At 69.5% G+C, this 56,554-nt stretch carries 53 protein-coding genes and 1 pseudogene (2 of these 54 cut by a window edge); 21 read left to right on the forward strand and 33 right to left on the reverse strand.

Features of this window, described 5'->3' with window-relative positions; translation table 11 throughout:
• The 5 genes and pseudogenes from DEI96_RS13500 to DEI96_RS13515 all read right to left on the reverse strand — a co-directional run.
• Positions 1 to 17, reverse strand: partial view of an SMODS domain-containing nucleotidyltransferase gene (locus DEI96_RS13500; protein WP_111022107.1) — the 5' end (the start) only. It extends 814 nt beyond the left edge of the window; only the first 17 of its 831 coding nucleotides appear in the window; the start codon lies at positions 15 to 17; the stop codon falls past the left edge of the window.
• Positions 14 to 526: an SLATT domain-containing protein gene (locus DEI96_RS13505; RefSeq protein WP_146246832.1), complete on the reverse strand. Its 513-nt coding sequence runs from the start codon at positions 524 to 526 to the stop codon at positions 14 to 16. The genes DEI96_RS13500 and DEI96_RS13505 overlap by 4 nt, the downstream gene beginning before the upstream one ends.
• 58 nt (positions 527 to 584) lie before the next feature.
• Positions 585 to 1,097, reverse strand: a complete 513-nt coding sequence (locus DEI96_RS13510; protein WP_146246831.1) for a P-loop nucleotide/nucleoside kinase family protein — start codon at positions 1,095 to 1,097, stop codon at positions 585 to 587.
• Positions 1,098 to 1,199: 102 nt separating this feature from the next.
• Positions 1,200 to 1,307: pseudogene (locus DEI96_RS18080) on the reverse strand (helix-turn-helix domain-containing protein); the annotation flags it as partial.
• A 14-nt stretch (positions 1,308 to 1,321) separates the two neighbouring features.
• On the reverse strand, positions 1,322 to 2,236 hold the full coding sequence (locus DEI96_RS13515) for a hypothetical protein (RefSeq protein ID WP_146246830.1): 915 nt from the start codon (positions 2,234 to 2,236) through the stop codon (positions 1,322 to 1,324).
• A gap of 250 nt (positions 2,237 to 2,486) precedes the next feature.
• Here DEI96_RS13515 and DEI96_RS13520 point away from each other — a divergent pair, with 250 nt between their 5' ends.
• Positions 2,487 to 3,065 carry a hypothetical protein gene (locus tag DEI96_RS13520; RefSeq protein ID WP_284183607.1) on the forward strand — a complete coding sequence of 193 codons (579 nt, stop codon included), beginning with the start codon at positions 2,487 to 2,489 and terminating at the stop codon, positions 3,063 to 3,065.
• 127 nt (positions 3,066 to 3,192) lie between these two features.
• Here the strand turns inward: DEI96_RS13520 and DEI96_RS13525 are convergent, their stop codons facing one another.
• A complete protein-coding gene (locus tag DEI96_RS13525; RefSeq protein ID WP_111022102.1) occupies positions 3,193 to 3,861 on the reverse strand; it encodes a hypothetical protein in 669 nt (222 codons plus the stop codon).
• Between the two features lie 199 nt (positions 3,862 to 4,060).
• Positions 4,061 to 4,393 (reverse strand): hypothetical protein, encoded by a 333-nt coding sequence (locus tag DEI96_RS13530; RefSeq protein ID WP_146246829.1) that lies wholly within the window; start codon positions 4,391 to 4,393, stop codon positions 4,061 to 4,063.
• A gap of 261 nt (positions 4,394 to 4,654) precedes the next feature.
• On the opposite strand from DEI96_RS13530, the gene DEI96_RS13535 reads away from it, so the two are divergent.
• Positions 4,655 to 5,854, forward strand: coding sequence for a hypothetical protein (locus tag DEI96_RS13535; protein ID WP_220039093.1), 1,200 nt, complete (start codon positions 4,655 to 4,657; stop codon positions 5,852 to 5,854).
• A gap of 600 nt (positions 5,855 to 6,454) precedes the next feature.
• Here DEI96_RS13535 and DEI96_RS13540 read toward each other — a convergent pair.
• Positions 6,455 to 6,949 (reverse strand): hypothetical protein, encoded by a 495-nt coding sequence (locus tag DEI96_RS13540; RefSeq protein ID WP_146246828.1) that lies wholly within the window; start codon positions 6,947 to 6,949, stop codon positions 6,455 to 6,457.
• Positions 6,950 to 7,058: 109 nt separating this feature from the next.
• Positions 7,059 to 7,613, reverse strand: coding sequence for an acyl-CoA-like ligand-binding transcription factor (locus DEI96_RS13545; protein WP_258372664.1), 555 nt, complete (start codon positions 7,611 to 7,613; stop codon positions 7,059 to 7,061).
• Positions 7,614 to 7,771: 158 nt separating this feature from the next.
• Between DEI96_RS13545 and DEI96_RS13550 the strand changes: the two genes are divergently transcribed.
• On the forward strand, positions 7,772 to 8,629 hold the full coding sequence (locus DEI96_RS13550; protein ID WP_111022098.1) for an enoyl-CoA hydratase/isomerase family protein: 858 nt from the start codon (positions 7,772 to 7,774) through the stop codon (positions 8,627 to 8,629).
• A 214-nt stretch (positions 8,630 to 8,843) separates the two neighbouring features.
• Here DEI96_RS13550 and DEI96_RS13555 read toward each other — a convergent pair whose 3' ends face one another.
• The 9 genes from DEI96_RS13555 to DEI96_RS13595 all read right to left on the reverse strand — a co-directional run bounded on the left by DEI96_RS13555 (position 8,844) and on the right by DEI96_RS13595 (position 21,278).
• The gene (locus tag DEI96_RS13555; RefSeq protein ID WP_181440421.1) at positions 8,844 to 9,002 is read right to left on the reverse strand and encodes a hypothetical protein; all 159 of its coding nucleotides are present in this window, start codon (positions 9,000 to 9,002) and stop codon (positions 8,844 to 8,846) included.
• 244 nt (positions 9,003 to 9,246) lie between these two features.
• Positions 9,247 to 10,314 carry a LacI family DNA-binding transcriptional regulator gene (locus DEI96_RS13560; protein ID WP_349814984.1) on the reverse strand — a complete coding sequence of 356 codons (1,068 nt, stop codon included), beginning with the start codon at positions 10,312 to 10,314 and terminating at the stop codon, positions 9,247 to 9,249.
• Positions 10,311 to 11,204: a carbohydrate ABC transporter permease gene (locus DEI96_RS13565; RefSeq protein WP_111022095.1), complete on the reverse strand. Its 894-nt coding sequence runs from the start codon at positions 11,202 to 11,204 to the stop codon at positions 10,311 to 10,313. Before DEI96_RS13565 ends, DEI96_RS13560 begins: the two co-directional genes overlap by 4 nt.
• Positions 11,201 to 12,154, reverse strand: coding sequence for a carbohydrate ABC transporter permease (locus DEI96_RS13570; protein ID WP_181440420.1), 954 nt, complete (start codon positions 12,152 to 12,154; stop codon positions 11,201 to 11,203). The genes DEI96_RS13565 and DEI96_RS13570 overlap by 4 nt, the downstream gene beginning before the upstream one ends.
• A gap of 100 nt (positions 12,155 to 12,254) precedes the next feature.
• The gene (locus tag DEI96_RS13575) at positions 12,255 to 13,571 is read right to left on the reverse strand and encodes an ABC transporter substrate-binding protein (protein WP_111022094.1); all 1,317 of its coding nucleotides are present in this window, start codon (positions 13,569 to 13,571) and stop codon (positions 12,255 to 12,257) included.
• 53 nt (positions 13,572 to 13,624) lie between these two features.
• Positions 13,625 to 15,724 carry a glycoside hydrolase family 36 protein gene (locus tag DEI96_RS13580; protein WP_220039092.1) on the reverse strand — a complete coding sequence of 700 codons (2,100 nt, stop codon included), beginning with the start codon at positions 15,722 to 15,724 and terminating at the stop codon, positions 13,625 to 13,627.
• A gap of 447 nt (positions 15,725 to 16,171) precedes the next feature.
• Positions 16,172 to 18,766, reverse strand: a complete 2,595-nt coding sequence (locus tag DEI96_RS13585; protein ID WP_216852512.1) for a carbohydrate-binding protein — start codon at positions 18,764 to 18,766, stop codon at positions 16,172 to 16,174.
• 641 nt (positions 18,767 to 19,407) lie between these two features.
• On the reverse strand, positions 19,408 to 20,502 hold the full coding sequence (locus tag DEI96_RS13590; protein ID WP_111022092.1) for an SGNH/GDSL hydrolase family protein: 1,095 nt from the start codon (positions 20,500 to 20,502) through the stop codon (positions 19,408 to 19,410).
• A 143-nt stretch (positions 20,503 to 20,645) separates the two neighbouring features.
• The gene (locus DEI96_RS13595) at positions 20,646 to 21,278 is read right to left on the reverse strand and encodes a TetR/AcrR family transcriptional regulator (protein ID WP_111022091.1); all 633 of its coding nucleotides are present in this window, start codon (positions 21,276 to 21,278) and stop codon (positions 20,646 to 20,648) included.
• Between the two features lie 104 nt (positions 21,279 to 21,382).
• Between DEI96_RS13595 and DEI96_RS13600 the strand changes: the two genes are divergently transcribed.
• The 4 genes from DEI96_RS13600 (at position 21,383) to DEI96_RS13615 (ending at position 24,759) form a co-directional block, all read left to right on the forward strand.
• Positions 21,383 to 22,510 carry an FAD-dependent monooxygenase gene (locus tag DEI96_RS13600; protein ID WP_111022090.1) on the forward strand — a complete coding sequence of 376 codons (1,128 nt, stop codon included), beginning with the start codon at positions 21,383 to 21,385 and terminating at the stop codon, positions 22,508 to 22,510.
• Positions 22,511 to 22,581: 71 nt separating this feature from the next.
• Positions 22,582 to 23,154, forward strand: a complete 573-nt coding sequence (locus tag DEI96_RS13605) for an ArsR/SmtB family transcription factor (protein WP_111022089.1) — start codon at positions 22,582 to 22,584, stop codon at positions 23,152 to 23,154.
• Entirely contained in the window at positions 23,139 to 24,389 is a 1,251-nt protein-coding gene (locus DEI96_RS13610; RefSeq protein ID WP_111022088.1) for an MFS transporter, read from the forward strand. Before DEI96_RS13605 ends, DEI96_RS13610 begins: the two co-directional genes overlap by 16 nt.
• Before the next feature lie 40 nt (positions 24,390 to 24,429).
• On the forward strand, positions 24,430 to 24,759 hold the full coding sequence (locus DEI96_RS13615; RefSeq protein ID WP_146246827.1) for a hypothetical protein: 330 nt from the start codon (positions 24,430 to 24,432) through the stop codon (positions 24,757 to 24,759).
• Between the two features lie 258 nt (positions 24,760 to 25,017).
• On the opposite strand, the gene DEI96_RS13620 is transcribed toward DEI96_RS13615, so the two are convergent.
• Genes DEI96_RS13620 through DEI96_RS13630 form a run of 3 tightly spaced genes read right to left on the reverse strand, consistent with a single transcriptional unit; the run spans position 25,018 to position 29,425 of the window.
• Positions 25,018 to 25,551, reverse strand: a complete 534-nt coding sequence (locus tag DEI96_RS13620) for a hypothetical protein (protein WP_111022086.1) — start codon at positions 25,549 to 25,551, stop codon at positions 25,018 to 25,020.
• A 38-nt stretch (positions 25,552 to 25,589) separates the two neighbouring features.
• Complete coding sequence (locus DEI96_RS13625) at positions 25,590 to 28,049, reverse strand: bifunctional lysylphosphatidylglycerol flippase/synthetase MprF (protein ID WP_111022085.1); 2,460 nt, start codon at positions 28,047 to 28,049, stop codon at positions 25,590 to 25,592.
• Between the two features lie 44 nt (positions 28,050 to 28,093).
• Complete coding sequence (locus tag DEI96_RS13630; RefSeq protein WP_111022084.1) at positions 28,094 to 29,425, reverse strand: alpha/beta hydrolase; 1,332 nt, start codon at positions 29,423 to 29,425, stop codon at positions 28,094 to 28,096.
• Positions 29,426 to 29,608: 183 nt separating this feature from the next.
• Here DEI96_RS13630 and DEI96_RS13635 point away from each other — a divergent pair, with 183 nt between their 5' ends.
• Complete coding sequence (locus tag DEI96_RS13635; protein ID WP_258372662.1) at positions 29,609 to 30,301, forward strand: NUDIX hydrolase; 693 nt, start codon at positions 29,609 to 29,611, stop codon at positions 30,299 to 30,301.
• Here DEI96_RS13635 and DEI96_RS13640 read toward each other — a convergent pair.
• Entirely contained in the window at positions 30,213 to 31,442 is a 1,230-nt protein-coding gene (locus DEI96_RS13640; protein WP_111022083.1) for an ROK family protein, read from the reverse strand. The two genes, DEI96_RS13635 and DEI96_RS13640, sit on opposite strands and share 89 nt — an antisense overlap.
• Positions 31,443 to 31,574: 132 nt before the next feature.
• Here DEI96_RS13640 and DEI96_RS13645 point away from each other — a divergent pair, with 132 nt between their 5' ends.
• The 6 genes from DEI96_RS13645 (at position 31,575) to DEI96_RS13670 (ending at position 38,898) form a co-directional block, all read left to right on the forward strand.
• Positions 31,575 to 32,873 carry an ABC transporter substrate-binding protein gene (locus tag DEI96_RS13645; protein WP_111022082.1) on the forward strand — a complete coding sequence of 433 codons (1,299 nt, stop codon included), beginning with the start codon at positions 31,575 to 31,577 and terminating at the stop codon, positions 32,871 to 32,873.
• Positions 32,874 to 32,885: 12 nt separating this feature from the next.
• Positions 32,886 to 33,842, forward strand: coding sequence for a carbohydrate ABC transporter permease (locus tag DEI96_RS13650; RefSeq protein ID WP_111022081.1), 957 nt, complete (start codon positions 32,886 to 32,888; stop codon positions 33,840 to 33,842).
• Entirely contained in the window at positions 33,842 to 34,756 is a 915-nt protein-coding gene (locus tag DEI96_RS13655; RefSeq protein WP_111022080.1) for a carbohydrate ABC transporter permease, read from the forward strand. Before DEI96_RS13650 ends, DEI96_RS13655 begins: the two co-directional genes overlap by 1 nt.
• Positions 34,757 to 34,833: 77 nt before the next feature.
• Positions 34,834 to 36,492 (forward strand): glycoside hydrolase family 13 protein, encoded by a 1,659-nt coding sequence (locus tag DEI96_RS13660; protein WP_111022343.1) that lies wholly within the window; start codon positions 34,834 to 34,836, stop codon positions 36,490 to 36,492.
• Between the two features lie 253 nt (positions 36,493 to 36,745).
• Complete coding sequence (locus DEI96_RS13665; RefSeq protein ID WP_111022079.1) at positions 36,746 to 37,681, forward strand: ABC transporter ATP-binding protein; 936 nt, start codon at positions 36,746 to 36,748, stop codon at positions 37,679 to 37,681.
• Positions 37,678 to 38,898, forward strand: a complete 1,221-nt coding sequence (locus DEI96_RS13670; RefSeq protein WP_111022078.1) for an ABC transporter permease — start codon at positions 37,678 to 37,680, stop codon at positions 38,896 to 38,898. The genes DEI96_RS13665 and DEI96_RS13670 overlap by 4 nt, the downstream gene beginning before the upstream one ends.
• Before the next feature lie 10 nt (positions 38,899 to 38,908).
• Here DEI96_RS13670 and DEI96_RS13675 read toward each other — a convergent pair whose 3' ends face one another.
• The 4 genes from DEI96_RS13675 to pnuC all read right to left on the reverse strand — a co-directional run bounded on the left by DEI96_RS13675 (position 38,909) and on the right by pnuC (position 41,121).
• Positions 38,909 to 39,217 carry a winged helix-turn-helix domain-containing protein gene (locus DEI96_RS13675; protein ID WP_111022077.1) on the reverse strand — a complete coding sequence of 103 codons (309 nt, stop codon included), beginning with the start codon at positions 39,215 to 39,217 and terminating at the stop codon, positions 38,909 to 38,911.
• Complete coding sequence (locus tag DEI96_RS13680; protein ID WP_111022076.1) at positions 39,214 to 39,648, reverse strand: chemotaxis protein CheY; 435 nt, start codon at positions 39,646 to 39,648, stop codon at positions 39,214 to 39,216. Before DEI96_RS13680 ends, DEI96_RS13675 begins: the two co-directional genes overlap by 4 nt.
• A gap of 84 nt (positions 39,649 to 39,732) precedes the next feature.
• Entirely contained in the window at positions 39,733 to 40,365 is a 633-nt protein-coding gene (locus tag DEI96_RS13685; RefSeq protein WP_111022075.1) for a hypothetical protein, read from the reverse strand.
• A gap of 90 nt (positions 40,366 to 40,455) precedes the next feature.
• Positions 40,456 to 41,121 carry a nicotinamide riboside transporter PnuC gene (gene pnuC / locus DEI96_RS13690; RefSeq protein ID WP_111022074.1) on the reverse strand — a complete coding sequence of 222 codons (666 nt, stop codon included), beginning with the start codon at positions 41,119 to 41,121 and terminating at the stop codon, positions 40,456 to 40,458.
• A gap of 392 nt (positions 41,122 to 41,513) precedes the next feature.
• Between pnuC and DEI96_RS13695 the strand changes: the two genes are divergently transcribed.
• The 7 genes from DEI96_RS13695 (at position 41,514) to DEI96_RS13725 (ending at position 46,875) form a co-directional block, all read left to right on the forward strand.
• Positions 41,514 to 42,068 carry an alternate-type signal peptide domain-containing protein gene (locus tag DEI96_RS13695; protein ID WP_111022073.1) on the forward strand — a complete coding sequence of 185 codons (555 nt, stop codon included), beginning with the start codon at positions 41,514 to 41,516 and terminating at the stop codon, positions 42,066 to 42,068.
• A gap of 45 nt (positions 42,069 to 42,113) precedes the next feature.
• Positions 42,114 to 42,692: a TasA family protein gene (locus DEI96_RS13700; RefSeq protein ID WP_111022072.1), complete on the forward strand. Its 579-nt coding sequence runs from the start codon at positions 42,114 to 42,116 to the stop codon at positions 42,690 to 42,692.
• A complete protein-coding gene (locus DEI96_RS13705) occupies positions 42,689 to 43,585 on the forward strand; it encodes a hypothetical protein (RefSeq protein WP_111022071.1) in 897 nt (298 codons plus the stop codon). Before DEI96_RS13700 ends, DEI96_RS13705 begins: the two co-directional genes overlap by 4 nt.
• Complete coding sequence (locus tag DEI96_RS13710; protein WP_111022070.1) at positions 43,573 to 44,382, forward strand: signal peptidase I; 810 nt, start codon at positions 43,573 to 43,575, stop codon at positions 44,380 to 44,382. The genes DEI96_RS13705 and DEI96_RS13710 overlap by 13 nt, the downstream gene beginning before the upstream one ends.
• Entirely contained in the window at positions 44,348 to 44,779 is a 432-nt protein-coding gene (locus DEI96_RS13715) for a hypothetical protein (RefSeq protein WP_111022069.1), read from the forward strand. The genes DEI96_RS13710 and DEI96_RS13715 overlap by 35 nt, the downstream gene beginning before the upstream one ends.
• A 312-nt stretch (positions 44,780 to 45,091) precedes the next feature.
• Complete coding sequence (locus tag DEI96_RS13720) at positions 45,092 to 46,411, forward strand: GNAT family N-acetyltransferase (protein WP_111022068.1); 1,320 nt, start codon at positions 45,092 to 45,094, stop codon at positions 46,409 to 46,411.
• Positions 46,411 to 46,875, forward strand: a complete 465-nt coding sequence (locus tag DEI96_RS13725; protein ID WP_111022067.1) for a DUF2087 domain-containing protein — start codon at positions 46,411 to 46,413, stop codon at positions 46,873 to 46,875. Before DEI96_RS13720 ends, DEI96_RS13725 begins: the two co-directional genes overlap by 1 nt.
• 151 nt (positions 46,876 to 47,026) lie before the next feature.
• Here DEI96_RS13725 and DEI96_RS13730 read toward each other — a convergent pair whose 3' ends face one another.
• From DEI96_RS13730 to araA, 7 genes are all read right to left on the reverse strand, one after another.
• Positions 47,027 to 48,031, reverse strand: coding sequence for an ABC transporter permease (locus DEI96_RS13730; RefSeq protein WP_110865220.1), 1,005 nt, complete (start codon positions 48,029 to 48,031; stop codon positions 47,027 to 47,029).
• Positions 48,028 to 48,963: an ABC transporter permease gene (locus tag DEI96_RS13735; RefSeq protein WP_017888404.1), complete on the reverse strand. Its 936-nt coding sequence runs from the start codon at positions 48,961 to 48,963 to the stop codon at positions 48,028 to 48,030. The genes DEI96_RS13730 and DEI96_RS13735 overlap by 4 nt, the downstream gene beginning before the upstream one ends.
• A complete protein-coding gene (locus DEI96_RS13740; RefSeq protein WP_111022066.1) occupies positions 48,960 to 50,780 on the reverse strand; it encodes a dipeptide ABC transporter ATP-binding protein in 1,821 nt (606 codons plus the stop codon). The genes DEI96_RS13735 and DEI96_RS13740 overlap by 4 nt, the downstream gene beginning before the upstream one ends.
• Positions 50,777 to 52,444, reverse strand: a complete 1,668-nt coding sequence (locus DEI96_RS13745) for an ABC transporter substrate-binding protein (protein ID WP_111022065.1) — start codon at positions 52,442 to 52,444, stop codon at positions 50,777 to 50,779. Before DEI96_RS13745 ends, DEI96_RS13740 begins: the two co-directional genes overlap by 4 nt.
• Before the next feature lie 204 nt (positions 52,445 to 52,648).
• On the reverse strand, positions 52,649 to 53,542 hold the full coding sequence (locus DEI96_RS13750) for a cation-transporting ATPase (protein WP_258372660.1): 894 nt from the start codon (positions 53,540 to 53,542) through the stop codon (positions 52,649 to 52,651).
• Between the two features lie 511 nt (positions 53,543 to 54,053).
• Positions 54,054 to 55,328 (reverse strand): FAD-binding protein, encoded by a 1,275-nt coding sequence (locus DEI96_RS13755; RefSeq protein WP_111022064.1) that lies wholly within the window; start codon positions 55,326 to 55,328, stop codon positions 54,054 to 54,056.
• A 17-nt stretch (positions 55,329 to 55,345) separates the two neighbouring features.
• Positions 55,346 to 56,554: the 3' portion of an L-arabinose isomerase gene (gene araA, locus DEI96_RS13760; protein WP_111022063.1), read on the reverse strand. Its footprint extends 333 nt past the window's final position; 1,209 of the gene's 1,542 nt are visible here — the last part of the coding sequence; its start codon lies beyond the right edge, outside the window; the stop codon is at positions 55,346 to 55,348.

Here is a 56,554-nt window from a genome sequence, read left to right on the forward strand (position 1 = left end):
TAGCTCTGCACGGTCATCGGGCGTCCGCCCGATGAGTCTGACCACCGTCGCGCTCGATATTCCGTTTCGCCCGGAGATAGGCCCACCGCGGCGTCGGGTCCGCCCGTTCACGCGCAGCGTCGAGCTGTGATGCAATCTCGTCAAGACGGTCCCTGAGAACCGAGTCATCAAGCGACGTCAGCGCGTCGACGCGTCGGAGTCGGCGTGCTCGGTCCTGAATCGCAAGAAACTGCACCGCAACTGATTGCGCGCGCTCCGCACGCTTCGCAGGCCGCAGGGTTCCGTGAACGCCGGTTGCTGCTGCTGCCAACAACGCCAGCCCACCGGCGAGGTGCTGCAACCCGTCAGTTGCGAACGTCAGCACACCGCCCACAGCGCTTCCCACAGCAATGACGCTTCCCAACACCCAGCTCCAACAGGTCCACAGCTTCGCCGCTTCAAGGTTCCCCTGTTGCCCGAATGTCGCGTTCTCCTCGAGGCGATCGGCCTCAGCGCGGATCTCGTCGCGCACTCCCCCATCAGCCATCAGCTGCAATCTATGCGTTCTACGCGCCTCCCTTCAACCAGTCTCAATAGCCGATCCTCTACCGGGCGTCGAGTGCCAGGTAGTCGACGGCCTGGCGAACCGTCTCTTCGAGTGGGCGGGTGCTGTCAACGACGAGTCGATCGTCCGTGCGCGGCTCGTACTCGTCGACAGTGCGCTGTACCTCGTCCCACATCGGCAAGGTGAACCCCGGAAGGTCGTTCGCACGCTGCTCCACGCGGCGACGGCGCTCGTCGACGTCCGCACACACGACCTCGATCACGCGCAGTGGTACCCCAGCGGCTTCCGCTGTCGACACCCATCCAGCCCGAGCGGGTTCCACACCGCTCACCGCGTCGGCGATGACCACCTGTCCTCGCCGCAGATTCGGCACCGCGATGACATGCATGATCGAGTACGCGGCGATCCCAGACTGCCCCCGCGGAATCTGGTACTTCCACATCACGCCCTCGATCGCATCAACGCGAAGCGTCAGCGAGGACGTCAACTCCGCGATCGCAGCAGACAGCGTCGACTTCCCTGCACCGGGAAGACCACAAACCTGAACCAGCATCGGCAACTCCTTCGTTGGACGTGGCTCACTGTCTATCGGTCGTGGACACGCAGCACCAGCGAAGCGGATACCTCCGTCGGCTTCCGATGACGTGTCCGAATGCCGATCGGTCACCGGGCTGGCCCGCCAGCGATAGAACGCTTGCTTTGAGAAACCGAGCACCCGGCAGGCCACCGCGACCGGGATCCGGTCTGCGGCGAGTTCGAGGACGTCCCAGTTTGGTACTAGTCGCCTAGCTCAGCGTGGTCTGCACCGTCGTCGATGCCGAGGAATGAGGCAATCGGGTCGGTGTCTACCGATAAGGGCGTACGTGTGCGCTTCGCGAACTGAGCAGTGGTCATCCCGATCTCGAGAATCATTCCGTCCATGAACCGGAACTCACGGGGGTTTACCCCCGGCAGGGCGCCGAAGTTGAAATCGTGGGGTTCCGGCCAAATCCGAACCGCTCGGCTCGCCCTTACCTGGGGGTGGTCGATCGGCCATCCAGGATGCCAAACTATCGTCACGTTGACCCCAGTGAAGCCAAAAGACACCGACATAAAACCCAAATCGCGACCATCCACCGTGACGCGAGGGAGGACGATCCGCTCTTGATCGCTCTTGTCGAGCGGCGGGTCGTCGGTGAGCTCGCGACGAGTGAGGTACACCGAGAAGCCGTCAGGCGGCGACTGTCCAGCGGTCATCCATGAGAACCATTCAGGGTGGACAGTGCGCAGCATCGGTACGTCTACGTCACGATCCATCGCTGGGAGGTCGTGGCGCCGTGTCGGGTGTTCCGAGAGCAGCCCGACCTTCAGTAGCCACCCTGCCAAGGCTGCACTGTCGGCCTCGGACACGAGCAAATCGTCGGACGATTCGCCGTGCTCGAGGAGTTCCCGGACGACGGGTTTCGCAGGCACCTCAAGGTGTGTGTTCAGCGCGGTATTGCAAACGGCGCACATGGGCACGTGCACGCCAGGCAGCGCCTCGGACTTCTGCGGCGTCCCGTCCCGACTCACGTAGGTCTCACCGCCGTGCGCGCTGGTGAACGGCCCCTGCCCGTGGAACTCGGCGATGAACCAAGAAGGCCAGACGTGTTCACCAACCCCAACGCTGGGGTTGGTGCAGAACACGCAGGTTTCTTCATCAAATCGCGCCATGACGTGAAACATAACGCCTGTACCCGCGACCCCCGTCGGAGCCCCGGTCGGTCGACCCGCCAGAGATCTTGGAGGGATGAGGCGAGGTGCCGTGGGTCGGTTCGCCAAGGTCTCGGTAGCCGATCGGCTACCGCACGGTTCGTACGAGTCCTCTGGGCCGTGGGGGCGGACCGGAGGAGCTTCGTCTCGACTCCGGTCCGCACAGGAGCTGGTGAGACGGCGCCGTCACGAAGAGAGAAGAATGACGCATATGGATGCGGGACTGTGGGGTCAGGTTGTCATTGCCGGCGTTGCCGTGATCGGGTCGATCCTCGGGTACATGCTCTCGGGGCTCAACGATGCGCGGCGCGATCGTCGCACGACGCTCCGAGAGCGCGCAGCACGTCACGACGAACGGGACGCGGAAAACCGACGAGAACGGCACGAGTTCCAGCGTGCAACGCTGCTCGAGCTACAAGACGCCATCCAGCTCATGGCAAGACTCACTGGCCGCACGATGCACTTCGATCACATGCAAGCTCGAGACGGCAAGTACACACAGCTCCCCCATCAGTACAGCGAGGAGATGCATGCGAATGGAGTCGATGTCATCCGCCTCCGGAACCGGCTCCTTGACGAGGATCTCCGTCGATCGATCGCGTTGTTCGAATCGCAGTGCGACTTTGTGTCGACACTTCCGCCGCGCACCCAGACCGGACGCCCGGAGGAAGCGGATGCTGTTGCTTTCGAGCAGATGCGCACTTTCGGAGAGCAGGTCTCCGTCGTGATGGACGCCGTCGGAGAAGCGCTGCGGGCCAACCTCGGTGCCTCACCTGCTGCTGCGCCTTGACATCGCGTCGTAGACGCCATCGAAACTGGCATTTCGCACGTCGCCTGAAGCAGGGGGAGAGCTCAATCTGGCACGCCGAGGCCGTCCAGTAGCCGATCAGCTATCTGAACAAGTTCGGCCGGCTTCGTCAAGGTTGTGGCAGGACTCCGCCGAACGAATTGCGTCCCTTCCGGACCTCCTCCGGCAGTTCAAAGTCGAGGTCGTTTGCGGCTGCTGCGCGTAGCAGTTCGGCACGCGTCCAGTACACCGCCTGCATGAGGTCGTGCAGCTTCGAGACGACTGCGTGACGGACCGTGGCGTCCGTCGTGACGTCGTCGAGTCGTTTCAGGGCGTCCGGCGTCTCGTGCAGAAGTCGGCCATAGATGTAGTCCATCGCGATCTGGTCGTTGCCGTGCATCTGGCCAGCGTTCTCGCCGTTATCACCGAGCACTCGGCCGGAGTACATGTGGGCGCCAACGAGATCTCCGTTCTTCACTCTCGCATTGACGAAGCGCTTCAGCCCATCGAGCTCTGCGCGGCGGTGCGCGCCGACCGACTGTCGCAGCAGTGAGACGACCGTCGGTAGATAGCTGTCCTCCTTCATCGCGAAGAAGACGCGGCAGCGGGCCGCATTGGCCTGCAAGACGTCGTCGTCGAGGTCAGGTACGCCGAGATCGAGGCCGACGATCTGTACTCGGTCGGTGCCGGGGATGGGCTGTACCCGGAAGCGCATCTCCCACCCTTGCGCGTCCATCGGGCGTGCGTCGAATATCGGCCCCTTCAACACCCAATCGGCGCGCGCGAGGAACTTCAGCATCCGCGCCCTTCGAACGTCCGCCGTGGGTGCCCCTGTTCTCTGTGCCACGCGGTGATCCTCACACGGTCCACCGACGCCTCGAGCGGCCGCCTCACTCCGGGTCAAAGAACCGTCCGTTAGCCGATCGCCTACCGCACGTCTTGCGGCTATCCGTCCGCCGAAGCGTGCGCTGTGGCTCTGGTCGAGCAGCCATTCAGCTCTACGAGGCCGCTCGGATCTGATCGTTGATTCCGAAAGCGAGAGCGATCCATCCTTGGTCGGCTCGGTCACTCGTAGCGCCGTACTTCCCCTCGAGGTCGATCACGTTTGCCCACGACGCAAACACGTCGTTGATAGCAGCGCGCTCAGCGGGAGTCCACGATCCGAGGACGCTTGCATCGAGTCCCGCGTTCTCAGCGACTTCCTCGAGGCGCCCGAGCAAGTCGCCACCTTCGGCCGCTTGGCGGATCTCCTCCGGCGTGGCTCGGACCCCCTGCGTCGCAAAGTTGAGAACCACGTAGTTGAGATTTGTGAGATGAGCAACTGTCGTCATGGTCGTCAAGCTACCAACCTGGGACTGGGTTGAGGAACAACCTGCGCGCCGATTGGTGAACAGGGACCTCATTTGGGGTATTCTCGGGTTGTCGAGCTGGCTGGACTGCTCGTCTCCGAGTCGGGACCCCCACGTGGTCCAGGCCTCGAAGGACAACCGTTGTGCGGGTTCCAGTTGCAGTGCCGTTCTTGTTGAGATCTCTCTCCTGTGACGCCGGCTCTGCGGACGTGGGTCGCGAGCATTGGCGCAGAAGGTGATCGAGTGTCCAGCATCAACAACGTCCCCGCACGCCCTCGCGAGATCGAACGCGACGCACGCGCGCTTCAGAAGTTCTTCGGGATGAAGTACACGCAAGCCCTCCGGGTGGTTGAGCACCCGCTCGCGCAAGGCCTCCTCGGTGAGCGGATCTGCGCCCGCGATGTGATCCGAGTGTTGACCAAGCACCGGGCACTGTCAACCCCAGATCCGGATTCGAACGAACGGATCCCGCACCTCGGTGCGAACGGGCTCTGGTCCGCTGACAAGTACCCGCTGGAGACGTCGACCGATGACGACTACCTGCGCGTCGTACTGGCCGCCGAGGTCTTGAGGATGTTCGACCGGACTGCGGAACCGAATCCCGACGCGGGCAGCTATGAGCTGAAGCACACCGTGGAGGAGTTCCTGGGCGAGCACCTTGGGGACTTTTCCTACATCCCCAATGGAACAGCCATCTGGGCGGCCGCAGTGGTTGGGATCCCCGTCGGAGGGCACACCTCGGACGCTCTCAGCCCGAATGCTGCCTTCGGGTTGGGGTCTGAGCAGGTCGACTACACCCGACGCATGCGGCGAAGCGCCGGTACGCAGCGGGCCAACGTCCGTGCGCACCACCACCGCCCGCCGGGCTACACGTTCCTGCAGCGCGCGCTCGAGGAGTACCGCGCTACCGGGAAGACGCCCGCTCGTTGGGATGGCTTCGATGCAGACGCGGCACCGCGGACCAGTCCGTTCCATGAGTGGCTCGTCGCGCAAGCAGGCCCGGGCGAGCACGGCTCCCGCGCGCGTCTGGCCGGCGACTACGCCGCGGGGTTCCGGGAGGGGGACCACGGCGTCGCAAAGCAGCCGGAAGATTTCGTGAGCATCATGCATGAGCTCCACGCCGACGAAGCGTTGATCGAAGCCGCCCGAGAAGCGATCATCGATTGGGCACGAAGCTCACCGGAATCCACGGGTATCCGGACGGAACTGATCTCCGATAGCACCAGCGAACACGATGGCTGGGGCGCGGGGGCAGGCGACACCGAACGGTACGCGTTCCGATGCCCGTGCGGGCAAGGCTCAATCGCCGAAGAGCACGAAAACACTCCTGGGTTCCGAGAGCACGACCGATGGATTGTGTGCGACATCTGCCGCCAGGAGTGGCAGTTTGTCGACGGCTTGCCGACGCGTGCGTGGCGGCTCGAACCGCTCGCAGCGGCGTAGCCCCAACTCCTCATCGCAGCGACTCGCTCCAGCTGCAGGGTCCTCACCCGTCGAACACAGAAGGCCCCCACCGTGGTGGGGGCCTTCTGGTCTTCTAGTGTCCGAGGGTGAGGTAGATCTCGGTCAGCCCAACGAGGAGTACCCCGATGTGCACGACCAAGCTCACCCACTCAAACTTCCGCTTCGGCTTCTCAGCCATGAGCATCAGTCCTTCCGTGTCAGCTCCACAGGCGCCACACGAGCCGGACGGTTGGGTCAGCCCCCTCAGTCGTGCTCCTACACGCCACCTCGGCCCCAACGGGGAATCAGTGTTGTGTGTTTGCGTGTTAGACCAAGGGCACGTAAGGTCGAAGTGGATCAACCGGGATGTTCAAGGCACCCCAACCACCAACTCCTCGGAGTTGCAAGGCCCAGGAAACCGCGCGAACGGTTCCTGGGTTTTCTTGCGTTCCGGGCCGGACGACCTGTGGCTCACCGACCGCTTTCAGTGTACGAGACCCATATTCCGTCGACGGGAGCGCGCGGTGCGTGCTGCGCTGGCCGAAGAGCTGCAGTGCGCTGATCGGCACCGGTTCAGGACTCGCCAAAAGTGTTCCGAGATCAGCCGAACATGCCCCCTTCCGGCTCGATCAGCAGCTGAGCACGCGTGCCAGTCGGGATCGTGATGACAACCGTCCCACCGGGCTGTCGAACCACTGTGACGCCCGTCTCAGCAGTGCCGGGCGCCGAGGTCGCGGACGCGAGCTGCGGGTAGTCCTCCAGCGGGATCGCCTTGCCCGTAGCAAGGTGATCGATGAGGTTGGTAGCCATCCGGCCGCCGAAGTCCTCCTCGACGCGAGCCTCGAGCTCAGTGTGATCGGCGAGGTAGGCCTCCAGCGGGTATCGGCGCGTGCCGCGAGACTCCCCCTGGCGCCACGGGCCCCCGGGAATCGGGCAACCGATAAGCCACTCCCCCGCGACCTGCGAGGTGTTACTGCCGGCAGGGGTGAGGAAGTCGTGCGCCGGCCTCTCGTCCCAGAAACTGGGGCCTGTGAACTTGATCGTGCCGTTCGGGCCGTCCTCAACCCCGTCGACCCTGTAGGCGGAGACGATCATGTCGTCGTAAGTTCCGACAACGAAGTCGAGATACCCGTCAAGGGTCGAAGCGTTGATCTTCTTCCAATCCGCTTGTTCCCCGCACGTTGCCTTGCACGCTCGACGCTCGTCAGCGAACCGCTCCCGGGGCGAGGGCCGCGAAAGCGTCCTCGACCAGGCCACCGAGGCGCTCAGCTCCGCCGCTCTCGACCCATCCGTCGTACGCGACGATGACGCAACCCAGGGCGGCCATCACGAGAGTCTGCACGGCGATGCGTCGCAACTGGCTGCTGGCTTCACGCTCGACGAGCACCGCAGCGAGTCCTTCTCGCCAGGTTGCCTGCTTCTCGTGGAGCCGGGCCCACAACGCGGGCGTCGACCAGACCAAGTCGAGTCGCGCGAGGCCCGCTTCGGAATCATCCTCGATGAGCGCCACGGCGGGCCTGACCGCGTGACGAAGCGCAGTCCAGGCGTCCTCCGACTCCGGACGCTCCTCGAGGGCTTGTGCCATCTGCTCACCGAGGGGATCGAAGACGTGCAGGACGACGTCCTCCTTGCTGCCGAAGTAGCGCAAGAAGGTGCTCCGAGAAACCCCTGCTCGTCCGGCCAGGTCCTCGAACGTGACGGCGTCGAAGCCTGACTCCAGGAAGCAACGGAGCCCGATGCTCCCCAGCTCGTCCCGCACTGCCGCTCGTCCGATCGCTCGTGTACTCATCGGGTTCATGCATCGATCCTACGAGGGTGTGCACTCACTTGCAGGAATGATGCGGAGTCCTTATCGTGGTACTGAGTGTCACACACGACGCTCGGCGTCACCGCCGCATCCCCAGAGGGAGAAGCCCCATGACCTACGACCTGCCCGCCCTGCGCATCACCGTCGCCGACGGCGTTGCGAACGTCACGATCGACAACCCACCGCTGAACCTCTCCGACGGCACCCTGCTGCCGTCGATCCGCCGGTTCGTCGCCCAGGTCCGTGAAGACGAAGACGTGCGAGTCATCGTCTTCGAAAGCGCCGACCCGGACATCTTCATCGCACACGGCGACACCCGGTTCATCACGGAACCCGAGGTCATGTCGACAGCCGTCGCCGCGACGATGGAGGCGAACCCGGACGCAGAGTTCTCCGCAGACCTCAACCTCATGCAGGTCGTCCACGAAGAGGTCCGCTCGCTTCCGCAGGTCACGATCGGCAAGCTGACCGGCCTCGCCCGAGGTGGTGGCAACGAGTTCTTGATGGCCCTCGACATGCGCTTCGCCGCCATCGGCGCTGCCGGCCAGGCGCAGCCGGAGGTGCTGATGGACATCATGGCCGGCGGTGGAGGCACCCAGTACCTGACCGCACTCGTGGGCCGGGCGCGTGCACTCGAGATCCTCCTCGGTGCGCAGCTCGTCGATGCCGAACTCGCAGAGCGGTACGGTCTCGTGAATCGAGCACTCCCGGCCGACGAGATCCACTCCTTCGTCGACGCGTTGGCCCGCCGGATCGGCGGGTTGCAGCCCGCAGTCGTGTCCGCCGTCAAGACAGCGGTGAACGCTGCCCCGAGTCCGATCACCCGTGCAGGCTTGGCTGCAGAGAACGCGCTCCTCGGCCCGTTGTTCACCCCGGCCGCGGCCGACCGCGCGCACGTCCTGCTCGCCGCGGGCATGCAGACCCGCGACGGCGAGCTCCGACTCGAATCAGTGATCAGCGGGCTCTGATCCGACCACCCCCGACGGGAACCCGCCGGAATGTCCCAGAGCGGCCGGCGAAGCACACGTCGGCCGCTCACTGCATCTCGGGTGAGACCCGCGGTGCAACGACAGACGCCCGGTGGTCCACACGAGACGGACGGGAGGCCCGGTGCCAGCTGGCACCGGGCCTCCCGTCCGCCTCGTGGTCACGTCGACGACGCGACCCGCAGGCGCTGGTGCGTCAGCGCGATGCGACGATCGCGGCCTTGGTCTGGTCACGCAGGTACGCGATGCCCGCGGCGTTCGGGTGGAGTGCGCCGAACAGGATGGAGTACTTCGTCCCGGCCAGCGGGGTGCTGTCCGCAGCGGTGCCGCGATCGGTCAGGGTGAGTCCCGCCATCCACGCGGAACCCGACGCAGCACAGGGCGTGTGCGCAGCAGAGCCCTGCAGCGTCCGCATCCGTCGAAGATGCGGCGGTGGAATCGAGGCTTGGCCGCGAGACCGGCTACCGGCTCCCCCCACGCCGATGCGACGAGCACCGGTACCGTCACGCTCGGACTCGCCGGAAGCGCCGACCTCACCGTCGGGAGCAGCCTGCGATGGCCGCGACGTCGTTGATGGTCGGGTTCGCCCCCGTCACGGTTCAGCCATCGCTCCCGGCATCGCGAGGAGCAGCCGTGCTCTCGCGGATGAGGACCGGCGGGTCGACGGTGTCGAGGGCGAGCGGGGCGGCTCCGGCGAGGAGTGCGTCGAGCTGCGCCATGCCGTGCCGACCGAGCTCGGCGAAGTCCTGCCGCGCGGTGGTGAGCGAGGGCAGGAACATGGCGGCCAGCGGGTGGTCGTCGAACCCCGCGACGCTGACGTCCCGCGGAACGCGCTTGCCGGCGTCGTGGAGCCCGCGGATCAGGCCCATCGCTGTTTCGTCGTTCCCGCAGAGGACCGCGGTGACGTCCGGTTCGGCCGCGATCTCGATGCCGACGGCGTACGCCGAGCGCGGGTCCCATGAGACATCGCGGATGGCGGGGGTGACGATCCCGGCTTCCGCGAGGGCATGGCGCCATCCCGAGGTGCGGCCGTCTTCCTTGCCGGACGGCGGGACGCGCACGTGGTGCACGGTCCGATGGCCGAGTCCGAGCAGGTGTCGGGTGAGTGCCGCTGCCGCATGCGATTCGTCGAGGACGGCCTGTGGGACGCCATTCTCGGGGACGCCGGACAAGGCGACCACCGGGATGTGCGGCTGGAGCGCAGCGAGAGCTGCGACACCGGGCGGATCGAACTTCAGGACGACGACTCCTGCGGGTGATTGGCGGAGGACGGCATCCGTCGCTGCGGACACGTCGGCTTCGTCGGCGGTCTCGACGACGACGATGAAGCTGAGCAGCCCCGCGGTGCGGGCCGCTTCCTCCACACCTCGGATTGCTTCGGCGTACCCGTAACGGGACGTGTTGCCAGCGACGATGCCGATGACATTGGACCGCCGTGATGCGAGTGTCTGCGCTGCGGCGCTGGGCCGGTATCCGAGTTCGGCGATCGCGTCGAGGACGCGGCGTCGGCGTCCGTCGCTGACCTTCGCTGCTCCTGTGAGCACGCGTGACACGGTCGGGACGGAGACGCCGGCAAGTTCGGCGACATCGCTGATTGTCGCTGGCTTGTCGCGGTGTTTCGTTGTCATCGTGGCTTCACGATACGACCTGCCCGCGGTGATGCTCATTTCACCGCTCCGCTGGTGATGCCGGCGATGATCTTGCGCTGCATGACGACGAAGGTGAGCAGGAGGGGCAGGCTCATCAGGATGACGTAGGCGAAGATCAGGTGCCAGTTCTGCAGGTAGAGCCCGCTGGAGGCGACCTGGTACAGATTCAGCGGCAGGGTGTCGAGCCGGCCGCCGACGACGAAGAGTGCGTAGAAGACGTCGTTCCAGATGTAGAGGCAGATGAGGATCGTTGCGGTGGCGAGCGTCGGACCGAGCAGCGGCAGGATGATGCGGGCGAACACGCGGACAGGGCCGGCGCCGTCGACGCGTGCTGCTTCCTCGAGCTCGACAGGGATCGTTCGGACGAATCCGGTGACGAAGAAGATCACCGTCGAGAGGTACATGCCCATGTAGACGCCGATCATGCCGACGGCGGTACCGGCGAGGCCGAGCTGGCGGAGCAGCAGGACGATCGTCACGACTGCCGGTGGGAGAACGATGCCGCTGATGCCGAGTGCGTAGACGACAGAGATGAGTCGGCTCTTTCGGCGGGCGAGCACCCAGGACGCCATCGATCCGAGGATGAGGACGCCGAGGACGGACGGAACCATGACGAGCATGCTGCCGAGGAATGCGGGGACCATGCGGCCTTGTGTGAGGACGGTGCCGAAGTTCTCCAGCAGTTGCCAGTGCGAGGGCAGTGACAGGTTCGGGTTGAGCGCTTCGGCCTGGTCCTTGCCGGCGGTGACGACGACCATCCAGAACGGGACGCCGAGCAACGCGACCACGAGCAAGACGACGATGGTCGGCTGCAGCCAGTGGCTGACTGGACGGCGACGTCGGAGCTGGGTCTCGGGGGCCGAGGGGCGTCGCTGGTCGGCGGGCAGGGGCAGGTCGGTGACGGTCATGAGAGCACGTCCTCTCGCTTGCGCAGGAAGTAGATGACGGGGAAGGCGAGGAGGGTGACCATGACGAACAGGGACAGGCTCATGGTGGTCGCCTGTGCGAAGAGCCCTTGGCCGAAGGTGCGGAAGATGAAGATGTTGAGCAGCTCGGTCGATCCGCCGGGGCCGCCGGCGGTGGTGGCCTGGACGATGTCGAACCCGTTCATGGAGCCGAGCAGGGCGGTCGCGACGTTGAAGGTCACGGCGGGTGCGAGCAGCGGGAACCGGATGGACCGGAAGGTGCTCCACCAGCCGCTGCCGTCGATGCGTGCGGCTTCGAGGACGTCACCGGGAATGGTCTTCAGTCCGGCGAGGTAGATGAGCATCGACAGGCCCATCCACTTCCATGCGTGGATGATCGCCACGACGAGGAGGGTCCAGGTGGTGCTGCCGAGCCACGCGATCGTGACTTCGTGGCCGAGGAAGAAGCCGAGGATGGCGTTCAGTCCGCCCTCGGGCTTGAGCAGTGCTTGGAAGATGTAGCCGACCGCCAGGGCGGACATCACGACCGGCACGAAGAACGCCGTGCGGGCAATCCGGTTGATACGGGTGTCGGCCTCGAGGACGAGCGCGAGTACCAGACCGAAGAGGTTCTGGAGGATCGCGACGAGCACCGCGTAGATGAGGGTCGTGCGGAGATCAGCGAGCAGGGTGCCGTTCTGGAGCAGTGCTGTGAAGTTGTCCCCACCGACGAACTGGATGTCGCTGTGGAAACTCGACCAATTCGTGAACGCGTAGACGAAGTTGAACAGGGTCGGGATGAAGAAGAACACGACGAGGACCGCGAGAGCTGGGATCAGGAACCAGAGGGGATGGTCCTGCCTGCGGACACGTCCGGGAGTGGGGACGCTGCCGGTGATGGCCGGATCCGGATGCGAAGGCCGGGTGCGTCGAGGGGTGAGCTGGGCGGTCATGGGCTTCCTCTGCTTGGTGCGTTCGCTCATGTCGTTGGTGGCGGTGACGGGAGGCCCGTGGCGGGCCTGCCAGGGGCCTCCCGTCGGTTGTCGGCCGGGGTCAGAACCCGGCGGCGCCCTGCGCCTTGGCGAGCTCCGCGAACTGCTGCTGCGTCGCTTCGGTGACCTGGTCCGGGGTCTTGGTGCCCTGGATCATGTCGGCGAGGTTGAGGTACAGGTCGGGGTTGGCGATGGCCTCGGCCTGCATCGAGCCCACGGACGACGGCACGGCGGCGGCGGCGTCCTGCAGCGCGGTCGGGACGTTCGAGGGAGTGTCGACGCCCTTCTCGATCGAGACCGTGGACTGGTCCTTCACGAAGCTGGCGTAGCCCTCCCCCATCCAGTACGACAGGAACTGGCGCGCGGCCGCTTCCTGCTTGTCGTTGCCGGATTTGAAGGCGACGAGCGCGTTGCTCTGGTCCGGGATGAAGGTGCCGGTGTTCCCGGACGGTGAGATCGGGAAGAAGCCGATCTTCTCGTTGAGCTCCTTCGTCGGGGCGAGGGTTTGGAGCTGGTTGAAGAACGAGTTCACCTGGATCACCATGCCGGCGTCTCCAGCGAGGAGCGCCTTGCCCTGGTCGGCGAAGGTAGCGGTCTTGATGTCGCTGTTGAACATGCCCTGCTTGATGAGGTCGTCGTAGTTGTCGACGGCCTTCTGGACGGTGGAGTCGGTGAACTTCTCCTTGCCGGTGTTGATCTGCTTCCACAGGCCGTCCTTGGCTGCGTCGGCAAGCTGGACCTGCACCCACCACTGGGTGGCCCACTTCTCGCCGCCCATCTCGTAGAACGGCGTCACACCCTTGCTCTTGAGGGTCTTCGCGTCGGCGAGGAACTCGTCCCAGTTCTTCGGGGTCGAGGTGATCCCGGCCTCCGCGAGGACCTCCTTGTTGTAGTAGACGCCCTCGACTGCGGGGGTGCTGACGAGCGCTGCATAGCGGGTGCCGTCGAGCTTGCCGGTGATGTCGGCGAGGTTGCCGGTGTACTTCGACGTCCAAGGAGCGTCGGTCAGCGGCTGCAGGTTCTGCTTCGCGTTCAAGGAGGTGAGCTGCGATGCGGTGGGCTGCCAGAACGCCAGGTCGGGCTTGTCGCCGGTGGCGACCTTGGTCTGCACGCCCTGCTCGTAGGGGTCGGGGATCGTGACGACTTTCACGTTCGCGCCGGTGGCCTTCTCGAATCCGTTGATCACCGAATCGGCGGTCTTGTTCGAGTTCTGGGCCGCCCAGATGGTCAGGGTGGTGCCCTTGAGGTCGGCGGTCTGCGACGGCCAGGTGATTGACTCGGATCCGGTCGTGGTGCTGGATCCGGGGTCGCTGCAGCCGGTGAGGAGTGCTGTGGTCACGGCGGCGACAGCGAGGGCGCCCTTCCATGCGTGCTTCATGTTCGTCCTTGCGGTCAAGTGTTCGGGATGTGGGGTGGTGCGGTGTTCGCAGGTCACGCAGACGGCGCCGTCGACGTGAGGGAGAAGGTCCGTGCCGTCGGGGTGGTGACGGTGTTGCGGACCGACAAGGTGCCGGTGTCGGCGTCCCATTCGGCCTGCCAGTCGGGCAGGTCGTGCGGGAAGATCGTGGTGACGTGCAGGTCGTGACCCGCCAGGTCGGGGAAGCGCAGCTCCGCTCCGTCGGCTCCGCCTTCGCGGTCCCAGACGGAGACGATGGTCCGGTCGGCACCGTGCCGGGCGGAGGCGATCCACCGATCGGTCCAGCCGGGGAGCCCGAGGGGCCACGACGGGACGGTGTCGGCGATGTCCTGGTGCAGTGAGCGGGCCGTCGCGACGGCATCGCGGACGCGCGCGAGCTGGTCAACGGTCATCTTGTTGAGGTAGCCGGAGAGGTAGAACCGGCCGGCGAGGCCGGTGACGAGGGTGAAGGTGTTCTCCTCGGGCGAGAGGTCCGGTTGCGGGTAGGCCCAGTTCGCAGCTTGCTCGGGCAGCATCGCGAGTCCGGCTGACGCGGCGATCGGCGGGTACAGCAGTGGGTCTTGCTGGTCGGAGGTCGACTGCAGCTGCGTGTGGGCGAGCATGGCTGCGTCCATCCGCATTGCCCCGGACGCACAGTTCTCGAGCACGAGGTCGGGGTGCCGCGCGAGGACACCTTCGAGCCAGAAGAGATGGGCCCGGTTGTGGTCGAGGAGCCCTGCGCCGACGCTGTCGGTGTCCCGGTCGGTGCCTGGTCCGCCATCGATGTTGTAGTCGAGCTTGAAGTAGCCGATGCCGAACTCGTCGACCAGGCGATCGACGACGGCGTCCAAGTGCGCGCGTGCGGCGGGGTGACGAAGGTCGAGGTGGTACCGGTCGTGTTCCTCGACGCGGTGTCCACGACGCTGCAGGAACGCGTCCGGCGGCAGGCTTTCGGCGATCGGGCTGCCGACACCGACGACCTCCGGCTCGAGCCACAATCCGGGGGTCATCCCCGCGTCCCGGATCGCGTCGATGACCTCGGCTAGCCCGTTCGGGAAGCGGGTGGTCGATGGTTCCCACGCACCGACCGTGTCCCACCAGTCCGGCGAGTCGGAGTACCAGCCGGCGTCGATGCAGAACGTGTCCACCCCTACCTGCGCTGCCGCATCGATCAGCGGAAGCAGCTTCGCCGTGGTGGGGTCACCGTCGAGCGTGTTCATGTAGTCGTTGAAGACGATGGTCGGCGCCGTGTTCTCAGCGTGCGGGAGACGGTTCCGACGCCGGGCTGCTGTCATCGCAGCGACCGCTGTTGGTAGGTCGCGCCCCAGTGCCACGGTTGCCGGGACGGTCGTGAACGTGTCACCGGGTTCCAGCGACACCGACCATTGGTGGTCTCGGTCCGTCGGCCCGGACAGCGCGAAGTAGCAATCGGACACGTGCTCGCCGATCTCCCACCGCCAGGGTCCGTTGTGCTCGATCTCCCACAGCCAGGTGAGCCCGGCGGTCGAGAGGCCGGCGACGGGCAGGTGGCCGCCGGTCGACCACGTCCCGGCGGCGGTGCGGGTGACTGCTGACCGGGGGGTGTGTCCGGTGAGCTCTTCACGGAGCTCCGGCAGGAGCGCACCGCGCAGCGGCCGGGTCGACCAACGGCCCTCGCCGAGCCAGTCGTTGACGCCCTCGATGAGGGACCAGTCCGACGCCTGCAGCTGCTTGCTGGTGCTTGCGTCGCGTCCGAGGCCGCTCGCCCAACTCGTCACGGAGGTCAGCAACACCGGCTCGGCGCCGGTGTTCTGGACGGTCGTGACTGCGCGGACCGCCCCGGCGACGGCTCGGAGTTCGATGTGGACCTCGAGTTCGGGGGTGATGCCCTCGGTTGCGAGGCGCAGCGTCAGGGTGTCCTCGGCCGGCTCCCTGTGGGACCGGTACCGCAGGGCGGCACCGATGGAGCTCTGGACGAGACGGTCGTTGGCGAGCGTGTGTCCCAGCCCGACCGCGAGGACCTCGACAAGGGGGACGTCGTCTCCGATGCAGGCGTCCGCGTCCTGCCCGACGAACCGGGTGAGTCGCACCGGGCGGTCCTCGTCGTGTCGGAACTCCAGGTGGACGCCTTCTGGTGTCCAGTCGATCTGCGGCAACGCTGCCTCCTCGTCAACCGGCCCAACGTTGGGCCGTACGATGATGATAGCGGTTTCAAGAAGGGATACAACAGGTTTTTGAAATCGCTATCTTTTCTGCCCACCGCCGCGCACGCGAACAAGCAGCCCGCCCCGCGGGAGACACGTTCGCGCTCGCTCGCACCGACCTGACTCGCGCTGCAGTCGGCGGCCGGGGCGCAGCGCAGTCCTCCTCGCGTTCAGCAGACGCGATGGGCAATGGGGAAGGCCCCACCGACGGCCGGGGTGTCGATCGTCGGTGGGGCCAGCTCAGAGGGTCTCGCGAAGGACCGCGAGACGTGGGCCCGACAGCAGATGCGGCTGAGCTCAGTTCTCAGATGACAGGCGTCCGTGGCCTGTCGTGCATCCTCGGTGCGCTGTCGCGGGTGTCACGGAAATTGGCGGGAGCTGCCCGCTCCCCCGGCGCTTTCACCGTGCCGTCGTCGTCGGAGTTCCGACGACGAGCTTGGCGAGCGTGATCGCGTCCACATCGGGTGCGTAGGCGGTCGCGTTGCCGAAGGTGAGGGATCCCGTCGCCGTGCTCAGTCGGACCGGGACGCTGCGGTCCCAGAACGACGACCAGGAGTACGTGTTGCGGAACGACGCCTTCGTGGTCTGCCCGCCGTTCTCGGTGACGTCGAGGGAGCGGCTGACGAACTGCGGGTTGTAGTTGATCGCCGACGTCTTGTCGGCGTTCGCAGCCGCCACGGTCAGGACGTAGTCCCCCGCACCGAACCCGGGCGGGCGCTGCCAGGTCATCGTGTTGCCCGACCCGTTGCCGATGAAGCCGACGTCTCGAACGGTTCCCTGCTGGTCGGCCGACCCGTTGGATCCGGCCGGCAGGGTCTGCGCGCGGGCCGTCCCCGCGAGCGTCAGGTCCTCGGCTTCTACCCGTGATGCGTTGGCCTCGTCGGCGGCGCGTTGCGTCGCACCGCGCAGGATGCGGAGGTCCTGCACCTTCGCGCCGACGCTCGAGGACAGTCGAACCTCGTTGACGCCCTGCGGGAGCCAGATCCGCTGCGTGGAGGTCCAGTTCCCAGCCCCGCTCGCCGCGAGCGACGGCACGCGACTGCTGTTCACGGTGAGGTCGAGCGAGGACGCCTGCGTGCTCGTCCAGCGGACGCTGACGTCGTGGTAGCCGGTCTCCGCAGCGGTCGTGAAGAAGGTCGCGGACCCCTTCCCCGACAGGTTCGCCGCTCCAGCAGTGCCGCTTGCCCACGTGAGTGCTGCACCGTCGGCGAGGCGAGCGTCAACGGCGGGGGTGACCTGCTGGTCCCCGTCGGTGGCGTCTCGGAGTTCGAACCGGTCCAGGGAGATGTTCGATCCCGGAAGGACGGTTCTGCCATCGCGGCTCGCCCGGACGGAGAGGGTGTGCTGTCCGCTGGTCAGCGGCAAGGTGATCTCGGCCGTGCCGCGGTAGCCCCATCCGAGGTCGGCCGACCATCGGATCAAGCCGGCGAAGTCCCCGTCGACGAACAGTGCCTGCTGCCCGGGGGTGCCGTTGGCGCCGCCGAGTGCCGTGAGTCGGTACGTGCCGTTCCGCGGAGCAGTCACCGTCCAGGTTGCACTCGAGCCGGAATTGTCGAAGGACCCGACGTCCTTGCCGCCCGAAGCCATGAAGTCCCACTCACGAGCAGGGTCCTGCGTGTAGACCTGCGCGTTCGCGAGCGTGGTCGACTCTGCCTCGACTGATGACACCACCGCACCGTCGACTGCCGGACGGTCTGCCCGCGGCGGGGTGACCTGCACCTGGTACGCGGCGTAGCGGTCGCTGTTCGGGATGGTCACCGAGAGTCGGCCACCCGAAACGGTCGCTCGGGTGGAGGAGATCACGGGTGGCTGCAGTGACGCGCCCTCGGCGCCGTTCAGCCGGTCCGCGCGGACAGTGACGTCCACGGTCGATCCGAACACCGTCGACGACAAACCCGACATGTTCAACGCGATGTCGTCCGAGCCGCCTCCGACGAGGACGGTCGCGCGCTTCGCGCTCGCGTCGATGGATGCCAGCCCCTGCAGCGTGTCCGGGACGTCAGCGCGCGGCGACGTGAGGGTGGCGGTCTGGGAACCGGCGAGGTCGCCGTACCACTTGAAGAACCACCAGCCGCCGTTCGCGCCGTTGTTGCGGGAACTGTTGTCGGAGAGGTTGCCGGCGTAGTTCCAGTAGGCCGTCTGTGCATCGACCTTGGCGCTCTCGAACATCGATGCCCATTGCACGAGCTGACCTGGGGTGCCCATGTCGCGGAGGTTGCCGTACTCGGTGATGTTCACCGGGATCGGGCTGATCCCGAGATCGGAGAGGATCCCGTCGTACTCGCGCTTGTGCGACCGGAACGAGCCGAGGCTGCCGGTGCCGAGCTCGTGCCAGATGAAGACGTCCGGCAGCTGGTTCTTGCCCTTTGCGTCGGCGAGCAGGTCCCTGGTGCGGTCGGCGTGCCACGCCGAGTCGCCGGCGCCGCCGATGCGGGCGTGACCGAGTCCGTGTGCTGCGTACACCTGCTGGATCGTGTCGTACGCGGCGGACCAATCTGCGAGGAACTGGGTCTTCTGGTTGGCCCAATCCGGGTACCAGTTGCCGCCGTCGGGCTCGTTGAACGGGATGAACACGTACTTCTCGGGGTGAGCGGACGATGTCGCGATGCGCTCCACCGACTGTCGGAGGATCGGGAGGTAGTCCCAGACTCCGTCGCCGTTGGCATCGCCCGGTCGTTTCCCGCCGTTGTAGGCCCAGTCCGGGTACATGTCCTGGTTGTAGACGTAGAGGTCCGATCCTCCGCCAGCGAAGAAGGACCGCTCGACGTCGAGCGCATCGCCGTTCGGGTGTTGCGCGCCCTGGGGCGGCTTCTGCGACGTGTTCGTCACGCGGGCGCCGTTCAGCACCGCTTGCGAGGGCACACCGTCATCGCCGAGCCCGTACAGGGTGCCGGTGGCGCCGCCGCGGAACGTTCCGGTTGTCTTCGAGAAGTCGACGGCGATCGTCGACGTGGCTGCGGATGCTGCCAGCGGCGTCACAGCAGCGAACACCATGGCGATCGCAGTCGAGAGCGCTGTTGCTGTGGCAACCCGTCGGACCACGTGTCGTGGACGTGACTGAGGCACGAGTACTCCTTTGTACTTCTGGCTTCATCTGCCACCCCGGCGAACGTGAAACCGCTATCAGGTTTGCATGCTTCCTAGGGAGATACAAGTCTCGGCGCCCGGAAACGCACGAGAAGTCCCACGGCGGCGGCTCAGACTGGCTCGCACCGCTCCCGGCGCAGGGCGAACCCGCCGTCCGCGCAGGGCGGCGCTGTCGATGGGAGGCTGCGCCTCGCCCACAGCGCGCCGCGGTCGCCGAGCGGTGCGCGTTGGATGCGGGACGCCATCGGGCCCGGCCGTTTTCTCTCGTCCTCACTCCAGCAGCGGGCGAGCGCCGCTCGGCCCGATCGAGCCGTTGTGGACAGGACGAGAGCGAACCCGACGAAGATGACGTATCCATCGTCGCCGTCGAGAAGTGGTGGCTCAACGAGACGCCCTGCCGGGTCACGGTCCGACAACATGTCGAGCGCTGGCGACCTGACCGCCCGGTGGTCCACACGAGACGGACGGGAGGCCCGGTGCCAGCTGGCACCGGGCCTCCCGTCCGCCTCGTGGTCACGTCGACGACGCGACCCGCAGGCGCTGGTGCGTCAGCGCGATCCGACGATCGCGGCCTTGGTCTGGTCACGCAGGTACGCGATGCCCGCGGCGTTCGGGTGGAGTGCGCCGAACAGGATGGAGTACTTCGTCCCGGCCAGCGGGGTGCTGTCCGCAGCGGTGCCGCGATCGGTCAGGGTGAGTCCCGCCATCCACGCGGAACCCGACGCAGCACAGGGCGTGTGCGTGGCAGAGCCCTGCAGCGTCGAGACGTAGGTGAAACCACGAGCCTTCACCGCAGCCTTGACCGCTGCGTCGAGCGCGTTCTGTGTGCGGTGGAAGTAGGCGGTGTCGGTGGCGGTGAAGGGGAACGCGTTCTGCGGGAACGGCGGCTCGAGACCGGAGTCACCGAGGAGGCTCGAGAAACATCCCTTCGGGGCCTGCGCCGCACCCGGCGCGATCATCGGGTAGCCGACGACGAACACCTTCGCCTGCGGAGCACGCTGCGCGATCACGCGGAACGTCGACGCGAGCCGAGGTGCCACGACGGTGCGGATGCGCGATGCGAGACGATCCCGCGTGACGCCGTGCACGACCGGTGCGTAGTAGTCCTTGCAGTGGTCGTAGGTCTTCCCGTGGATCTCCGAGAACACCGGGCCGGCCTTGTCCAGCGCGACGCAGTTCTTGATGACTCCGGTGAACCCCAGGTCGTTGCCACCGATCGACACCGTCACGACATCCGTGTCCTTCGACAGCGCGTCGGCCTGGACGGGCGCGGTGGCACTTCCGGCTCCGGTCTTCTGCGCGACCCGGGAGATGTTGCCGGTGGTGGCACCGGCGCAGGCACGGTCGTCGAGCTGGAGTCCCAGGGATGACGCGACCTGGTGCGGGTAGTCGGTGGTGGACTGGAAGCAGCCGGCCGCCGGACCCGAGCTGTAGGGGCCGACGCCGAAGCCGCCCGCGTACGAGTCCCCGAGGGCCACGTAGCTGTCACCGCTGGCGGCGGCCACGGACTGGGTGGGCGCCGCGCCGTCGGCGTTGGCCGCGGAGACGGGCCCGGCCGCCCCGACAGCGAGCGCTGCCGCCGTGAGGACGCCACTGGTGAGCAGCAGCGCGTTGGTGCGGCGGAGGCGAGGAGCGTGACGCATGGAGCAGGTTCCTTCCAGAGGGCCTATTCGACAGACGATCGTCTGACAAGTAGACGGTAGGTCGGTCGGACGCCCCGCGCCATGAGAGGGCCACAAGGTGCATCGGATGCGTTCCGAGCACCCGCCCTGTCCCTCGACGCGGATCAGGCCAGCGCGCACCAGGTGGACAGGTGGTCAAGCGCCGCTCCGGCCGTGTCCACCAAGCGCTTGCGGGTCGATTCCCGGTCGGCATCCGCGAGGACCGCGTCGCCGATGGCCTCGGTGGTCTGCTGCACGACGGCCACGAGGGCGGCAGCCTGAGCACGCCGGGTCATCGAGTCGAAACCCGTGTCCGCCAGTTCTGCTGCCACCGCGGACGTGACCTCGTCGTAGAACTCCAGCGCCCGTCGACGGAGCACCGCGCTGAGCCGGCACTGCGCCGGGAACTCCCCTCGCGCCAGAGCCGGATCCTCTGCGACGTACCGATCGACGTCCTCGATGACGATGGTGCGCATCGCTTCCGCCGGCGACTGGTGCGCACCTCGGTCAGCAACCGCAGCTCGGATCTTCTCGAGCACCTCGTCGGCTCGGTCGAACACCAGATCGGGTTTGGTCGGGAAGTAGTTGTAGACGGTCTGATCCGAGACGCCTGCGGCTCGGGCCACGTCTGAGATCGACACCTCGTCGTACCCGTGCTCCGCGAACAGCCGTGCAGCAACATCCCCCAGGCGCTCGCGGGTCTCTCGTTTCTTGCGCTCTCGCAGCCCCGACGGAACACCCGTGCTCGACTCCACCATCCCCCGAGTCTGGCACGAAACGTTGAGTGACCCAAAGTTCTGGTAGGTTGAAAAAAGTTGGAGTTACTACAAGTTCGGCGGATGCCGAGGAACGAGGACGATCGATGACCACGCAGACACAGGAACAGGTACTCATCGCAGGAGCGAGTTTCGCTGGGCTCACGACTGCGCTGTGGATGCGTCGGCTCGGGTACGACGTCTCGATCGTCGAGGTCGCTCCCGGGTTGAAGCGAGGCGGCACCCCGGTCGACATCCGCGACGACACCATCGCGATCGTGGATCGGATGGGCTTGCTCGAGCAGATCTCGGCGAAGGCGCTCGCGCCGCGGGTGACGGAGTTCACGACGCCGGAGGGAGACCGCATCGCGCGGATGGATCCCGTGCCTCCCTCGGCCGGATCGACGGGCGACGGCTACGAGATCCACCGCGACGACCTGCTCGACATCCTCGCCGCCGCGACCGACGGCGAGGTGGAGATGCTGTGGAACAACTCGGTCACGTCCCTGCACCAGACCGACGAGGAGGGCGTGCACGTCACCTTCCGCGACGGAACCGAACGGGACTTCTCCATGGTGTTCGGTTGCGACGGCAACCACTCCACAGTGCGTCGACTGCACTTCGGGCAGGAAGCGCGGTACAGCCACTTCCTGCGGACGTACTTCTCCGTCGCCATCCTCGACGACCTCGTCATCGAACCGCAGACGACCCGGATCACCAACGCACCGGGCGTCACGATGCTGGTCAACTCGTACGACACCACCACCGACCTCGTCCTCGGCTTCCGCTCCGAGCAGGAGATCCCCTTCGACCACCACGACGAAGCAGCACAGAAGCGCATCCTCCGCGAGCACATGCTCCGGGCCGGTTCGCCGTTCTCGGACCACGTCGACGAGGCCATCGGTGCCGAGACCTTCTACTTCGACAAGCTCAGCCAGATCAAGATGCCGGCGTGGACGTCCGGCCGCGTCGCACTCGTCGGCGACGCCGGTTACTGCCCTTCCCCGGCCGCCGGGATGGGCGGCTCGCTCGCCATCATCGGCGCCACTGCACTCCACGACGCCCTCCGGGACGCGGACGGCGACGTCGAGCAGGCATTCGCTGACTACGAGCGCGCGCTCCGGCCGGTCGTCGACGCGGTACAGCACGACGCCGAGCACATCGGTGTCAGCAGCTACTTCCCCGCGACCGCGGACCAGATCGATGCGCGCAACAGGATGCTGCACGACCGCTGAGTACGGACGCCCCGCGGTGGCGCCTGTTCGGAACAGTTCCACAAGACTTCTTGTGCGTATAGGGTCGCACCATGACCCAAGGACGGATCGACGACCCCGCCCAGATGCGCGCCCTCGCTCACCCGACACGCCTGCGCATCCTCGGCCTGTTGCGTGCGAACGGCCCGCAAACCGCCGCGACGATCGGCGAGGTGATCGACGAAGCGCCCGGCACGATCAGCTACCACTGCACCCGACTCGCCGCCGCGGGCTTCATCGAACCCGCTCCCGACGCGGGCACGGACCGCCGTGAGCGCTGGTGGCGAGCCGCACACGACGCCTCCGTGTGGGAGCTCGCCGATGCGCTCGACGACCCGGAGCGGTTGCTCGCCACGAACGCCCTCGACCACGCGGTCGCCCGCGTGTACGCCGCGAACTACGAGGCGTTCGTCGACCTCGCGCCGACGCTCGGACGCGAGTGGGTGTCGGCGTCCTCGAGCTCGGACCGCGTGCTCCGCCTCACGGCCGCCGAACTCCAGGACATGGGCGAGGAACTCCGCGGCGTCGTGGACCGCTGGGCTGGTGTCGCTGCCGAGCACCACGCCGGCGACGGCTCCGAGCAGGTCTTCGTGCTGAACCAGGCATACCGATGGCCGCGCGCCTGAGCCCCCGCGCGCAACTGCGCGCACTGCTCGCGGTGCAGGTGGTGTCGCGCATCGGGAACGTCGTCACCACCATCACCGTGCCGTTCGCCGTCCTCGCGCGTGGCGGCTCCGCCACCGACGTCGGCATCGCCGCGTTCATGGCGACGGTGCCGATCGTGCTCGGCGGCCCGTTCGGCGGTGCCATCGTGGAGCGGGTCGGCTTCGTCCGCTCGAGTGTCGCGTCCGACGTCGTCAGCGGGCTCACCCTGCTCGCGATGCCGGTGCTCGCCTGGACCGTCGGTCTGCCGTTCTGGGCGCTCCTCGCGCTCGTGTTCGTCAGCGGGCTGTTCGACACCCCGGGTGAGTCCGCCCGACGGGTGCTCCTGCCGGGGCTCGCGACCGCGGCAGGCGTGCCGCTCGAACGTGCCGTCGGCCACTTCGAGGCGTCGTCACGGCTGTCGGTGCTGATCGGTGCGCCCCTCGGCGGGACCCTGGTCGCCGTCCTCGGTCCGATGCCGGGTCTCGCCTGCGTGGCGATCGCCTTCGGGGCAGCCGCGATGCTCATGGCGCTGACGGTCCGCGGTGCGGTGGCGCCGGTCGCGTCCGGCGAGCCCGTGGAGTCGCAGGGGTACTGGCGCGACATCGCCGACGGGTTCCGGTTCTGCGTCCGCGATCCCCTGTTCCGGCTCGTGGTCGCGCTGGTGCTCGTGACGAACCTGCTCGACGCCGCACGCTCGACCACGCTCCTGCCGCTCTACGCCGACCAGCAGCTCGGCGGCGCGCAGGCGCTCGGGCTCGTCACCGGTGTCTTCGGGGGTGCGGCGTTCCTCGGCTCCGTCGCCTTCGGGTACGTGGCGCACCGCGTGCCACGGCGGTTGGTCTTCGCCCTGTGCTTCGTGCTCGCCGGCGGGCCGTCACTGGTCGTTCCGGCCATCGGGCTCGGCCTGCCGTGGATGCTCGCGTCCGCCGCGCTCTCCGGGCTCGCGGCCGGTTCGATCAACCCGATTCTCGGAGCCGTCGAGCTCGAGCGGATCCCGGAGCACATGCGCGCGCGGGTGTTCGGCCTGCTCGGTGCCGGCGCGTGGGCGGGCATCCCCGTCGGCGGCCTGCTCGCCGGGCTCGCTGCCGACGGTGTGGGGGTCGAGGCCACCTTCGCCGTCGTCGCGGTCGTGTACACGGTCGTGACGCTCACGCCGCTGCTCGGCGGATCATGGCGGCTGATGGAACGCCGCTCGGTCACGGTGTCGGCGGCTTGACGTCCGGTGGTCCGCCCGAACCGCCGCCTAGGCTGCGGAGGTGACCAGGCATCGGACGGACACCCGACGAGCGATCGTCGTGACCGTTCTGGTCGTGGCTGCCGCGGCCGTCCTGTTCATCGGTCTGCGCGCCGCACTGTTGTTCATGGGCGCGACGGAAGGCGACGTGCCGGCGACGGCGTCGATCCCCCTGCCGGCCGGGAGCAGGGTCGTCGACGAGGACGAGCAGTGCGCGTCCGGCGGGTGCTGGTCGCTCGTGTCCGTGCAGCCGCCGTCGGGGATGAGCCCGACCGAACTGTCGACGACGTTGGGCACTGAACCGTTCGCGAGGCTGCCCGGGAGCCTGTGGGCCCACGCGTCATCAACCTGACGTCAGAAGTCCAGGGAGACCTCCTCGTGATCCAGGCGGACTACTGGTCCCGCGAGCCCTCTCCCTGACGCCCGGAAGACCACACGAGGCGGCCGTGCCTGGAGGGACGGTGCCAGCTGGCACCGGGCCTCCCGTCCGCCCTGTGGTCGCGTCGACGACGCGTCAGGCTTCCCAGGGCCAGTAGGTCTGGCAGGTCTCGGGGCCGCCGTTCGTCGAGCCGCAGACCTCCACCGGCCCCAGATGCTTGACGACCAGGGTTCAGCCCCCGCTGCGCTCCCGACGGCGAACCCGCAGCGTGCCGATCCCCTGCACGATGCACAGGACGCCGCTCGCGACGACGATGACCCCGGTCACGATCCGGCCGATGGAGACCCCGCCGAACAGCAGTGGGGCGACCGCGACACCGATGAAGATCGCGCCCATCACGATGACGACGACCGGGTTCTGGGCGACGAAGAACCGGCGACCGCCGTTCGCCTCGGCGATCGCCCGGTCCCGAGCACGCGGGACGGCGTCCGGCGACCGACCAGCGCGGCGATCTGCACGCCGTCGCCGGCTGCGCAGGACCAACCACACCGCCGCGCCGATGACCACGGCCGCTCCGATCGCGATCCACTCGACGAGCTGGAAGAACCCGAAGACGAGCACCAGGACGAACCCGACCACGACGCCCGCGAACATGTCCGTGGTCATCCGGTCGGTCCGGCCGTCGGCACTCGTGACGTAACCGGGGCGGCGTTCGTACGGATCGTGCTCGTCCACGGCCGGTCCGTCGGCCCGTTCGGTTCCCATGCTCCGAACGTACCGACGGCGCTGGGGACCCGTCCGGGTCAGCCCACTCGTTCCCCCGGCTGCTCGGCCCGGACCCCGTGTGCCGGACGCCGCTCCCGCACGATCGCCACCGCCTGGCGCAGCGACAACCCGGGCAGGTAGGTACGGACGATCGCGACGCCGATCGTGGGCAGCGCCACCGGGTCCGGGTACGCCATCACCAGGGGGTGCAGGTCGGGCCCGAACTTCGCCTTGAAGCGCAGCAGGGAACGGAACCCGTAGACGGGCTCGAGCGCACCGCCGACGACGTCGAGGACCGATTCGACGCCGCCCCGGCCTGCACCCTGCGGTTCGGCCGACGACGCGAGCGGTGCGGCGGACAGGCTGAGCCGCTCGGCACCGTCGGTGCGCATCCGGTCGACCGCACTCGCGACCAGGAACTCCATCACACCGTTCGGGGCGTCCGGCGCGCGGCGCATCACGTCGAGCGTCCACCCGACCACCTGGCCGGCGCGGTAGGCGGGCAGCCAGCTGGTGACGGCGAGCACGGTGCCGTCCTCGCCCAGTGCGACGAGCGTGCGGACGGCCGGGTCGCGCATCTCGTCGATCCCGCCCAGGGTGAACCCCATCTCGGGCAGTTCGCGCTCGGCGACCCACTCCTCCGAGATCGCCTCGATCTGGCGCGTGACCGAGCCGGGCAGCGAGGCCCAGTCCGACCAGAGCGCGGTGGTGCCGGAGCGGGCCGCCTTGTTGACGGCCGTGCGGACGTCCTGCTTGCGCTTGCCCGTCGTCGTCCAGGTGCGCGGGTCGAGGTCGGCGTCCTCGGCCACGGGGAGGGTCGTCCAACCGAGTCGGGCGAGCGCAGCGCCGAGGGTGGCATCGATGCCGTAGAAGACGGGCGTCCAGCCGTGGTCGTCCGCGGCCCGTGCGAAGCCCTCGAGTGCCGCCAGCCGCGCGTCCTCGTGTCCGAAGGGTCCGCCGGTCGTCACGGCGACGCTGCCGGTGCGGTGGTAGGCGACACCGGCGCGGCCGTCCTCGGTGAACCAGTACTCGTTGCCGGGCCAGGTGGTCATCCACCCGAAGGTGTCGCCACCGCCCGCGACCAGGAGCGCCCGAGCGGCCACCCGGGCGGCGTCCTGCCCGTCGAGGTCGCTGTCCGAGCGTCCGGCGCCGGTTGGCCGGACCGCTGCGATCGCCACGGCGAGCCACAGGAGCGGACCGGAGACGCCCACGACGAACCGCAGCGCCGGCTCGGCCTGCGCCAGGTGTGTCGGCAGCGTCACGGGCGCGATCGGGCCGAGCACGGCGAGCGCCAGGTGGAGGGGCTCGCGCACACTGTCGCCCGAAGCCACGGCGACACCGACGACGACGACCGCGAGCACCACGGCCGAGCCGGCGACCGTCAGGACGAAGGTCCGCAGTCGTCGCCGGTCGGTCCGGACCGGGAAGTCCGCCCGGCGCAGGACGAGCACCACGGCGGTGGCGATCGGCACCAGGACCGATGCGACGATCGAGAGCGAGACCGCGAGGTGGTCCGACGCCAGGCGCTGCACGACGGCGTGGTGCCGCTCGGGCAGCACCCCGTAGGAGACGGCGGTCGCGACGCCGGAGACCAGGTCGACGGTCGCGACGAGCCACAGTGCGAACCTGCTCCCACGCCGGAGTCCCACGGCGCCGACCGCCAGGACCACGAGCGGCATCACGGCCAGCAGCGAGTGGAACAGGCCGTGCGGGTGCACCTCGGCGAGCGCCCGGACGCAGCTGGCGGTCACCCCGGTCACCGAGCAGTGCGGCATCCGCCCGGTCGGCCCGGTGTCGAGCACCACGGCGAGCGGGGCGAGCAGCCCGAACTGGGCACCGGTGACGAGCGCGAGCACGGGTCCGACCGCCGACACCGTCACCGCGGCCACGAGCAGCACCCGGGTCTCGCGCGAGGAGCTCCGCGTCCAGCCGCTCCGCACCGGGGACCGTCGCAGCACCCGGCCGAGCACCAGGCCGACGACCAGGGCGAGCGCCGCGTGCAGGTCGGACGCGTGTCCGGCGTAGAGCAGCAGTGCCGCGACGACGGCGATCGACACCACCCGGATCCGGCGTCGCCACAGCGCGCCGGCGAACGCGCTCGCGGTGACGATGGTCCCGACGATCCAGGTCCAGGGGCCGACGTGTCCCAGGTGCACGAGGAAGCCGCGGTTCGCGGGGGCGCCGTCGAACAGCTGCAGCAGGGCACCGAGCCCCGTCCCCACCACGGTCGTGACGACCATCGCGAGCAGGGTGCGCCGCCAGCCGAGGAGCCGTTCGGACGCCGCGGTGCAGACCACGACGGCGACGAAGGTGACGAGGAACCCGACGACGCTGCTCGTCACCGCGACCACGCCGAGCGGACCCATCGTGCCGCCCAGGGTGTCGGGCGTGCGACCGTCCTTCGTGCCGAGGCATCGGAGCACCACGGCGGCGATGCCGGCGACGATCGTCAGGGCCGAGACCACGCTCGTCAGCGGGTACCGACGGGCTGCCGGCACGAGCCGTCTCGGATGCGCCCACGCGAGGGCCGTGACCACCGCGCTCACCGCAGGCCCAGGTGCGCGATGACGGCGGGCATCCCGACGCGCAGGGCGTAGCGGACGGTGTTCCAGTCATGGGCGGAGCCCTCGGACACGAACAGCGGGGTCTGCATGCCGGCGGTGTTCGCGGCGGCGCGGAGCGCCGTGGTCGAGGCGACGTAGGGGGCGTCGTCGCTGCCGTAGGCGAACACCGTCAGGTGCCCGGGGTACGGCCCGTGCGCACGCATGATCGCCCGCGGTGCCGCCGCGGCGTACCGCGAGGCCGAGCCGCCGAACCCGTACCGGATGCTGTGCTGGACGGAGCCGTTCAGGGGTGCCAGCTCGCTCGAGATCGCGAAGGTCGTGCCGAACACGTCCGGGTGTGCGGTGGAGAACTGCATGGCACACGTGGCTCCCTGCGAGAACCCGACGATGCCCCAGGCCGAGGGCGCTGCCCCGACGCGCAGGTGCTGCCGGATCCAGTTCGTGGTGTCGGTCATGATGTACGTCGCGGAACGGCCGAGGGACGAGTCGACGCACATCGGGTTCCGGTCCGGCGCCCCGAGTTGGTCCGGCGCGACGACGATCGGGGCGAGTCCGTGGTGGGCCTCGGCGAACGCGTCCATCACCGCGCCGAGCCGACCGGCCTGGAACATGTCGCTCGGCTGCCCGGGTTGCCCGGCCAGGCTGATCACGACCGGCAGGGTCGGTGGTCGCTCGGTCAGGGCGGCCGGCGGCAGGTACACCACCGCCGGCCGTGCGTGGAAGTGGGAGACGGTCGACGGGATGGTGACCGAGAGCACCTTCCCGCGTCGCGGCATGCCGGCGGGGGCCCGCCAGGTGGCCGGGTCCACCACCGGACTGGAGGCGCGCCCCACCCCCGTCTCATGTCCCAGCGGACCCGACGGGTACGGATCGGTCGTCACGGCCTGCTCGATCGTGCGGTACGCCCCGAAGTCGACGTTGACGCCGAGGACGGCGGCCAGGGCCACCGCCACCGCCGCGAGCACGCCGAGCACGCGGCGGAGCCAGCCGCCCTGGACGACCGTCACGACGAGGAGCCCGACACCGCCGAAGGCAAGGGCCACCCACATCCGGGTGATCGGGGTGAACGACACCCCGTACAGGTCCTGCACGTCCCCGAACCACCACACCGCGACCAGGCCGATCCCGGCGCCGACGGCCACGGCGCCGAGCCGCCAGAGCAGGCCCCGGACCGGATGCCCGGAGTGATGACCGAACGCCGGCAGGAGCGCGGCGACGGTGAGGAGCCCGGCGGCGACGTCGACCGGGACGAGCACGGACGGTGCGACGACGGCGACGTGGAACAGGGGTCGGAGCAGATCGTGGAACATGGGGCCTCCCGGCGGACGGTGCAATCGTGGCGGGGGCCCGCTGCGAACGGGGCACCGAGGCGCTTCCGGTTCGCACAGTTCCCACCTGTGCGGCTCTCAGACGGCACTCGAACAACGCCCAGTGAGGCATCCGGTGCTAGGCCGCCGCCAGACCTCGCGGTGGTGCGCACCTAGGGTGAACGGGTGACGCACGACGGATCGGTACGGGCTGCACTCGCGGCGGTCGCAGCGGACGGCTGGGGTGACGGTGGGCCGCTCGTCGAACCCGGCGGCACGGCCTCACCGCGTCGGGCCGCGGTCCTGATGCTCTTCGGCGCGCTCGACCACACGCCGAGCGACCGACCGGCGGCAGCGCCCGGAGTCCCGCGGGACCTCGACGTCCTGCTCCTCGCGCGGGCCACGACCCTGCGCGCGCACGCCGGCGAGGTCGCGTTCCCCGGTGGACGCATCGACCCCGGTGACGCGGACGCCGTCGCCGCCGCACTCCGCGAGGCACAGGAGGAGACGGGGCTCGACCCCGCCGGCGTCGAGGTGCTCGGCACCCTGCCGGCCGTGCCCCTGGCGTTCTCGAACCACCTGGTCCGACCCGTCATCGGCTGGTGGCGCGACCCCTCACCGATCCGCGTCGTCGACGAGCACGAGTCGGCTGCGGTGTTCCGGGTCCCCGTGGCCGACCTGCTCGACCCGGCGAACCGCGGCGTGACCGTGATCCGCCGCAGCGGTCAGGAGTGGCGCGGACCGGCGTTCACGATCGAGGCCGACGGGGACGAGCACCTGGTGTGGGGCTTCACCGCGATGCTGCTGGATGCACTGTTCGACCGACTCGGCTGGACGGAACCGTGGGACCGGAGCCTCGAGGTGCCGCTGCCCGACTGAGCAGCGGGAACGACAGCGGGTCGGCCCGCACCGCGTCGACCGCGTGGGCCACGGCCCCGATGACGACGACGTCGGCCCCGAGCGACGACGCGACGAGTTCGGGCACCGGGTCGAAGTGCCCCTTGGCGAGCAGGTCGCGCGCGCGGTCGATGACGGCGACCGCGGGCTGGGCGATCGCGCCGGCGACCACCACGCGGTCGATGTCGAGCAGGCTCGCGAGCAGGATGCAGACCCGGGCCAGGCGGTCCCCCAGACGGTCGACGATGGTGCGCGCGACCGGATCACCGCTCCGTGCGGCCGCGAACACCAGGGCGGCGTCCGCGGCGAGCGCGTCGTCCGCGGGGATGTGCCCGGCAGCGACAGCGTCGGCCACGAAGGTGCGGGCGACCGCGCCGATGCCGTCGGAGGATCCGACACCCTCGACGAGTTCGAGCACCCGCATCTCCCCGGCACCACCGTGGGCACCGCGCAGCAGGACCCCGTCGACGACCAGGCCCGCGCCGAAGCGTTCGCCGGACAGCAGCGCCGCGAACGAGGCGTCACCCGAGGACGGCCGTTCGGCGAGCGCGGCGAGGTTCGCGTCGTTCTCGACGAGCACCCGCCCGTCCGGCACGGCGTCGGCGAACCCCGGGTTCATCCGGACCCAGAAGCCGCCGTCGTCGGGCGAGGCACCGGCGGCGTCGACCGGCGCCGGGATGCCCACGACCGTGACCAGGACCCGTCCGCGGTCGACGTCGGCCGAGGCGAGGGCGGCGGACACGGTGTCGGCGAGGACCCCGAGTCGAACGGGCACGTCGAGGCCTGATTCTCCGAGCGACCCCTCGGCGCGACCGAGCACCGTGCCGCGCAGGTCGGCGACGAAGGCGGTGACCCGGTGCTGGCCGGCGTCCACACCGACGACGACCCCGGCGACCGTGTCGAGCTCGTAGCGGCGGGCGGGGCGTCCCATCCGGTACTCCCCCGCGGCCCGGGCATCGTCGAGTTCGCGGAGCCAGCCGAGCCGCACGAGCTCCTCGGCCGCCCCGAGCACGGTCGACCGGGTCAGGCCGGTGGCGTCGATCGCCTCGGTCGCGGTGAACGCGGACGAGTCGAAGGCGTACGCGAGCAGCGTCTCTGCGCTCGTTCCACGGGGTGGCGGCATGTCGTGACCCTATCGCGCGACGAGTTCCTTGCGGAATTAGATTTTCTCGCTACATTTAGTTCCGCGGGCAGCATCGGAGCCGCTCGCGGGACGGAACGGCAGGGACGCCGGGTCCGGACGGACGGAGACGACGTGCAAGCACACGCCACCGCCAGGAGCGCAGCATCGGTCAGCCGACGCGGGTTCCTGCTGGGAGCGGGCGGCATCGGGGCGGGCCTCGCGCTCGCCGGATGCGCCCCGATCGGGTCCTCGAGCGCCAAGCCGGAGACCATCACGTTCTACGTGTCGAAGCCCGAGGTCATCGGCTACTTCGACGACGTCATCGCGCAGTTCCACCAGAGCCAGTCGAAGGTCCGGGTCGTGCGCGACTCGACCTCGAGCATGTCCGCGAACTTCGTGCGGAACCGTCCGCCGGACCTCGGCTGCTGGAACTACAACTTCTCGGTCGTGCCGTTCGTCGAGCACGGCGCGCTGACCGACCTGTCCGACCTGCCGCAGGCCGACACCATCAACCCCGACCTGTGGCCGCTCATGGAGCAGACCGCCGACTACCCCGGCCGGAAGAGCGCCCTGCCGTACTCGGTGACCGCGGCGTCGGTGATCTACAACAAGGCGCTCTTCGCGCAGCAGGGGCTCGAGGTCCCGACGACGTGGAGCGAGTTCGCCGACGTGTGCGAGCGCCTGACCAAGGCCGGCATCGCGCCGATCTACGGCACGTTCAAGGACAACTGGACGATCGCCCAGGGCATGTTCGACTACTCGATCGGCGGCATGATCGACACCCCGGCGACCTTCGAGGCACTCCGGCGCGAGGGTACGAACGTCGGCAAGGGGTCCGCGGTCTCGTTCGAGCGCGACCTGCGGAAGCCGATGGAGCGCATGGTGCAGCTCCGCGCCTGGCACCAGGACGGCGCCGCGAGCCGCGGGTACGGCGACGGCAACCTCGCCTTCGCCCAGGGCAAGGCGGGCATGTACCTGCAGGGACCGTGGGCCCTCGGCGAGATCGCCAAGACCACGAAGGACATGGACCTCGGCACCTTCCCGCTGCCCGTCACCGACGACCCGACCGACCGCAAGGTCCGCGTGAACGTCGACCTGGCGCTCTGGATCCCGGAGGCGTCGCGCAAGCAGGAGGCCGCCCGCGAGTTCCTGTCGTTCCTGATGACCAAGCAGGTCAACGACAAGTACAACGCGGACAACAACGGCTTCGGGGTGCGCAAGGACGCTCCCCCGGCGTCGAACCCCGCCCTCCGTGGCATGCAGTCCTACTACGACGACGCTGCCTTCTACCTCGGCGCCTCGCAGCTCATCCCCGCCGAGATCCCGGTCGCGAACTACGCGCAGTCGATCGCCTTCGGCGGCGACCCGCAGCGCCAGCTCCGCACCCTCGACGCCGACTGGGCGCGTCTCGCGCTCCGCACGGCCGCGTAAGGAGACGTCCGAATGGCAACCACGACCACCGAATCCATCACGACGGCGGACCGCCGCCGCCGTGGCGGAGCCGCACCGGGCCTCCAGGCCGGACGACGGGACGGACGACGCAAGCCCCGCGTCGACCCGCTCTTCCTGGCGTTCCTGCTGCCCACCCTGGTGCTCTTCACACTCGCCATCACGCTGCCGGCGGTGATGGGCATCGTGCTGAGCTTCACGAACTCCGTCGGCTTCGGCGAGTTCCGGTTCACCGGGATCACCAACTACATCGCGGTGTTCTCCGACCCCGCGATCCTGCAGGCGTACCTGTTCACGCTCGGGTTCTCGCTCGTCACCGTGATCGTCGTGAACGCGATCGCGTTCCTGCTCGCCATCGCGCTGACGTCGAAGATCCGCGGCAAGATCGCGCTGCGTGCGGTGTTCGTGCTGCCGATGGTGATCTCGGGCATCGTCATCGCCTACGTGTTCTCGTTCCTGTTCGCGAACAGCCTGCCGGCCTTCGCCACCGCGATCGGCTTCGGGCCGCTCGAGCAGAGCATCCTGGCGAACCCCGACCTGGCCTGGCTGGCGATCGTGGTCGTCACCGCCTGGCAGGCGATCCCGTCGACGCTCCTCATCTACATCGCCGGCGTCCTCTCGATCCCCGGCGAGGTGTACGAGGCGGCGGCCCTCGACGGTGCCAGCGCGTGGCGGCAGCTCGTCTCGATCACCGCACCGCTGACGGCGGGCTACATCCTGATCAACCTGGTCATCGGGTTCAAGAACTTCCTGAACTCGTACGACATCATCGTCGGCCTGACCGACGGCGGCCCCGGCACCTCGACCACCAGTGTCGCGATGTCGATCTTCAAGGGCTTCAACGGCGGCGACTACGCCTACCAGATGGCGAACGCCACGATCTTCTTCGTCATCGCGGTCGTCATCGCCGTGATCCAGCTGCGGGCGACCCGCGGGAAGGCAGCGCTCTGATGTCCCTGCAAGCACCCCTGCGACCGGGGACCACCGCGACCGGCAGCATCCGTTCCGTCGACGCCGACCGGTCCTCCGGCTCGGGCAAGGCTGGCCGCGGTTCTTCGAACTGGCCCGTCACCGTCGTCCTCGTGCTGTGCGCGCTGTCGGTGCTCGTGCCGCTGTACGTCACCCTGACGATGGCGTTCAAGACCACCGGCCAGGCCGTCGACGGCAACGCGTTCTCGCTGCCGGCGCCGTTCAGCGTCGACGGCTTCGTGCAGGCGTGGCAGCTGACCGACTTCCCGCGGGCGTTCGGGGTCTCGGTGTTCGTCGCCGCGATCACCGTCGTCGGCACGATCCTGCTCGCCTCGTTCACGGCCTACGCGATCGCCCGGAACTGGGACCGCCGGCTGTTCCGCTGGTCGTTCTTCTACCTGCTCGCGGCGATGTTCCTGCCGTTCCCGGTGCTTGCACTGTCGCAGGTGAAGCTCACCGGACTCGCGCACCTGGACAACCCGCTCGGCGTCGCGATCCTGCACGTCATGTTCCAGCTGTCCTTCAGCGTGCTGCTCTTCACGGCCTTCCTGCGGTCGATCCCGGCGGAGCTGGAGGAGAGTGCACGCATCGACGGTGCGAGCACGGGGCAGGTGTTCTGGCGACTCGTGTTCCCGCTGCTGGCACCGATGAGCGCCACCGTCGGCATCTTCGCGTTCCTCGCGTCCTGGAACGACTTCGTGATGCCGTCGCTGATCACCTCCGACCCGGCGCTGCAGACCCTGCCGGTGCTGCAGCAGATGTTCCAGACGCAGTTCAGCAACAACTACAACGTGTCGTTCGCCTCGTACCTGATGGCGATGGCCCCGGCGATCATCGTCTACCTCGTCACCCAGCGGTGGGTGATGGCCGGCGTGACCCAGGGCGCCATCAAGTGAGCGACACCGCCGGTCCGGACCCGACCGACACACACCCCACGAACCCGACGAACCCCTCGACCCTCGAAAGGCCCGACGTGACCGACACCCTCACCCAGCCCGCCGCCACCTCGCACGACGAGACCTGGTGGCGCCAGGCCAGCGTCTACCAGATCTACCCCCGCTCGTTCGCCGACGCGAACGGCGACGGCATCGGCGACCTGCCCGGCATCACCGAGCGGGTGCCGTACCTGGCCTCACTCGGCATCGAGGCCGTCTGGCTCAGCCCCTTCTACCCGTCCGCCCTGGCCGACGGCGGCTACGACGTCGACGACTACCGCGACGTCGACCCGCGCCTCGGCACCCTCGACGACTTCGACCGGATGGTCGAGGCACTGCACGCCGCCGGCATCCGGGTGATCGTCGACGTCGTACCGAACCACACGAGCGACCGGCACGAGTGGTTCCGCGAGGCGCTCGCAGCGCCCAAGGGCTCTCCCGCCCGCGACCGCTACGTGTTCCGCGACGGCACGGGGCCGTCCGGCGAGAAAGCCCCCGCCGACTGGATCTCGATCTTCGGCGGCCCGGCCTGGACCGCCGTCGGTGACGGCCAGTGGTACCTGCACAGCTTCGCGAAGGAGCAGCCCGACCTGAACTGGGCGAACCGCGAGGTCCGCGACGACTTCCTGCACACCCTGCGCTTCTGGTCCGACCGCGGCGTCGACGGGTTCCGCATCGACGTGGCCCACGGCCTGGCGAAGGACCTGGGCGAGACCCTGCCCACCTGGGCCGAGCTCGCCGAGATGCCGAAGGACGGTACGCACCCGCTCTGGGACCGTGACGACGTGCACGAGATCTACGCCGAGTGGCGGACGGTCTTCAACGAGTACACGCCGGCCCGCGCCGCGGTCGCCGAGGCCTGGGTCCCCGCCCACCGCCGTGCCCGCTACGCCAGCGCCGAGGGGCTCGGTCAGGCGTTCAACTTCGACCTGCTCGAGGCCGACTTCGACGCCGGCCAGTTCCGCACGATCATCGAGTTCAACCTCGGCCTCGCCGAGCAGTCCGGCTCGTCGACCACGTGGGTGTTCTCGAACCACGACGTCGTCCGGCACGCCACCCGCTACGCCCTGCCGCCCCGTGCCGGTGGCACCGACAAGCAGGGCAGCGCGTGGCTGCTCGCCGGCGGCTCGCAGGACGCGCTCGACCAGTCGCTCGGCCTGCGCCGCGCACAGGCCGCCACGCTGCTCGAGCTCGCCCTGCCCGGCTCCGCCTACCTGTACCAGGGCGAGGAGCTCGGCCTGCACGAGGTCGGCGACATCCCGGACGCCGACCGCCAGGACCCGGCGTTCTTCCGCAACCCGGGCGTCGACGTCGGTCGTGACGGCTGCCGTGTGCCGATCCCGTGGACGCGCACCGGCTCGTCGTTCGGCTTCGGTCCGGACGGTTCGCACCTGCCGCAGCCGGCGTGGTTCGCCGACTCCAGCGTCGAGGCCGAGGACGCCGACCCCGACTCCACCCTGAACCTGTACCGGAAGGCGCTCGGCCTGCGCGGCCAGCTGCAGTCCGAGGAACAGCTCGAGTGGATCGAGACCGGCCGCGACGACGTGCTCGCGTTCCGTCGGCCGAACGGCTGGACCAGCGTGACGGTCTTCGGCGAGGAGCCCTTCCCGCTGCCGGCCGGCGAGCTGCTGCTCGCCTCGGCCCCCGTGGTCGACGGCGCCCTGTCGGGCGTGGGGACGGCCTGGTTGCGTTCCTGACGCGACGCTCGCGCCCTGGGCGCGACCGGATGACGGACGGGAGGCGCGGTGCCAGCTGGCACCGCGCCTCCCGTCCGTCGTCTCCCGCGTCTGCCCGCGGAATGCGGCGTACCTGCCGGAAGCGGGCGTACCCGGCGGAAACGGGCGTACCTGCCGGAAGCGGGCGTACCGGGTCGAGAGTTCTGACCAGGTACGCCCGTTCTCGCTTCCCATCGCGGCCGTTCTGGGAAGGAAGTCCCGGTAGGGTCGCGGCATGAGCGGGGCGAGCATCAGCGTGCAGGACTTCGTGATGCGGTTCGGGGACCGCAACGTGGTCGACGGGCTGTCGTTCGACGTCGCCCCCGGCGAGACGTTCGGGCTGCTCGGCAGCAACGGCTCCGGCAAGACCACGACGATCCGGGCCCTGCTCGGCATCACCACCCCGACGGCGGGCACGCTGACGATCGACGGACGCCCCTACCGACCGGCCACCGGCGGCATCGGCTACCTGCCCGAAGAGCGCGGGCTGTACCGCAAGGAGTCCGTCATCGACGTGATGACCTACTTCGGGCGCCTGCGCGGGCTCCGCGGTGCCGAGGCGACCGCGTGGAGCATGGACTACCTGGCCCGCGTGGGGCTCGCCGACCGCGCGAAGCTGCGCGTCGACAAGCTGTCCGGCGGGCAGCAGCAGAAGGTGCAGCTCGGCATCACGATCATGGACCAGCCCCGGCTGCTCATCCTCGACGAACCGACCAAGGGGCTCGACCCCGTGAACCGGCGGCTCCTGCTCGACCTGGTCGACGAACGGAAGGCCGACGGCGCGACCGTGGTCCTCGTGACGCACCAGATGGACGAGGTCGAGCGGCTCTGCGATCGCATCCTGCTGCTCAAGGACGGCCGGGCCGCCGCGTACGGGTCCGTGCCCGACGTGCAGGACGCCTTCGGTGGTGCCGTCGCCCGCGTGGGGCTCGACGGCCCCGTGCCGAAGTCACCGCTGTACCGGCTCGCCCGCCACGAGGGGCACGTCGCCTACCTGGTCCCGACCCAGGCCGCCGCTCCGGACGGTGCGGACGTCCTGGCAGAACTCGTCGCGGCCGGGGTGCACGTCACCGCGTTCGAGATGCGCCGGATCCCGCTCGACGAGATCTTCGTGCAGGTCTACGGGCACGACGCCCTGGCTGCGGCGTCGACCGACGGGGCAGCGGCATGAGCAACCTCGGCACGGTCGTCCGGTTCGAGTTCGTCCGCGCGGTCAAGAAGCCCGCGTTCTGGATCGGCACCCTCGCGCTGCCGGTCGTCATCGTGGTGGTCTCGTTGCTCGTGGGCATCGGGCAGGCCGCAGGCACCAACTCCGTGGTGTCCGGGTCGTCCGCCACGAAGACCCCGTTCCACTACGTCGACGAGTCCGGCCTGGTGTCGGAGTCCGTGGCGGCGAAGTGGGGTGGGACGCCGTCCACCGACGCCGCCGCCGACCGCGCCGCCGTCCGGTCCGGTGACCTCGATGCCTTCATCGCGTTCCCGTCGTCGCCGTCCACGACGGCCATCCGGGTCGACGCCGCCGACCGCGGACTCTTCGCGAACGGGGTGTACTCGTCGCTGGCCGAGCGGGTGCTCGAGCAGAGCGTCGCCGCGTCGGTCGACGACCCCGAGACCGTGCAGCTGCTCCGCAGTCCGCCCGCCACCGACGTCACCACCTACACCGACGGCCGGGTTGCCCCGGGCTGGTTGTCCGTCGTGCCGCCGTTCCTGTTCGTCGCCGCGTTCTTCGGGCTCGTCATCCTGCTCGCCGCCCGGATGGTCACGGTCGTGGTCGAGGAGAAGGAGAACCGGATCTCCGAGATGATCCTGACCACGGTGACCGCGGGGGACCTGATCCGCGGCAAGGTCATCGCGATGCTGCTCGTCGGCTTCGTGCAGGTCAGCGTGTTCGTCGTGCCCGGCCTGGTCGGGCTGCTCGTCGCCCTGCCGCTGGTGTCGTCGCAGCTCGGTGGGCTGACCGTCGACCCGTGGCGGATGGTCACCGGGGCGCTGCTGCTCGTCGGCGGGGTGCTGCTGGCGTCCGGGCTGTTCGTCGCCGTCGGAGCCGCCGTCCCGTCGATCAAGGACGCCTCGGCCCTGCAGTCGGCGGCGATCTTCGCGCTGATCATCCCCCTGTACGCGGCGTTCTTCGTGATGACGACGCCGACGTCGCCCGTCGCGCAGTTCTTCACGTACTTCCCGACCTTCACGCCGATCACCGCGATGGTGCGGAACGCCGTCGGGGCCCTGACCGTGACGGAGTCGGTCGTCTGCATCGTCGAGGTGTTCGTCGTCGCCGGGCTGCTGCTGTGGTTCGCGGAGTACCTGTTCCGGCACTCGGTCGCGCAGTACGGGTCGAAGGTGACGGTCCGGCAGATGCTGTCGTGGCGGCGGGGGCGGCGGGGCTGATCCCCGCCGATCAGCCGGCGGCGATGCGGCGGAGCGCGTCCAGGTGGGCGGCCCAGACGGCCCGACCCGACGCGGTCAGGGTGATCGACGTGCGGGGTGTCTTACCGACGAAGCCCTTCCCCACCGACACGTAGCCGGCCGCCTCGAGCGCGGAGACCTGCTTGCTCAGCACCGAGTCGCTGACCTCGACCGCGTCCCGCACCTCGCGGAACCCCAGGGTGCCGGCACGGGTCAGGGCGGCGATCACCGAGAAGCGCACCGGGTGCTGCAGCAGGTCGTCGAGCTCGTGCCGGGGATGCACCCGGTCGGTGGTGCTCACGAGCGGGCCTCGCGCGCCGCACACACCAGGGCGACCAGCAGCACCAGCCCCGAGGTGATGCCCGACCAGAGCACCGAGCCGTGCACCCACCCGACCACGGCGATCGCCGCCAGGTAGGTGACAGCCCAGCTTGCGATGTAGACGGTCCAGCGGCGGCTCCGGGCGAAGGCCGAGCGGCCGCGGATGCTCACCATGAAGAACACCACCAGGGCGAACAGGGCCACGAGGGTGCCGACGTAGACGGCGGCGAACGCGTCCCCGGTCGTGAGCCCCATGCCGAGCGTGCCGAGCGACGTCGCGACGCCGAGCGCGGTGATGAACGTGACGTACGGCCAGCGGACGGCGTCGTGCGCACGTCGGCCGATCCGGTCCGCCTGGTCGAGCAGTCGGGCCGCCTCGGCGGGTCCGGGTCGTGCGGTGGTGTTGTCCATGGTGTCCCCTCTCGTTGACACCAGTGTTGCAAGTGCTTTCCAGTTTGGCAAGTGCTTTCCAAAACGGGGACGCCACCGCTGCACTCAGACGCGGACGGGTGCCTCGTCGAGGTCCCACGACGGGACGGCGTGCCGCTTCCAGCCCTGGCGCAGGGTGTTCGCCGCGCGGTCGAACTCCACCAGGACGTCGATGTACGGGCGGACCAGCATCTGGATCTGCAGCCCCTCGTACACGGCGAGCAGCTGGGTCGCAGCCTGGTACGCGGGGATGCCGGCCTCTTCCGAGCCCTTGTCGAAGTCGCGCTGCAGCCCGACGGTCAGCTGCTCGGCGTACTCCTCGAACCGCTTGCGGAACAGTTCGGCGAACCCGGACTCCGAGCTGGCCACGGTGATCAGCCCGGCGAGCACCCGGACGAGCCCGGGGTCGGCGACGTCCTCGGCGAGGGTCAGACGGACGTGCTCGATCGTGCATGTGGGCGGGTTCTTCCGCCGGGTCCCCCGCAGCTGCGCCCACCGGTCGTAGGTGACCAGGAGCAGGGCATGCCAGGTCGGGAACAGCCGCTCGACGGTCTCGAGCGGGATACCGGCCACCTCGGCGACGACCGCCGCGTCGACGGTGTCGAACGGGTGCAGCCGGTAGGCACGGATGGCCGCGCGCACCGTGCGCTCTGCGAGGGACTCGTCGTCCTCGACGCGTTCGCCGTGCAGGGGTTCCATCCGACCATTGCAGCGCATTCCGGGCCGTTTGTCTCGTCCCAGAGCGGGGGCCGTGCTCCGGGCCGCGTCAGCGCGTCGTGATCACAGTGGTCAGCCGACGGTGACGGGCGCCGCCGGAGGCCGGACCCGCTGGCGCATCCACACGAAGAACCCGGTCAGGGTGAAGACGCCGTAGAAGACGTACATCAACCCGGAGGCGTAGTACCCGGCGGAGAACAGCAGCGGCACGCCGACCAGGTCGACCGCCACCCAGATGAGCCAGAACTCGACCCACCCCTTCGCCATGCCGTACGTGGCGAGCAGCGATCCGACGAAGATCCACGCGTCGCTCCACACCGGCTCGTACGACCCGAGCGCGCGGAAGACGGGGGTCAGCAGGGCGGTTCCGCCGACCATGCCGACGACGAGCAGCAGACGGGTCCGCCAGGAGGCCCAGCGCGGGTCGATCACGGTCGTCGCGTCCTCGGGGCGGTGCGTCCACCGGTACCAGCCGTAGATGCTCACGATGATGAACATGACCTGACGGCCGGCCTGCCCGAGCAGGTTGACGGGGTTCGGGGTGTCGAAGAGCGCACCCATGAAGACGGTGAAGAGCAGGGCGTTGCCGACCAGCCCGACCGGCCAGGCCCAGACCTTCCGGCGCATGCCACCGAGGGCGCTGAGCAGCCCGAAGACGTTGCCGATCACCTCGCGCCAGAGCACCGCCTGGTCGCCGATGACGATCTGCGCGTCGAACAACCAGCGCACGATGTCCATGGGCCCTCCTCGTTTCCGGACGGTGCAACGACGCCGTGCGTACCGGCATTCCTTCTGTGATCACTCTGCACACGCGGAGCGCGCACCCAGAAACCGGGGTACACGCAATGTCCTCCCTAGCGGGGACAAAAATGACCCCTGTTCTGGGGTCCGGGTGAACGCTCGTTCTCGCTTGTCGGCACTTTGGGGGACAGCTAACGTCGTCACCAGAGCGAGTCCAGCCCGCCCGAGCAGCAGCACATGCGCTCCGAGGCCCGGCGACCGCTCTCGGCACCGGTCAGCCGCGACCCCTCCAACCACTGGGTCGATGACAACCTCCCCACCGGACACGACGCCCGAATGTCCCCGGTGGGCTTCAGCGTGCCCCGAGCACGCAGGAACGGAACCACCCCATGCACAAGATCGTCACCGGTGCCATCGCCGGCGCAGCAGGCGTCGCACTCCTCCTCGGCGGTGCGGGCACGTTCGCCCTCTGGAACGCCAGCGCCTCGAGCGCCGCGTCCGCCGTGAGCGCCGGCACCCTGACGCTGAGCGCCAACAACGACGGCGCGTGGACGGACATCACGAACGGTCGTTCCACCGCGATCGACCCGACGAAGGCCCTGATGGTCCCGGGCAACACGTTCCAGTTCACCCAGACGCTGAACATCGGCGCGACCGGCCAGGACCTCAAGGCGAACCTGACCTACGCCAACCAGAGCATCACCGGTGACGCCGCGCTGCTCGCCGCCACGACGAAGACGCTGGCCGTCACGTCGACGAGCGCCTCGGTCGTGCAGTCCTCGTCGAACACGAACACCTTCGTGGTCTCGCCGTCCTCGTCCACGTCGACCGTCAAGGTCGTCTTCACGGTGACGCTCCCCTCGTCGGCGACCACCGGTCAGGGCGGCTCGATCAACCTCAGCGCGCTGGCCTTCACGCTGACCCAGACCGCGATCGGTTCCTGATCCCCCGATCGCACCCCACCGACCACGACGACCAGGAGCACGCACATGACCGCCACACCGCGGACGACGGGACGCCACCGCGCAGCCCGACGGTACCGCTGGGTGTGGCCGGTCGCGATCGCCCTGGTCGTCGCGGTCGGAACAGCACTCCTCGGCGCCGGCGGCACGTACGCACTCTGGAACGGGACCGCCAGCACGGCCAGCACGACGGTGCGCTCCGCCACGGCGACCGTCACCGTCGGCAGCACCACGGCGATGAACACCGCGGTCCTCGGGCCGGGCACGAGCACCACGGGCACCTTCACGGTGCGGAACACCGGGTCGATCCCCCTGTCCATGCGCGTCACGACGACGGCCTCGAAGTCGTCCGTCGCGGCGGCGACCGGTGAGCTGACGCTCCACCTCGCGATGGTGTCCTCGGCCGCGAAGTGTGTGCCCGGGCTCACCGGTACGAGCGGTCGGGTCGCCACCTTCGACACCGGTACCGGGGCATTCACCCTGCCGGCCGGGGTCAGCGGCACCGCGTGCCTCGAGATGGTCCTCGACGCCGACGCCCCGCAGGCCGTCGCCGGCGCCACCACCGACTTCACCCTCACCGTCACGGGAACGCAGGTCTCCGCATGAACCGCCGCCTCCGGCTCCTCGTCGCCGTGCTCCTCACCGCCGTGTTCGTCGGTGGCACCTCGAGCGCCGCGTGGGCACTGTGGAGCGCGACGGGCACCACCGCGGCGAGCACCACGGTCGGCACGGTCGCGGCGTCGATCAGCGGCACGAGCGCACTCACCACGGCGTTCTCGTCGAGCGTCACCTCGACGACGAAGCCGATCACCCTGACCGACTCGGGCACCCTCGCCGGCACCGCCACCACCACGGTCTCCGTCGTGTCCGGCAGCTCGACCGCACTCGCCAAGGCCGTCACCGTCGTCGCCTGGCCGGTCGCATCGACCGCGGGCTGCACCGCGAGCACGGCCGTCGGCACCGGGTCCGTCACCGGCACCTGGGCGTCGCTGCCGAGCATGAGCGCGAAGCTGGCCGCCGGCGCCTCCGCCGTCTGGTGCACCCGCAGCACCGTGCAGTCGTCGGCCCCGGCCGGCTCGGCCGCCAAGGTGAACGTCAACCTCACCGTCACGAGCGGCACCTGGACCTCGGGCGTCGTCGCCGGCGGCTTCACCCTGACCACCCCGGCGGCGACCGTCGACACCACCCCCTCATTGGTCTGCACCGACCACGGCGGTTGGTACGTCGAGATCCGGTGGGACGCCGCGAACCGGCCGATGGACACCTGGTACGGCGCGTTCGTCGGCTCGACCCCGGTCGGGCAGAAGGCGCAGGACTACTCCGCGTTCATCACGATCGCCCCGCCGGACGTGCCCGCGAGTGCCGGCACCGCTGGCACGCTGACCGTCACCGTCAAGGTGCTCGACAGCGCCGGCAACCCCACGAGCACCGTCGCGGGCACCGGCAAGGTCACGCTCTTCACGCAGGACAACGGGGCGGCGATCCGATGCGGCGCGTGAGCACCCCCACCCCGCGCTCGGGCTGGCGCGCCGTCGTCCACGCCGTCGTGCTCGGTCTCAGCACCGGACTCCTGCTGCTCGTCGCCGCCCTGGCGGTCGTGCTGATCGTCGTGCCGAAGGCCACCGGCTCGATGCCGCTCACCGTCCTCACGCAGTCGATGGAGCCGACCCTGCCGCCGGGGACCCTGCTCGTGGTCCGTCCGACCCCGATCGACGACATCCGGGTCGGCGACGTCGTGACCTACCAGATCGTGTCCGGCCAGCCCGCGGTCGTCAGCCACCGCGTGGTCTCGGTGTCGTCGTCGTCCGACGGCGAGCGGACCTTCGTGCTCAAGGGCGACAACAACGCCGAGGCCGACCCGGCGCCGGTCACCGCCGTGCAGATCCGCGGCGTGGTCTGGTACTCCGTGCCGGAGATCGGCATCGTCAACCAGGTCGTCAACGGGTCGCGGGGCTGGCTCATCCCCGTGGTCGCCGGCGTGCTCCTGGCGTACGGGGCGGTGATGATGACCGCGGGCTTCGTGAGTGCCGCGCGTCGTCGCCGCGCTGGCACGAGCCGCGCCGGCACCAGCCACGGACGCCGCAGCGCAGCGCACCACGTCGAGCGGACCACCACCGAGGCCACGACCGAGACGACGGCCACCACCCGGTCTAGGCTCGGTGGACGTGACGGACGGAGTGCAGCGGGCCCGGGAGCTCCTCGACGCAGCGGCCCGACGGCTCCGCGCCGCGGACGTCCCGGACGAAGCACTCGGCGAGTACGTGCAGCCGAAGGCCGTCCTCGGGATCCGTCGTGACCCGACGATGCGACCGCTCGGCCGGGTGTGGCGGGTCGGAGCACTCCTGATCGGGTCGTCCCCCGAGACCGCCGGCCGTGTCTGGGCCACCGGGTCGATCACCCGCGTCACCGAACCCGGTCGGTCGCAGTACCAGTCGGTCTCCGCCGAGGTCCGTCGCGCCTACCGAGCCGCCGCCGCGAAGGGGCACTTCGGCGCCGGTGACACGGTGAACCACGGCGCCGCCCCGATCCCCGTCGACGACTCCCTGGTCGGCGCCGAGGGCGTGCTCTTCATCGCCGACGACGTTCCGTCGGTCCGCTGGTCCCCGACCGCCGGCGCCGCAGTCCCCCTCGCCGACTACCTGGACGACCGTGTCGGGCTGCTCGTCGATCCCCCGCGGGGCACGACCGACTGAGGCGGCACCGACCGTCGCACGGTGCAGGGTTCGTCGTGCGGTGCCGGATCGCCCGACCCGTGCGACCTTGCCCACCCCGTGCCCCGCCACGACCCAGCACCGAGCCACCTCCACCGCCCCCACTGACGAACCCAGCACCGTGCGGCCCGACACCCGGAATCCCGCACCGAGCGTCCGCGGCACCCGAACCCGGCACCCGAACCGGCCACCCGCACCCCGCAGCCCGTCCGCCGGACGCGATCCGGGCCTCCAGTCCGACCGGACCGACCACGCGCCTGTCGCGACGTCACCCGGTCCCGATAGTGTCGGAACGTGAGCAACGAGGCATTCGACGACCGCTACGAGCTGCGCGAGTTCGCGCCCGGGACGGACGACAAGGGGGCACCGAACGCCGAGACGGCAGCGTGGATGCAGGCCGTCGGGATGGGCTTCCACGAAGCCGACCCCGACGCCGAGGGCGCAGCCCGCATGGCGTCGCACTTCATCGCCGACGAAGAGACGTTCCTCGGGGTCTACGTGCGCGAGCCGTTCCCGGGGTCCGTCGACGAGACGTGGCCGGCCGGCACCTTCACGTGGTTCCGCAAGGCGCTGAGCTGGGGTGACGGGTCCTCCGTCGACACCCAGGCGATCTCCGCGGTCACCGTCCGCCCGACCGAGCGTCGCCGCGGCATCCTGCGCCGGATGATGACGCATGCGCTCGAGCGCGGGGTCGCCGAGGGCTACGCCGTCGCGTCACTGACCGCGTCCGAGGGCACCATCTACCGCCGCTTCGGCTTCGGCTGCGCCATCCGCGAGCGTGCCGTGCACGTGCGCCGCGAGCGCGCGCTGCCCCTGCTCGCCCCGACCTCCGGCACGGTGTCGGTCGTCACGCCGCAGTGGCTGGCCGACGGCCCGGGCAAGGCGGTCTTCGACCGGTTCCACGTCCGCACCCCCGGCTCGATGGTCCGCAACACCGGCACCTGGCCGATCGTGTTCGGCCTGCTCGGGCACGACGGGCAGAAGGCGAAGGACGTCCGTGCGGCGGTGCACCGTCCCGACGGCTCCGACGAGATCGACGGCTACGTGACCTGGCGCGTCAAGGAGGACCGCGGTTCCGACACTGCGCTCGAGATCGTCGACCTGGTGTACGCGGACGACCAGGCCTACACCGCCCTGTGGGAGTTCCTGCTCTCGGTCGACCTCAACGACGTCGTGAAGTACAACCGCTCCCGCCTCGACGACCCGATCGTCGCGGCGCTCGGCGACAACCGTGCGTACGACGTCGACCACGAAGAGGACCACGTCTGGCTGCGCGTGCTCGACGTGCCGGCGGTGCTGGCCTCGCGACCGTTCGCCGTCGACGGGTCGCTGACACTCGGGGTCACCGACGCGCTCGGCTTCACCACCGGTACGTACCGCCTCGACGTCCAGGAGGCCCGTGGCACCGTCACGCGCATCGCCGACGACGTCGACGTGGCCGGGTCCGACGTCCAGCTCGACGTCGCGGAGCTCGGTGCGCTGCTGATCGGGTCGGTCTCCCCCGTCACGTTGGCAGCCGCGGGGCTCGTCCGCGCCGCGGACCCGGCGTCGGTGGAGCTGCTCCGCGCGATGCTGCTGCCGCCCCGGACGCCGCACGGCATCACGTACTTCTGATGGACGTCGCCCGGGTGGTGGGGCGCGCGCGCCAGGTCGTCTCCGTCCTGGCGTCCCCCACCCTGCGAGCAGCGGTGCTCGGCGGGAGCCCCGTCGATGACCGCACTCGGGCGGCCGTCGGCTCGTTCGACTGGGTCACCGACGACGGCCCGGACGCGTCGGTGCTCGGCCGGACGGCACGCGAGCTCCAGCGACTCCAGTCGCCTGCAGCGGTGCTCGAGTTCGACCGGATCGAGCGGATGCCAGTGAAGGACGTCGAACGACGTGCGCTGTCCGTCCGGATCGTGGAGCTCGTGTTCGAGCGACTCGGACAGGAGCGAGCCGTGCCGGAGGCCGTCCTGAACGCCGCCGTCGGCATGTTCGCGACCGATGTCTCCGTCGTGCGCCGGGATGCCGTGGACCTCGGCGTCCTGACGCGCACCGACGACGGTTCGGTCTACCGGATGACGCGTCGTCCCGCCTGAGGCTGCTGGCCGTTCCGCCTCGTGCCAGGTGAACAACCTCGCACGGTGCGAGGGGCGAACGCTCTGGTGCGAGGTTCCCGATTCCGTGGCCGGCGGACGCGCTCGCACGGAGTACGGAACCTCGCACCACACGAGCGGCGGTGCCGCGGGCCTACGCCCGGCGCCGCACCCGCGGGTCGACGAACGCGTAGACGATGTCGACGATCACGTTCGCCGTGACGATCAGCAGCGCCGAGAACAGCGTGAAGCCGACGACCACCTGCAGGTCGAGCGTGTGCACCGCGTCGATGAGCAGTGCGCCGAGGCCCTGCATCGAGAACACCTTCTCGGTGATGACCGCCCCACCGAGCAGCGACCCGAGGTCGAGCCCGAACAGCGTCACCACGGGCAGGATCGCGGTCCGGAGCCCGTGCCGCACGACGACCTGTCGCTCGCGCAGCCCCTTGGCCCGGGCGGTCCGGACGAAGTCCTGTGACATCGACTCGAGCATCTCGCCACGGGTCAACCGGGCGTAGATCGCCGCGCTGATGAAGGCCAGCACGCACCACGGCAGGATCAGGTGCGTGAACCAGCCGACCGGGTCGTCACCGAAGGCCACGTACCCGCTCGTCGGCAGGATCCCCAGCACGAAGCCGAACAGCAGGATGCCGAGCAGCCCGACCAGGTACGCCGGGGACGAGACACCGGCGACCGCGACCGTCATCACGGCCCGGTCGACGAAGGTGCCGCGGCGCAGCGCCGAGACGGTGCCGCCGAACACGCCGGCGACGAGCCACAGCACGGCGGCACCCACGGCGATCGAGGCCGTGACGGGCAGGCGCGCCAGGATCAGCTCGGTGACGCTCTCGTGCAGCTGGAACGAGTACCCGAAGCACGGTGCCGCGCACTCGATGACGCTGTTGCCGCTGCCGAAGGTCCGGCCGGTGAAGATGCCGGCCAGGTAGGCGCCGAACTGTGCGAGCCAGGGCTTGTCGGTGCCGAGGAACGCCTGGACCTCCCGCAGCCGGTCCGGGGTGCAGGGCTTGTCGCAGATCGCCCGCGCCGGGTTGGTCGGCAGGAGCATGAAGAGCGCGTACGTGATGGCCGCGACGACGAGCAGCACGACGGCGGCCCCGAGCACGCGGATCGCGAGGAACCGCAGGGTGGCGGCGTTCACGCGGTGCCCCCTCGTGGGTCGAGGGCGTCGCGCAGGGCGTCACCGAGCACGTTGAAGGCGAGGGTGATGAGGAACAGTGCGGCTCCGGGGAACACGAGGTACATGGGATCGGTCTGCACCCAGCCGATGGCGTCGCCGATGCTGCGGCCCCACGACGGCGTCGGCGGGTTGACGCCGACGGCCAGGAACGAGAGCGCGGCCTCGGCACCGATCATCGACGGGATCGAGATGGTGGCGTAGACGGTGATCGTCGCGGCCAGGTTCGGCAGCAGCTGCGTGCGGATGACGTGCCAGCGCCCGGCGCCCATCGCGGTGGAGGCGACGACGTAGTTGCGGCTGACGAGCGACAGCGTCTGCCCCCGCACGACACGGGCCACGGCCGGCCAGCCGAAGAACCCGATGACGAGCACGACGAGCACGGGCTTCGGGAACGACGACGGCACGATCGCGGTGAGGGCGATCATGAACACGAGCGACGGGAACCCGAAGATCACGTCGACGACCCGCGAGAGCACCCGGTCGTACCAGCCACCGAAGAACCCGGTCGTGACGCCGACGAGCACGCCGATGACGATCGACACCAGGGTCGCGGCGAGTCCGATGCCGAGCGAGGTCCGCGCACCGTACGTGACGATCGAGAACAGGTCACGCCCGGTCAGCGGCTCGACACCGAACCAGTGCTCGCCGCTGATGCCGCCGCCCGGACCGCGCGGAGCGCCGAACGAGTTCAGCGCGTCGATGTCGTACGAGTACGGGTCCTGCCCGGACGCCTTCGCGATGAGCGGGGCCGCCACGGCGACCACCAGGAACACCGCGATGACGACGGCTGAAGCCACCGCCCAGCGGTCCTGCCGGACGCGTCGCACCACGGCCCGGAAGCCGGTGGTCCGGCCGGACGGTGCGACCGGTCGGTCGACGACGTTGGCCGTCACGAGGCCACTCCTTCCCACGCGCGCCACGCCTCGCGGCGAGCGGCCTGTCGCACGGGATCGGCGACGGGCGCTGCGGCGAGGAGCATGCGCGTGTAGTCCTGTTGCGGGTCGTCGAGCACGGCGTCGGTGCTCCCCCGTTCGACGACCCGGCCGTCGCGCAGCACGATCACCTGGTCGGCGAGCTGACGGACGACGGCGAGGTCGTGGCTGATGAGCAGCATGCCGAAGCCGAACTCCCGCTGCAGCCCGGCGAGCAGGTCGAGCACGGCGGCCTGCACCGTCACGTCGAGTGCCGAGGTCGGTTCGTCGGCGATGACGAGTGCCGGCCGCAGCGCGAGCGCACGCGCGACGGCGACACGCTGCCGCTGGCCGCCGGACAGCTGGTGCGGGAACCGCTCGGCCCACGTCGGGTCGAGCTGCACGGCGGTCAGCAGTTCACGGACCCGCTCGGCCCGGTCCGCAGCGGATTCGGTGCCGTGCACGAGGAGCGGTTCCGCGATGCTCCAGCCGATGGTCTGCCGCGGGTTGAGCGACGACGCCGGGTCCTGGAACACGATGCCGACCCGACTGCGCAGCTCGCGCAGTCGTCGTCCGCGAGCGGTGCGCAGGTCGCTGCCGTCCACCTCGACCGAGCCGGCGACGACGGGCACCAGGCCCGCGAGCGCGCGCCCGATCGTGGACTTGCCGGACCCGGATTCGCCCACCAGGCCGACGGTCTCGCCGGCGTGCAGGTCGAGGTCGATGCCGGACACGGTGGGTCCGCCTCGGCGCGAGTACCGCACGGCGACGTCGCGCAGACGCGCCACGGGCGGTCTGGGCCCACGCCGCCGGTTCCGGTCCGACGCGCCAGCGGCGGACCGGCCGTGCCGGTGGGGAGAGGCGCGACTCGCGTCCGCCTCGTCGGTCACCGCAGCGGTCTTCGCGCTGGGCGACACCTCACGCGCGCCTGGAGCCGTGAGCTGTCGCTGGGCGCGTGAGCCGGGCTCGTGGGCCCGGGCGTCCGGGTCCGCAGCCGGCGCTGCGGACGCGGGACGCGCCTCCAGGCTGGGGACGGCCGCGAGGAGCTCGCGCGTGTAGTCGGCGGTCGGGTGGGCGAAGACCTCGGCGACGGTCCCGTGCTCCACCGGGTCGCCGCGGCGCAGCACCAGCAGGTCGTCCGCGACGTCGGCGACCACGCCCATGTCGTGGGTGATGAGCAGCACGGCGAGGGAGCGCTCGCGGCCGAGCCGCCGCAGCAGGTCGAGGATGCCGGCCTGCACGGTGACGTCGAGGGCGGTCGTGGGCTCGTCGGCGAAGAGTGCGACCGGGTCACCGGCCAGGGCCATCCCGATCATCGCGCGCTGGAGCTGGCCGCCGGACAGTTCGTGCGGGTAGGCCTTCCGGATGCGCTCCGGGTCGGTGAGCCCGGCGTCACGGAGCAGTTCGTCGACGCGTGCCCGGACACCGGCACGGTCGAGCCCGGTGGGGTGTGCCCGGACGGCCTCGGCGATCTGCGTGCCGATGGACAGGACCGGCGTGAACGAGTTCATCGGCTCCTGGAACACCACGCCGATGCCCGCACCCCGGACGGCACGGACCGTCTCGACGGGGGCACCGATGAGTTCCTCGCCACGGAACCGGGCGCTGCCCGACACCGAGGCCTGCGGCGGCAGGAGCCCGAGCACGCTCATGGCGCTGACGGACTTGCCCGAGCCGGACTCCCCCACCAGGGCGAGGACCCGGCCGGGCGTCAGGTCGAAGGAGACGTCACGGAGGACGGGCTCCGCGTCGCCGAACGCGACGCGGAGCCCCTCGACCTGCAGGATCGGTTCGGTCACTGCTTGAGCGAGACCTTGAGGTAGTTCGGGTACGCCGGGAAGTCCGCGATCTGGAAGTTCTGCACGTTGGAGCCGGCGAGGAAGGACTGCTTCGCGTAGATCAGCGGCACGACCGGGGCGTCAGCCATGATCTTCTGGTCCGCCTGGGCCCAGAGCTTCTGCGCGTCGTCCTGGTCGACCGTGGAGCTGGCCTTCGCGATGAGGGCGTCGACCTCGGGGTTGCTGTACTTCGACACGTTGTAGCCGCCGCCACCGATCTGCGACGAGTCGTACAGGGGCTGCAGGTTGGCGTTCGCGCTCGGGAAGTCCGGCTGCCAGCTCGACAGCGACAGGTCGAAGTCGGTGCCGTTGGTGGTCGCCTGCGTGAAGGAGTCGTAGTCGAGCGGCTTGAGCGTCACGGCGATGCCAGCACGCTTCAGGCCGGACTGCAGCGCCTGGGCCTGGGCGAGGTAGGTGGGGTCGTTCTGCGTCACCAGGGTCAGCTTCAGGTTGCTGACGCCGGCCTCCTTGAGCAGCTGCTTCGCCTTGTCGACGTCGCCGGTGGCCTTCGTCTTGTACAGGTCGTAGTCCTGGCGCCCGGCGATGCCCGGGGTGATGAGCGTCGAGGCGTACGAACCGGCGATCGCGCCGCCGGCGGCGATGCGGAAGGACTTGCGGTCGACCGCGTACTGCAGCGCCTGGCGGACCTTGAGGTCCTTGAGCTCACCGCGCTGCGTGTTGATCGCCATGTAGCTGATCGGGCCGGCCTTCGAGGTGGCGAGGCGGTCCTGGGCGGCCGGGTTGCTGCGCACCTGGTTGAGCTCGGCGGCACCCAGGTAGATGGCGCCGAAGGAGTTCTTGGCGTCGCCGTTGTCCGCGATGAGCGTCTGCGTCGCCGTGGACTGGTCCTGGCTCTCCTTGAAGACGATCTTCGACGGGCCGGCGGTGCGGACCTCGTCGGTCTTCGCGCTCCAGTTCTTGTTGCGGACGAGCGTGACCTGCGAGCCCTGCGTGTTCGACTGCACCTGGTACGGGCCGGACGCGACCGGCTTCAGGTCGTAGGCGCCGGTGTCCTTGCCGTCGCCCTCGGGCACCGGGGTGAACGCGGGCATCGACGCGAGCCACGGCCAGTCGCCGTACGCGTCGTTCAGCTTGAAGACGATGGTCTTGTCGTTCGGGGTCTCGATGCTGTCGAGCGACTTGCCGTCGAACGGGCCCTTGTAGGAGTCACCACCGACCAGGAGCGACTTGTGGTAGCTCAGGCCACCGCTCAGGGTCGGCGCGAACGAGCGCTCGATGCCCCACTTGATGTCCTTCGTGGTGATCGGCGTGCCGTCCTGGAACTCGACGCCGTCCTTCAGCGTGTAGGTCCAGGTCTTGCCGTCGTCGCTCGAGACCCCGGTGTTGGTCGCCAGGTCGGGGACGACCTTCGCCGTCTTGCCCGGCTCGACGTCCCACGTGGTGAGTCGTCGGGCGACGAGGCCCATCGAGGTGATGCCGAGGCTCTGGCTGGTCGCGGGGTCGAGGTGGAACGAGGTCTGCGGCGTCAGGATGTTGAGCGTGCCGCCCTTCGCCGTGCCCTCGGCGCCGTCGTCGGACGAACCCCCACCCGAGCAGCCGGTCAGGACCAGGGCTGCTGCTGCGGCGACGGCCGCGGTGATCGTCAGGCGGTTGGGGCGTCTCATGACGGTGCTGCTCCTCGGGGAAGGGGGTCGCGATCGCGGTGGCGGTCGCTGCGACGGCGGAACGGTTCACCCGCCGGGCGGCGTCCATCCTGACACCGCGACGGTGGCCCGTCCGAATCTCGCGTGCGTCGGACGACGCACGACGAAACATTGCAAGCGCCGGACGCCGTCCCGCTATTCCCGATGCGTTCGCACCGCGGAGCGTCAGCGGTCGAAGAGCCCGCCGAGGAAGTCGTTGCCGAGGTTCGATGCTTGCTCGCCGAGACCGGACGCCTGCTCTCCGAGGCCCGCGGCCTGCTCGCCGAACCCGCCGAGGAGCTGCTCGCCCTCGCCGAGGACGCCCTCGACGCCACCGCCGAGGTCACCGAGCCCGAGGTCGCCCATGCCCGAGGCGATGCCCTCGAAGTCGACGCCGAGGTCGGCCGCCCCTGCCAGGACCGGACCGGCGGCAGCGCTCAGCACCGCTCCCCCGGCCACCGCGGCGGCGAGGCCACCGAACGCCATCGCGCCGGCGCCGACCGCTGCACCACCGGCGAAGGCCCCACCGCGGCCGCGGCCGTTGCCGTTGCCGTTGCCCCGGCCGGAACCGCCGAGGACCCGTCGGACCAGCCCCGGACGCGACATCTCACCGCGGGTCATCGCACGGGCCATGCCGCCCGCCGAGTCGTCGCGCAGGTGCTCGTGGGGCGGGAGCTCGGAGTTCAGGCGGTCACGGACCTGCTGGCGCTGCGCGGGGGTGAGCCGCGCGAAGGCGTCGTGGTGGACCTGCTCGAGCTGCTCCGGCGACGAGGTGCGGAGCAGGTAGTCGTACTTCGCCAGGGCGACCTTGTCGGCGTCGGCCCCGTGCTGCGGCGTGCCGGCGTGCTGCGGCTGGCCGTACTGCTGCGGCTGGCCGTACTGCTGCGGCTGGCCGTTCTGCTGCTGGTTCCGATCGTCGCCGGTCAGCTTGTCGGCGGCGCTGCGCACGATGCCGCGCCAGTCGGTTCCGCCCTGCTGCGATCCGGCGCCGGGCACGGTCCCCCCCTGCCCACGCCGCTTCTGGAGCTGCTTGTCGATGACCTTGGAGGCCATGCCGATGATGCGGTTGAGGTTCGCCATGTCGCCACCTTTGCGTCCTCACATGTGGAAGAGCGGCACCGAGGCGGGGGTTCGCCAGGGCATCCGATGGGGATCCCCTGTGAGATTCCGGCTGCATTTCAGCGGACACATACACGGAGGCTGGCTCCGGTCGCGTCACCGCCGGAGCGCGACCTGGGCGAAAGTGTGAGGCCCGGGACTGCGACAACAGTTCCGGGCCTCGATTCGCCTTCCGAGTGGAAAGCCAAGGGATGCGTAAACCATCCCGAGTCCAACGCTCGGAACCGATGGTAGCCGAGCCCGCTCGGCGACGCATCCCTCGGCCGAAGCTCCTCGTGTCAGCCGGCGACGACACCAGGAGGTCATCGATGTCGAACGACACCGATGATCGGTCCAGGCGTCGGGTGCCCTGGCTGGGGATCGCGAGCTTGCTCGTGACCGTGGTCAGGCTCCTGATCGACCTGTCCCGCAAGGACTGAGGACCCGGGTGTCCCGCACCACAGCCGGTGGTGCGGGACACCTGTCCATCGCGTCAGGACAGGATGCGCGCGAGGAACGCGTTCCGGAACCGCCCCGTGGGGTCGAGGTCACGGGCGAGTGCGGCGAAGTCGGACAGCCGCGGGTACGCCTCGTGCAGCCGCTCGGCACTGGCCGCGGAGACCTTGCCCCAGTGCGGTCGCGGGTCGAAGGGCTCGAGCACGTCCTCGATCCGGGCCACCGCCGCGGCCACGGCGGCGGCGTCCCGGCGGAACGTGAAGTGCAGGCCGACCGACTGTCGTCCGGACGACGGCGCGAGCCACGCGGTGTCGGCCGCGATGGTGCGGACCTCGGCGGCGATGAGGATCGGGGCGAACAGCGACGCCAGCGGTCGGAGCGCCTCGAGCGCCGCCACCGCCGAGGCAGCGGGGATCAGGTACTCCGCCTGGATCTCGGCCCCGGTCGACGGGGTGAACGAGGACCGGAAGTGCGGCAGCCGCTCGGACCACGGCCCCGGCACGCCGCCCTGCTCGGTGACCCCGGCGGGGTCGTTCTCACCCGGGTGCACCGGACCCGAGGCCGCACGGGCGCCGAGGGCCACGAGGTCGACGGTCGGTGCGGCCTCGTCGACGCGGTGCTTGACCCAGACCTGCCGGGCACCGCGGTCGTCGAACGAGGTGAACATCGACACCGAGTACGCGTCGGACATCACCTGGTCGAACTGCGCTGCGACGGCGTCCCACGGCAGGTCGAGGCGCACCGTCGTGGCGACCTGGAACGTCGGCTCGATCGCGAGCTCCACCGCGGTGACGACACCGAGCGCGCCGATCCCGACCCGGTGGGCGTCGAGCAGCCCGTCCGGCGACGGGGCATCGACGTGGGCGATCTCACCGGAGGCGCGGACGACGTCGAGGCCGACCACCGCCTGCGCGAGCGACGGGTTCCGCACACCGGAGCCGTGCGTCCCCGTGGCGACGGCCCCGGCCGTGGAGATGTGCGGCAGGGACGCGAGGTTCCCGAGTGCCCAGCCACGGGCCTCCAGACCGGCCGCGACCTGGCTGTGCGTCATGCCGGCCGCGACCCGCACGACGCGACGCGACGTGTCGATGTCGAGCACGGGCGGCAGGTCCGACAGCGACACCTGGACGGCGTCGGTGTCGGCGATGGTGTTGAACGAGTGTCGCGAGCCGAGCGCCGTCAGGCGCGGCGTGGAGGCGACGAGCTGCTGGAGCTCGTCCACCGACGTCGGCCGGGCCAGCGTCGAGGCGCGGTAGGTGACGTTGCCCGCCCAGTTGGTGCGGGAGCGCTCGGCCGCGATCACGTCGTCCATCGTGGGTCCTGACTCCTCTAGAAGCCGCGGTCGAGACGGTGCCACGACTGCTGGAGACGCAGCTCGTCGCGGAACCCGCGTGCGGTGGTGTGCTCGTCGATGACCAGGAACTCGGTGCCGACCATGGTCGCGAAGTCCTCGACGACCTGCAGGCCGACCGCCGTCGTCATGACGGTGTGGTGGGCGGCGCCGGCGGTGAGCCAGGCCTCGGCGGCGACGGGGAACGACGGCCGGGGCTCCCAGACCGCGCGGCCCACGGGCAGCTTCGGCAGGGCCTCGGTCGGGGGCACGACGTCGACGACGTTCGCGGTGAGGCGGAAGCCGTCGCGGGTGTCGGACAGCGCGACGACGACGGCCTCGCCGGAGTCGGCGGTGAAGACCAGGCGGACCGGGTCGTCCTTGCCGCCGATGCCGAGCGGGTGGATCTCGAGCGTCGGCTTCGTGGTGGTGAGCGTCGGCGAGACCTCGAGCATGTGCGCCCCGAGGATCTTCTCGGCACCCGGGGTGAGGTCGTAGGTGTAGTCCTCCATCAGGGAGGCACCACCGGGCAGGCCGGCGCCGGCGACGTTCATCGCGCGGACCAGGACCGCCGTCTTCCAGTCACCCTCGGCACCGAAGCCGTAGCCGTCGGCCATCAGGCGCTGCACGGCCAGGCCCGGCAGCTGCTTGAGCGAGCCGAGGTCCTCGAAGTTCGTGGTGAACGCGGCGCTGCCGTTCTGCGCGAGCAGGGTGCGGAGGCCGATCTCGATGGCGGCACCGTCGCGGAGCGCGGCGTGCCGTTCGCCGCCGGCGCTGCGCAGGGACGGGTCCACGTCGTAGTCGCGCTCGTAGGTCGCCACGAGCGCGTCGACCGCTGCCGTGTCCGCTGCTGCGGCGTCCACCGCTGCCGCGAGCTCGTTGACGGCCCACGTGTTGACCTGCACGCCGAGCTCGATCTCGGCCTCGGTCTTGTCGCCTTCGGTGACGGCGACGTAGCGCATGTTGTCGCCGAAGCGGGTGAGCTTCAGCTCACGGACGGCCGCGGCGCCGGCGGCGGCACGGGTCCAGTTCGCGACGCGCTGCTGGACGCGGGGGTCCGAGACGTGGCCGACGGCCGTCGCGTGCCGGACGCCCAGGCGAGCGAGGGCGTAGCCGAACTCACGGTCGCCGTGCGCGGCCTGGTTGAGGTTCATGAAGTCGAAGTCGATGTCCGCCCAGGGCAGCGTGACGTTCGCCTGCGTGTGCAG

Origin of the sequence: Curtobacterium sp. MCLR17_031 (assembly GCF_003234775.2) — a bacterium.
Lineage (GTDB): Bacteria > Actinomycetota > Actinomycetes > Actinomycetales > Microbacteriaceae > Curtobacterium > Curtobacterium flaccumfaciens.

Bases quoted from the DNA above. Each gene is read 5' to 3' on its own strand.
- DEI96_RS13755 (WP_111022064.1), bottom strand. From the start codon at position 55,328: ATGGACGACGTGATCGCGGCCGAGCGCTCCCGCACCAACTGGGCGGGC.
- DEI96_RS13565 (WP_111022095.1), bottom strand. From the start codon at position 11,204: ATGACCGTCACCGACCTGCCCCTGCCCGCCGACCAGCGACGCCCCTCG.
- DEI96_RS13605 (WP_111022089.1), top strand. From the start codon at position 22,582: ATGACCCAAGGACGGATCGACGACCCCGCCCAGATGCGCGCCCTCGCT.
- DEI96_RS13505 (WP_146246832.1), bottom strand. From the start codon at position 526: ATGGCTGATGGGGGAGTGCGCGACGAGATCCGCGCTGAGGCCGATCGC.
- DEI96_RS13665 (WP_111022079.1), top strand. From the start codon at position 36,746: ATGAGCGGGGCGAGCATCAGCGTGCAGGACTTCGTGATGCGGTTCGGG.
- DEI96_RS13620 (WP_111022086.1), bottom strand. From the start codon at position 25,551: ATGGGAACCGAACGGGCCGACGGACCGGCCGTGGACGAGCACGATCCG.
- DEI96_RS13745 (WP_111022065.1), bottom strand. From the start codon at position 52,444: ATGAGACGCCCCAACCGCCTGACGATCACCGCGGCCGTCGCCGCAGCA.
- DEI96_RS13570 (WP_181440420.1), bottom strand. From the start codon at position 12,154: ATGACCGCCCAGCTCACCCCTCGACGCACCCGGCCTTCGCATCCGGAT.
- DEI96_RS13685 (WP_111022075.1), bottom strand. From the start codon at position 40,365: ATGGAACCCCTGCACGGCGAACGCGTCGAGGACGACGAGTCCCTCGCA.
- DEI96_RS13670 (WP_111022078.1), top strand. From the start codon at position 37,678: ATGAGCAACCTCGGCACGGTCGTCCGGTTCGAGTTCGTCCGCGCGGTC.
- DEI96_RS13710 (WP_111022070.1), top strand. From the start codon at position 43,573: ATGCGGCGCGTGAGCACCCCCACCCCGCGCTCGGGCTGGCGCGCCGTC.
- DEI96_RS13540 (WP_146246828.1), bottom strand. From the start codon at position 6,949: ATGATCGTCTCCGCCTACAGGGTCGACGGGGTTGAGGACGGCCCGAAC.
- DEI96_RS13555 (WP_181440421.1), bottom strand. From the start codon at position 9,002: ATGGCGGGACTCACCCTGACCGATCGCGGCACCGCTGCGGACAGCACC.
- DEI96_RS13695 (WP_111022073.1), top strand. From the start codon at position 41,514: ATGCACAAGATCGTCACCGGTGCCATCGCCGGCGCAGCAGGCGTCGCA.
- DEI96_RS13700 (WP_111022072.1), top strand. From the start codon at position 42,114: ATGACCGCCACACCGCGGACGACGGGACGCCACCGCGCAGCCCGACGG.
- DEI96_RS13515 (WP_146246830.1), bottom strand. From the start codon at position 2,236: ATGGCGCGATTTGATGAAGAAACCTGCGTGTTCTGCACCAACCCCAGC.
- DEI96_RS13680 (WP_111022076.1), bottom strand. From the start codon at position 39,648: ATGGACAACACCACCGCACGACCCGGACCCGCCGAGGCGGCCCGACTG.
- DEI96_RS13590 (WP_111022092.1), bottom strand. From the start codon at position 20,502: ATGCGTCACGCTCCTCGCCTCCGCCGCACCAACGCGCTGCTGCTCACC.
- DEI96_RS13575 (WP_111022094.1), bottom strand. From the start codon at position 13,571: ATGAAGCACGCATGGAAGGGCGCCCTCGCTGTCGCCGCCGTGACCACA.
- DEI96_RS13550 (WP_111022098.1), top strand. From the start codon at position 7,772: ATGACCTACGACCTGCCCGCCCTGCGCATCACCGTCGCCGACGGCGTT.
- DEI96_RS13610 (WP_111022088.1), top strand. From the start codon at position 23,139: ATGGCCGCGCGCCTGAGCCCCCGCGCGCAACTGCGCGCACTGCTCGCG.
- DEI96_RS13530 (WP_146246829.1), bottom strand. From the start codon at position 4,393: ATGACGACAGTTGCTCATCTCACAAATCTCAACTACGTGGTTCTCAAC.
- DEI96_RS13750 (WP_258372660.1), bottom strand. From the start codon at position 53,542: ATGGCGAACCTCAACCGCATCATCGGCATGGCCTCCAAGGTCATCGAC.
- DEI96_RS13520 (WP_284183607.1), top strand. From the start codon at position 2,487: ATGGATGCGGGACTGTGGGGTCAGGTTGTCATTGCCGGCGTTGCCGTG.
- DEI96_RS13725 (WP_111022067.1), top strand. From the start codon at position 46,411: ATGGACGTCGCCCGGGTGGTGGGGCGCGCGCGCCAGGTCGTCTCCGTC.
- DEI96_RS13600 (WP_111022090.1), top strand. From the start codon at position 21,383: ATGACCACGCAGACACAGGAACAGGTACTCATCGCAGGAGCGAGTTTC.
- DEI96_RS13510 (WP_146246831.1), bottom strand. From the start codon at position 1,097: ATGCTGGTTCAGGTTTGTGGTCTTCCCGGTGCAGGGAAGTCGACGCTG.
- pnuC (WP_111022074.1), bottom strand. From the start codon at position 41,121: ATGGACATCGTGCGCTGGTTGTTCGACGCGCAGATCGTCATCGGCGAC.
- DEI96_RS13655 (WP_111022080.1), top strand. From the start codon at position 33,842: ATGTCCCTGCAAGCACCCCTGCGACCGGGGACCACCGCGACCGGCAGC.
- DEI96_RS13640 (WP_111022083.1), bottom strand. From the start codon at position 31,442: ATGCCGCCACCCCGTGGAACGAGCGCAGAGACGCTGCTCGCGTACGCC.
- DEI96_RS13585 (WP_216852512.1), bottom strand. From the start codon at position 18,766: ATGGTGTTCGCTGCTGTGACGCCGCTGGCAGCATCCGCAGCCACGTCG.
- DEI96_RS13595 (WP_111022091.1), bottom strand. From the start codon at position 21,278: ATGGTGGAGTCGAGCACGGGTGTTCCGTCGGGGCTGCGAGAGCGCAAG.
- DEI96_RS13525 (WP_111022102.1), bottom strand. From the start codon at position 3,861: ATGCTGAAGTTCCTCGCGCGCGCCGATTGGGTGTTGAAGGGGCCGATA.
- DEI96_RS13705 (WP_111022071.1), top strand. From the start codon at position 42,689: ATGAACCGCCGCCTCCGGCTCCTCGTCGCCGTGCTCCTCACCGCCGTG.
- DEI96_RS13650 (WP_111022081.1), top strand. From the start codon at position 32,886: ATGGCAACCACGACCACCGAATCCATCACGACGGCGGACCGCCGCCGC.
- DEI96_RS13630 (WP_111022084.1), bottom strand. From the start codon at position 29,425: ATGTTCCACGATCTGCTCCGACCCCTGTTCCACGTCGCCGTCGTCGCA.
- DEI96_RS13560 (WP_349814984.1), bottom strand. From the start codon at position 10,314: ATGAGCATCACCGCGGGCAGGTCGTATCGTGAAGCCACGATGACAACG.